The organism is Pseudescherichia sp., assembly GCF_032052675.1.
In the GTDB taxonomy this organism is placed as follows: domain Bacteria; phylum Pseudomonadota; class Gammaproteobacteria; order Enterobacterales; family Enterobacteriaceae; genus Pseudescherichia.
The window spans coordinates 1-57284 of the sequence record NZ_DAMBWA010000006.1; the positions used below are offsets into that span (position 1 = coordinate 1).

Annotated in this window: 53 protein-coding genes (1 of these 53 running past the window's edge); 32 read left to right on the plus strand and 21 right to left on the minus strand. The window is 58.1% G+C overall.

Features of this window, described 5'->3' with window-relative positions; all coding sequences use genetic code 11:
* Positions 1 to 116 precede the first annotated feature (116 nt).
* Positions 117 to 1037: a L,D-transpeptidase gene (gene ldtB / locus RTX96_RS09895; protein ID WP_103819724.1), complete on the minus strand. Its 921-nt coding sequence runs from the start codon at positions 1035 to 1037 to the stop codon at positions 117 to 119.
* A 217-nt stretch (positions 1038 to 1254) separates the two neighbouring features.
* Between ldtB and RTX96_RS09900 the strand changes: the two genes are divergently transcribed.
* The gene (locus tag RTX96_RS09900; protein ID WP_312670868.1) at positions 1255 to 2847 is read left to right on the plus strand and encodes an ABC-F family ATPase; all 1593 of its coding nucleotides are present in this window, start codon (positions 1255 to 1257) and stop codon (positions 2845 to 2847) included.
* A gap of 208 nt (positions 2848 to 3055) precedes the next feature.
* On the opposite strand, the gene RTX96_RS09905 is transcribed toward RTX96_RS09900, so the two are convergent.
* The 4 genes from RTX96_RS09905 to RTX96_RS09920 form a co-directional block, all read right to left on the minus strand.
* Positions 3056 to 4318: a DUF1479 domain-containing protein gene (locus RTX96_RS09905; protein WP_312670869.1), complete on the minus strand. Its 1263-nt coding sequence runs from the start codon at positions 4316 to 4318 to the stop codon at positions 3056 to 3058.
* A 151-nt stretch (positions 4319 to 4469) separates the two neighbouring features.
* A complete protein-coding gene (locus tag RTX96_RS09910) occupies positions 4470 to 5285 on the minus strand; it encodes a Cof-type HAD-IIB family hydrolase (RefSeq protein ID WP_312670870.1) in 816 nt (271 codons plus the stop codon).
* Positions 5286 to 5409: 124 nt separating this feature from the next.
* Positions 5410 to 7842: a formate C-acetyltransferase/glycerol dehydratase family glycyl radical enzyme gene (locus RTX96_RS09915; RefSeq protein WP_312670871.1), complete on the minus strand. Its 2433-nt coding sequence runs from the start codon at positions 7840 to 7842 to the stop codon at positions 5410 to 5412.
* Between the two features lie 4 nt (positions 7843 to 7846).
* A complete protein-coding gene (locus tag RTX96_RS09920; protein ID WP_103819719.1) occupies positions 7847 to 8746 on the minus strand; it encodes a glycyl-radical enzyme activating protein in 900 nt (299 codons plus the stop codon).
* A 133-nt stretch (positions 8747 to 8879) separates the two neighbouring features.
* Between RTX96_RS09920 and fsa the strand changes: the two genes are divergently transcribed.
* Entirely contained in the window at positions 8880 to 9542 is a 663-nt protein-coding gene (fsa, locus tag RTX96_RS09925) for a fructose-6-phosphate aldolase (RefSeq protein WP_312670872.1), read from the plus strand.
* A gap of 3 nt (positions 9543 to 9545) precedes the next feature.
* Here the strand turns inward: fsa and moeB are convergent, their stop codons facing one another.
* A complete protein-coding gene (moeB, locus tag RTX96_RS09930; RefSeq protein ID WP_103819717.1) occupies positions 9546 to 10298 on the minus strand; it encodes a molybdopterin-synthase adenylyltransferase MoeB in 753 nt (250 codons plus the stop codon).
* Positions 10298 to 11533, minus strand: a complete 1236-nt coding sequence (gene moeA / locus RTX96_RS09935; protein ID WP_312670873.1) for a molybdopterin molybdotransferase MoeA — start codon at positions 11531 to 11533, stop codon at positions 10298 to 10300. Before moeA ends, moeB begins: the two co-directional genes overlap by 1 nt.
* 202 nt (positions 11534 to 11735) lie before the next feature.
* Here moeA and gsiA point away from each other — a divergent pair, with 202 nt between their 5' ends.
* From gsiA to RTX96_RS09990, 11 genes are all read left to right on the plus strand, one after another.
* Entirely contained in the window at positions 11736 to 13616 is a 1881-nt protein-coding gene (gene gsiA / locus RTX96_RS09940) for a glutathione ABC transporter ATP-binding protein GsiA (RefSeq protein ID WP_312670874.1), read from the plus strand.
* A 36-nt stretch (positions 13617 to 13652) separates the two neighbouring features.
* On the plus strand, positions 13653 to 15191 hold the full coding sequence (gsiB, locus tag RTX96_RS09945; protein WP_312670875.1) for a glutathione ABC transporter substrate-binding protein GsiB: 1539 nt from the start codon (positions 13653 to 13655) through the stop codon (positions 15189 to 15191).
* Positions 15192 to 15241: 50 nt separating this feature from the next.
* The gene (gene gsiC, locus RTX96_RS09950; protein WP_103819713.1) at positions 15242 to 16162 is read left to right on the plus strand and encodes a glutathione ABC transporter permease GsiC; all 921 of its coding nucleotides are present in this window, start codon (positions 15242 to 15244) and stop codon (positions 16160 to 16162) included.
* A 2-nt stretch (positions 16163 to 16164) separates the two neighbouring features.
* Positions 16165 to 17076, plus strand: a complete 912-nt coding sequence (gene gsiD / locus RTX96_RS09955; RefSeq protein ID WP_103819712.1) for a glutathione ABC transporter permease GsiD — start codon at positions 16165 to 16167, stop codon at positions 17074 to 17076.
* 197 nt (positions 17077 to 17273) lie between these two features.
* Complete coding sequence (locus RTX96_RS09960) at positions 17274 to 20036, plus strand: sigma 54-interacting transcriptional regulator (protein ID WP_312670876.1); 2763 nt, start codon at positions 17274 to 17276, stop codon at positions 20034 to 20036.
* Positions 20037 to 20137: 101 nt separating this feature from the next.
* Complete coding sequence (locus RTX96_RS09965) at positions 20138 to 20560, plus strand: PTS sugar transporter subunit IIA (protein WP_103819710.1); 423 nt, start codon at positions 20138 to 20140, stop codon at positions 20558 to 20560.
* Positions 20561 to 20575: 15 nt separating this feature from the next.
* Positions 20576 to 21046, plus strand: coding sequence for a PTS sugar transporter subunit IIB (locus tag RTX96_RS09970; RefSeq protein ID WP_103819709.1), 471 nt, complete (start codon positions 20576 to 20578; stop codon positions 21044 to 21046).
* A 16-nt stretch (positions 21047 to 21062) separates the two neighbouring features.
* On the plus strand, positions 21063 to 21842 hold the full coding sequence (locus tag RTX96_RS09975) for a PTS mannose/fructose/sorbose/N-acetylgalactosamine transporter subunit IIC (RefSeq protein WP_103819708.1): 780 nt from the start codon (positions 21063 to 21065) through the stop codon (positions 21840 to 21842).
* Positions 21820 to 22668, plus strand: coding sequence for a PTS system mannose/fructose/sorbose family transporter subunit IID (locus tag RTX96_RS09980; RefSeq protein WP_103819707.1), 849 nt, complete (start codon positions 21820 to 21822; stop codon positions 22666 to 22668). Before RTX96_RS09975 ends, RTX96_RS09980 begins: the two co-directional genes overlap by 23 nt.
* A gap of 27 nt (positions 22669 to 22695) precedes the next feature.
* Positions 22696 to 23757, plus strand: coding sequence for an SIS domain-containing protein (locus tag RTX96_RS09985; RefSeq protein ID WP_312670967.1), 1062 nt, complete (start codon positions 22696 to 22698; stop codon positions 23755 to 23757).
* Positions 23758 to 23775: 18 nt separating this feature from the next.
* A complete protein-coding gene (locus RTX96_RS09990) occupies positions 23776 to 24786 on the plus strand; it encodes an SIS domain-containing protein (RefSeq protein WP_312670877.1) in 1011 nt (336 codons plus the stop codon).
* A 92-nt stretch (positions 24787 to 24878) separates the two neighbouring features.
* Here the strand turns inward: RTX96_RS09990 and rimO are convergent, their stop codons facing one another.
* Positions 24879 to 26198, minus strand: coding sequence for a 30S ribosomal protein S12 methylthiotransferase RimO (gene rimO, locus RTX96_RS09995; protein ID WP_312670878.1), 1320 nt, complete (start codon positions 26196 to 26198; stop codon positions 24879 to 24881).
* Between the two features lie 210 nt (positions 26199 to 26408).
* Between rimO and RTX96_RS10000 the strand changes: the two genes are divergently transcribed.
* Together RTX96_RS10000 and RTX96_RS10005 are read left to right on the plus strand one after the other, a co-directional pair.
* On the plus strand, positions 26409 to 26795 hold the full coding sequence (locus RTX96_RS10000; protein ID WP_103819704.1) for a biofilm formation regulator BssR: 387 nt from the start codon (positions 26409 to 26411) through the stop codon (positions 26793 to 26795).
* A gap of 107 nt (positions 26796 to 26902) precedes the next feature.
* Positions 26903 to 28024 carry a PQQ-dependent sugar dehydrogenase gene (locus RTX96_RS10005; protein ID WP_312670879.1) on the plus strand — a complete coding sequence of 374 codons (1122 nt, stop codon included), beginning with the start codon at positions 26903 to 26905 and terminating at the stop codon, positions 28022 to 28024.
* Between the two features lie 9 nt (positions 28025 to 28033).
* On the opposite strand, the gene RTX96_RS10010 is transcribed toward RTX96_RS10005, so the two are convergent.
* Positions 28034 to 28660, minus strand: a complete 627-nt coding sequence (locus tag RTX96_RS10010) for a glutathione S-transferase family protein (protein ID WP_312670880.1) — start codon at positions 28658 to 28660, stop codon at positions 28034 to 28036.
* Positions 28661 to 28918: 258 nt separating this feature from the next.
* On the opposite strand from RTX96_RS10010, the gene dacC reads away from it, so the two are divergent.
* Entirely contained in the window at positions 28919 to 30127 is a 1209-nt protein-coding gene (gene dacC, locus RTX96_RS10015) for a serine-type D-Ala-D-Ala carboxypeptidase (protein ID WP_312670881.1), read from the plus strand.
* A 16-nt stretch (positions 30128 to 30143) separates the two neighbouring features.
* Here the strand turns inward: dacC and deoR are convergent, their stop codons facing one another.
* The gene (gene deoR, locus RTX96_RS10020) at positions 30144 to 30902 is read right to left on the minus strand and encodes a DNA-binding transcriptional repressor DeoR (RefSeq protein ID WP_103819701.1); all 759 of its coding nucleotides are present in this window, start codon (positions 30900 to 30902) and stop codon (positions 30144 to 30146) included.
* An 88-nt stretch (positions 30903 to 30990) separates the two neighbouring features.
* Complete coding sequence (ybjG, locus tag RTX96_RS10025; protein ID WP_103819700.1) at positions 30991 to 31599, minus strand: undecaprenyl-diphosphate phosphatase; 609 nt, start codon at positions 31597 to 31599, stop codon at positions 30991 to 30993.
* A 173-nt stretch (positions 31600 to 31772) separates the two neighbouring features.
* On the opposite strand from ybjG, the gene RTX96_RS10030 reads away from it, so the two are divergent.
* Positions 31773 to 33005, plus strand: a complete 1233-nt coding sequence (locus RTX96_RS10030; protein WP_312670882.1) for an MFS transporter — start codon at positions 31773 to 31775, stop codon at positions 33003 to 33005.
* Here RTX96_RS10030 and RTX96_RS10035 read toward each other — a convergent pair.
* Complete coding sequence (locus RTX96_RS10035; RefSeq protein WP_312670883.1) at positions 32968 to 34188, minus strand: MFS transporter; 1221 nt, start codon at positions 34186 to 34188, stop codon at positions 32968 to 32970. The two genes, RTX96_RS10030 and RTX96_RS10035, sit on opposite strands and share 38 nt — an antisense overlap.
* A gap of 397 nt (positions 34189 to 34585) precedes the next feature.
* Between RTX96_RS10035 and RTX96_RS10040 the strand changes: the two genes are divergently transcribed.
* Together RTX96_RS10040 and RTX96_RS10045 are read left to right on the plus strand one after the other, a co-directional pair.
* Positions 34586 to 34780: a hypothetical protein gene (locus RTX96_RS10040; RefSeq protein WP_312670884.1), complete on the plus strand. Its 195-nt coding sequence runs from the start codon at positions 34586 to 34588 to the stop codon at positions 34778 to 34780.
* 9 nt (positions 34781 to 34789) lie between these two features.
* Complete coding sequence (locus RTX96_RS10045; RefSeq protein ID WP_312670885.1) at positions 34790 to 35572, plus strand: hypothetical protein; 783 nt, start codon at positions 34790 to 34792, stop codon at positions 35570 to 35572.
* 188 nt (positions 35573 to 35760) lie between these two features.
* Here the strand turns inward: RTX96_RS10045 and RTX96_RS10050 are convergent, their stop codons facing one another.
* On the minus strand, positions 35761 to 37446 hold the full coding sequence (locus tag RTX96_RS10050) for an aspartate:alanine antiporter (RefSeq protein ID WP_312670886.1): 1686 nt from the start codon (positions 37444 to 37446) through the stop codon (positions 35761 to 35763).
* A gap of 284 nt (positions 37447 to 37730) precedes the next feature.
* Here RTX96_RS10050 and RTX96_RS10055 point away from each other — a divergent pair, with 284 nt between their 5' ends.
* Positions 37731 to 38102, plus strand: coding sequence for an inner membrane protein YbjM (locus RTX96_RS10055; RefSeq protein ID WP_103819696.1), 372 nt, complete (start codon positions 37731 to 37733; stop codon positions 38100 to 38102).
* Positions 38103 to 38118: 16 nt separating this feature from the next.
* On the opposite strand, the gene RTX96_RS10060 is transcribed toward RTX96_RS10055, so the two are convergent.
* On the minus strand, positions 38119 to 38388 hold the full coding sequence (locus RTX96_RS10060) for a GrxA family glutaredoxin (protein WP_103819695.1): 270 nt from the start codon (positions 38386 to 38388) through the stop codon (positions 38119 to 38121).
* A gap of 204 nt (positions 38389 to 38592) precedes the next feature.
* Between RTX96_RS10060 and nfsA the strand changes: the two genes are divergently transcribed.
* The 9 genes from nfsA (at position 38593) to rlmC (ending at position 47074) form a co-directional block, all read left to right on the plus strand.
* Positions 38593 to 39315, plus strand: a complete 723-nt coding sequence (nfsA, locus tag RTX96_RS10065) for an oxygen-insensitive NADPH nitroreductase (RefSeq protein ID WP_312670887.1) — start codon at positions 38593 to 38595, stop codon at positions 39313 to 39315.
* A 76-nt stretch (positions 39316 to 39391) separates the two neighbouring features.
* Positions 39392 to 40294, plus strand: coding sequence for a 30S ribosomal protein S6--L-glutamate ligase (rimK, locus tag RTX96_RS10070; RefSeq protein WP_103819693.1), 903 nt, complete (start codon positions 39392 to 39394; stop codon positions 40292 to 40294).
* Between the two features lie 85 nt (positions 40295 to 40379).
* Positions 40380 to 40859, plus strand: a complete 480-nt coding sequence (locus RTX96_RS10075) for a YbjN domain-containing protein (protein ID WP_103819692.1) — start codon at positions 40380 to 40382, stop codon at positions 40857 to 40859.
* Positions 40860 to 41208: 349 nt separating this feature from the next.
* Positions 41209 to 42318 (plus strand): spermidine/putrescine ABC transporter substrate-binding protein PotF, encoded by a 1110-nt coding sequence (gene potF / locus RTX96_RS10080; protein ID WP_103819691.1) that lies wholly within the window; start codon positions 41209 to 41211, stop codon positions 42316 to 42318.
* 89 nt (positions 42319 to 42407) lie between these two features.
* Positions 42408 to 43541 (plus strand): putrescine ABC transporter ATP-binding subunit PotG, encoded by a 1134-nt coding sequence (potG, locus tag RTX96_RS10085; protein ID WP_312670888.1) that lies wholly within the window; start codon positions 42408 to 42410, stop codon positions 43539 to 43541.
* A gap of 9 nt (positions 43542 to 43550) precedes the next feature.
* Entirely contained in the window at positions 43551 to 44504 is a 954-nt protein-coding gene (gene potH / locus RTX96_RS10090) for a putrescine ABC transporter permease PotH (RefSeq protein ID WP_103819689.1), read from the plus strand.
* Complete coding sequence (gene potI, locus RTX96_RS10095; RefSeq protein WP_103819688.1) at positions 44501 to 45346, plus strand: putrescine ABC transporter permease PotI; 846 nt, start codon at positions 44501 to 44503, stop codon at positions 45344 to 45346. The genes potH and potI overlap by 4 nt, the downstream gene beginning before the upstream one ends.
* Positions 45347 to 45424: 78 nt before the next feature.
* Entirely contained in the window at positions 45425 to 45898 is a 474-nt protein-coding gene (locus RTX96_RS10100) for a YbjO family protein (protein WP_268108551.1), read from the plus strand.
* A gap of 42 nt (positions 45899 to 45940) precedes the next feature.
* Complete coding sequence (gene rlmC, locus RTX96_RS10105; protein ID WP_312670889.1) at positions 45941 to 47074, plus strand: 23S rRNA (uracil(747)-C(5))-methyltransferase RlmC; 1134 nt, start codon at positions 45941 to 45943, stop codon at positions 47072 to 47074.
* 55 nt (positions 47075 to 47129) lie between these two features.
* Here the strand turns inward: rlmC and artJ are convergent, their stop codons facing one another.
* The 6 genes from artJ to RTX96_RS10135 form a co-directional block, all read right to left on the minus strand.
* Entirely contained in the window at positions 47130 to 47861 is a 732-nt protein-coding gene (gene artJ / locus RTX96_RS10110) for an arginine ABC transporter substrate-binding protein ArtJ (protein WP_103819685.1), read from the minus strand.
* 148 nt (positions 47862 to 48009) lie between these two features.
* Positions 48010 to 48678 (minus strand): arginine ABC transporter permease ArtM, encoded by a 669-nt coding sequence (gene artM / locus RTX96_RS10115; protein WP_103819684.1) that lies wholly within the window; start codon positions 48676 to 48678, stop codon positions 48010 to 48012.
* Entirely contained in the window at positions 48678 to 49394 is a 717-nt protein-coding gene (gene artQ, locus RTX96_RS10120; RefSeq protein WP_103819683.1) for an arginine ABC transporter permease ArtQ, read from the minus strand. Before artQ ends, artM begins: the two co-directional genes overlap by 1 nt.
* A 6-nt stretch (positions 49395 to 49400) precedes the next feature.
* The gene (gene artI / locus RTX96_RS10125) at positions 49401 to 50132 is read right to left on the minus strand and encodes an arginine ABC transporter substrate-binding protein ArtI (RefSeq protein WP_103819682.1); all 732 of its coding nucleotides are present in this window, start codon (positions 50130 to 50132) and stop codon (positions 49401 to 49403) included.
* A 20-nt stretch (positions 50133 to 50152) separates the two neighbouring features.
* Positions 50153 to 50881 (minus strand): arginine ABC transporter ATP-binding protein ArtP, encoded by a 729-nt coding sequence (artP, locus tag RTX96_RS10130; protein WP_042392362.1) that lies wholly within the window; start codon positions 50879 to 50881, stop codon positions 50153 to 50155.
* 144 nt (positions 50882 to 51025) lie between these two features.
* Positions 51026 to 51544, minus strand: a complete 519-nt coding sequence (locus RTX96_RS10135; RefSeq protein ID WP_103819681.1) for a lipoprotein — start codon at positions 51542 to 51544, stop codon at positions 51026 to 51028.
* Between the two features lie 108 nt (positions 51545 to 51652).
* On the opposite strand from RTX96_RS10135, the gene RTX96_RS10140 reads away from it, so the two are divergent.
* On the plus strand, positions 51653 to 52534 hold the full coding sequence (locus RTX96_RS10140) for an N-acetylmuramoyl-L-alanine amidase (RefSeq protein WP_103819680.1): 882 nt from the start codon (positions 51653 to 51655) through the stop codon (positions 52532 to 52534).
* A gap of 9 nt (positions 52535 to 52543) precedes the next feature.
* Here RTX96_RS10140 and RTX96_RS10145 read toward each other — a convergent pair whose 3' ends face one another.
* Positions 52544 to 53197, minus strand: coding sequence for a helix-turn-helix domain-containing protein (locus RTX96_RS10145; RefSeq protein ID WP_103819679.1), 654 nt, complete (start codon positions 53195 to 53197; stop codon positions 52544 to 52546).
* A 601-nt stretch (positions 53198 to 53798) separates the two neighbouring features.
* Between RTX96_RS10145 and RTX96_RS10150 the strand changes: the two genes are divergently transcribed.
* On the plus strand, positions 53799 to 56813 hold the full coding sequence (locus RTX96_RS10150; protein WP_312670890.1) for an Ig-like domain-containing protein: 3015 nt from the start codon (positions 53799 to 53801) through the stop codon (positions 56811 to 56813).
* A gap of 184 nt (positions 56814 to 56997) precedes the next feature.
* Positions 56998 to 57284: the 5' portion of a hypothetical protein gene (locus RTX96_RS10155; RefSeq protein ID WP_312670891.1), read on the plus strand. Its footprint extends 451 nt past the window's final position; only the first 287 of its 738 coding nucleotides appear in the window; its start codon is at positions 56998 to 57000; the stop codon falls past the right edge of the window.

Consider the following 57284-nt stretch of genomic DNA (forward strand, 5'->3'; position numbering starts at 1 on the left):
GTGCCCACCGTAGGCCGGGCAAACGCAGTGCCGCCCGGCATTTGCAGCTGGCACAGCAGTAATATGGCAATAAAAAAGCCCGGCGATTGCCGGGCTTTTTACTGACGTAAACAAACTTAGTTCAGACGAACCGGCATCCCGGAACGGTTCTGAATCGCCTGCTCAACAACGCTTTGGTCAACGTCCGTCTGGCTGGTGATACCCTGCACGCTCTTGGTCAGGGTAATTGGCACAATCTCTTTCCCGTCAAACTGCGCTTCAGTGGTAGAGAGCGGGTTGTGAACCTCAATGTAGCGGCTACCGTCTGGCTCGGTGGTGGCTTTTACCGGCTCATCAATGAACTGCACGCGGGTACCGACGGGCACATTCTGGAACAGGAATTTGATGTCGTCGTTACGCAGACGCACGCAGCCGTGGCTCACGCGCAGGCCGATACCGAAGTTGGCGTTGGTACCGTGAATGGCATACAGGCGACCGATGTACAGGGCATAGAGGCCCATCGGGTTATCCGGGCCGGCTGGCACCACTGCGGGCAGCGGGTTACCTGCTGCCGCATACTCCTGATGCATCTTCGCCGTCGGGGTCCAGGTCGGACCGGCTTTCTTACGTTCAACCTTGGTGGTCCAGTTGATCGGCGTATCTTTGCCCAGCTGGCCGATACCGATCGGCAGAACGATGACGGTATTGGTGCCTTTCGGGTAGTAGTAGAGGCGCATTTCGGCGCTGTTGATCACAATCCCTTCGTGCACGGTGTCCGGCAGGATCAGCTGCTGCGGAATGTTCATCACGCTGCCACCCTTCGGCAGGTAGGGGTCGATGCCTGGGTTAGCTTCCAGCAGGTTAGAGAGCCCCATCTGGTACTGGGCTGCATAGTACTCCAGCGGCTGGCTGTTGTTCTCTGGCAGGGTGATGACCTGGTTCTGGCCAATCAGACGGCTACCGTCGGTCGGTAGCGGATAGGTTACAGCAGACGCGGATTTGCAAAACCCTACTACAGCGAAAGCCGCCGCTAAAATTGTTGTTAATTTCATATTCATGGTATGCGAGGTTTCTGTGCCACAGGCCGTTTAGTTAAGAATGCTCAAAAGGATGGGAGCGCATTATATGTGCATTCCCACGCGCATGGAATTGAGATGTGTACGAAATCACATTTTTTTCTCTCACCCTATTGTAGCAACTGTTCACACCTGCGCGATTTCAATTCGGAATTGTGGCATAATGCAGAGTTTGTCACACATTTTTCAGGATAACACCGTGTTAGTTACCAGCAACGTCACCATGCAGTTTGGCAGTAAGCCGCTGTTTGAAAATATCTCCGTCAAGTTTGGCGGCGGCAATCGTTACGGCCTGATTGGGGCGAACGGTAGCGGAAAATCCACCTTTATGAAGATCCTCGGCGGCGACCTTGAGCCGACGCTGGGCAACGTCTCCCTCGACCCGAACGAGCGTATCGGTAAGCTGCGTCAGGATCAGTTCGCCTTTGAAGAGTTCAGCGTGCTCGACACGGTGATCATGGGCCACGGCGAGCTGTGGGAAGTGAAGCAGGAGCGCGATCGCATCTACGGCCTGGCCGAGATGAGCGAAGAGGATGGCTATAAAGTGGCCGATCTCGAAGTGCTGTACGGCGAAATGGACGGCTACTCCGCCGAGTCCCGGGCGGGCGAGCTGCTGCTCGGCGTCGGTATTCCGGTAGAGCAGCACTACGGCCCGATGAGCGAAGTCGCCCCCGGCTGGAAGCTGCGTGTGCTGCTGGCCCAGGCGCTGTTCTCCGATCCGGATATCCTCCTGCTCGATGAACCAACCAACAACCTGGACATCGATACCATTCGCTGGCTGGAGCAGGTGCTGAACGAGCGTAACAGCACCATGATCATCATCTCGCACGACCGTCACTTCCTGAACATGGTCTGCACCCATATGGCCGATCTCGACTACGGCGAGCTGCGCGTTTATGCCGGCAACTACGACGAGTACATGACCGCGGCGACCCAGGCGCGTGAGCGTCTACTGGCCGACAACGCCAAGAAAAAGGCGCAGATTGCCGACCTGCAATCCTTCGTCAGCCGCTTTAGCGCCAACGCATCGAAGTCCCGTCAGGCCACCTCCCGCGCCCGCCAGATCGATAAGATCAAGCTGGACGAGGTGAAAGCCTCCAGCCGTCAGAACCCGTTCATTCGCTTTGAACAGGATAAGAAGCTGTTCCGTAACGCGCTGGAAGTGGAAGCCCTCACCAAAGGCTTCGATAACGGCCCGCTGTTTAAGAACTTCAACCTGCTGCTGGAAGTGGGTGAGAAGATTGCCATTCTGGGGGCGAACGGCGTGGGTAAAACCACCCTGCTGAAAACCCTGGTAGGCGATCTTGCGCCGGATAATGGCACCGTGAAGTGGTCCGAAAACGCGAAGATTGGCTACTATGCGCAGGATCATGCCGCCGACTTTGATAACGATCTCACCGTCTTTGACTGGATGAGCCAGTGGAAGCAGGAGGGGGACGATGAGCAGGTGGTGCGTAGCTTCCTCGGTCGTCTGCTCTTCAGCCAGGACGATATCAAAAAGCCGGCGAAGGTGCTCTCCGGGGGCGAGAAGGGGCGTATGCTCTTCGGCAAGCTGATGATGCAGAAGCCGAACATCCTTGTAATGGATGAACCGACCAACCACCTGGATATGGAATCTATCGAGTCGTTGAACATGGCGCTGGAGATGTATCCGGGTACGCTGGTCTTCGTCTCTCACGACCGTGAGTTCGTGAGCTCGCTGGCGACCCGCGTGATTGAGATCACCCCTGAGCGGGTGGTGGACTTCAGCGGGAATTACGAAGACTACCTGCGCAGCAAAGGTATCGAATAATTTCCCGTCGTCTTTCGCGCTACAGGTGTGTTGGCTGCACCTGCTCACCCCAGTCACTTACCTGTGTAAGCTCCTGGGGATTTACAGGTTTGCCGCCTTCCTGTAACGCGAAATACTTAGGGAAATTGGGCTATGAGAATGCCCGGTGGCGCTGACGCTTACCGGGCCTACATTTTACAATCTACATTTACCACGTTTGCATTATCGTTTACGCCATGCCCAACGCGCGCTTGCCGTGCTCGTTCAAATCCGCAACCGTAAAGCGGTTCTCCCACGTCGCTTCATAATCCTCACGCGGGAAGTCGCCCGGCGATGCGCCGTTCTCTAATGCCACCTTTACCTTCCGTGCATAGGCGAGGTTCTTCTCGCACAGCGGGGCGGCAGGAATATACATTACGTTGCCCCAGCCCTGCTGGTTATCTACCGGCGCCACAGAGTGAATGACGTCGCAATGCCACCACACCGAGTCCCCGGCCTCCAGCGCAGGAATGCTGGTTAACGCCTCGATCAGCAGCGGATGCCACTTCTCGGAGATGGGCAGCACACGCCCAGGCGCCACGCCGCACAGCTCATCGTCCGGCACATTGTCCAGCAGCGGACGCAGCAGAACGTAGGCCATCGCCTCGGGGATCGGCACCACGTGCAGCAGACCCTGGCCCGGCAGCATATCCGACAGCGCCGTCCAGCCCTGGAAGGTGCGGAACACCGAGCACTTGGTAGTGTTATCCACGGTGTACTCTTCCACTTCGGTACGGTGCGCGGCATGCCACGGATCGTAGCTGTCGATATCGCCGTTAAACACCGAGGCAAAGACCTGCTGGTAGGCCGGCAGCAGCCAGCGCTCCAGCGCCCCGGAATCGGTGTGCGCCCCCAGCCCCTTAGAGGTAGTGCCCGGCGGGCGGCGGCGAATACGGTCCGGATAGATCACGCTGACGTCAGGATCGAACCACTGCTTGCCGTCGCTCTCGAAGGTCCAGAGACGGTTAAGCAGGGACTGCACCTGCGCCATCTCACTGCTCTGGCGAGCCTGCATCTGCGCCTGCGACCAGTAGATAGGGTAGATTTCGGGACGCGAGGCCTCCAGCGTGCCGAAGAAGCTGTCTCCCGGACCTTTATAGACGTCGTCGAAACGGTTCTGATCGAGGTAGGCCAGCATGGATTGATCCCAGCCCAGGGCCTGCTCGCGCGGGAAATGGCCCTTAATTACCGCACAACCCCGGCGCTTGATCGCCGCACGCTGCGCCTCGCTGACGCGGCCGCTCTTCACATCGTCAAAGGGGATCACCGGCCAGACCGTTTCGCCCTTTGCCTTCAGGGCGTTAATCTCGGCGACCTGAGCGGCGATGCGCTCTTCAAGCCGATTGAAGACGGCCTGCACGTCGCCAATCTGCGCCCGCAGGGCCTTTTTTACCTGACGAATCGCCGCCTTATGGTCAGCTGGCAGCGTCTCGCTTGCATACATTTCAGTCATATAATCCTCTCGTATCTTTCATTCGAAAGCATTTAACTTACATATGCTAATTTAAGTTAAAAAAAAGTTAATGCAAGTTTAAAAAGATGATGGGGCGCACAAAAGAGAGAAGAGGGTGACGCCAGCCGCGAGCAAGCTGGCGTAGAGGTGCTTAGGCGTTGAAGGGTGGCGCGGCGTCGAGCACGGCCTGGATCACGTTCAGGGCACCCTGCTGGTTGTTATCGTCGGTCTGGTAATGGGCAATCGCTTTGATGGCCTCGCCGGCGTTATCCATCGCGAAAGAGAACTTCGCCATGCGCAGCATCTCGGCGTCGTTGCCGCTGTCGCCGATGGTGACGCAGTCGCTGGGCGACAGCTGCCAGCGCTTAAGCAGGCGGGTAATGCCGTTGGCTTTATGCAGGCCGGGGATGATCAGATCCACAAAGCCAAAGCCGCTGGTGACCGGTTTCATAATGCCGTCGAGAGAGACGTGCAGGGCGTCTACCAGCTGCGGGATCTCGCTGTCCGGCAGGTTGAGCGAGAACTTAAACATCTTGTCGTCGATCTCGCGATAGTCACTCACCTGCTTCAGGCGGTGATAGTGGTGCGACATCAGTTCGATAAACTCCGGCGGTGCGCTTTTGCTGACGTAGGCGCTCTTGAGACCGCAGGCGACAAAGTTCAGGCCTTTGCTCTTGAGCAGCTCGCCCAGCACGATCTGATACTCGTGGCGGGTCAGCTCGCCGTGGAAGATCTCTTTGCCGTGCTCGTAGACCAGCGCGCCGTTTTCGGCGACGAAGGAGATCTGGTCTTTGATTTCCGGAAAGAAGGAGATGAGCTGGTAGAACTGGTTGCCGCTGGCGACCACAAACTCAATGCCGCGCGCCTGAAGCGCACGGAACTGGCTGAGGAAACGGCCGCGGTCATACGCTTTGGCATCATCAAGGAAAGTTCCGTCCATATCGGTGACGATAACTTTTACGGTCATACGTTATGCTCCCAGGGTAAAAACAGTCAGGAGCATTCTAGTAACGATGTGAGGAAATGCACACCTTTAATTTCATATGAAAGTAAAGCGTAGGCCCGGCAGGCGGTCCGCCGGGCGTTACTCACTACAGCGTATGCTCGGTTCTCGCGATAATATCATCCTGCGCATCCGGCGACAGGGCGGTAAAGAACGCCGAGTAGCCCGCTACGCGCACCACCAGATCCCGGTACTGGTCCGGGTGCGCCTTCGCCGCCAGCAGCGTCTCACGGGAGACAATGTTGTACTGGATGTGCCATCCCTTACGGACTTCAAAGAAGGTGCGCAGGAGCAGCATCAGCTTGTGGCGATCGCCGTCATTCTCCAGCGTGGCCGGATTCAGCTTCTGATTAAGCAGCACGCCGCCGAGAATTGATCCCACCGGCAGCTTGCCGACGGAGTTGATCACCGCCGTGGGGCCGAAACGATCCGTTCCGGAGGCTGGACTGGCTCCCTCCGCCAGCGGGGTTGTGGCTTTGCGCCCGTCAGGCGTGGCCATCGTCGCCGCGCCAAAGGGCACGTTGGCAGAGATAGAGGAGGTGCCCGCATAGTAGTTGCCGCCGATGGGACCGCGCCCATAGCGCGGATTGTGATACTGCTTCAGCTCGTCAATATAGGTCTGGTAAGCCCGGTTCAGCAGCAGATCGACGCTGTCATCGTCGTTGCCGTACTTCGGCGCGCCGTTGATTAATCGCTGACGCAGCTGCTCGTGATTGAGGCCAGCGAAATCCGCCGCCAGCGCCTCGGCAAGCTGCTGCTGGCCGATAATCCCCTGGTCAAAGACCAGCTTTTTCACCGCCGCCAGGCTGTTGCCGAGGTTAGCGATCCCCACCTGTAGACCAGAGACCCAGTCATACTTCGCCCCACCCTGTTTAATGCTTTTTGCCCGCTCGATGCAGTCATCCACCAGCGCCGAGCAGAGAATGTCATGGACGTTCTCCTCCAGCATGGTGTCCACCACGTACTCGATCTCAATGGATTTGCGGGTATAGTAGCGGATCTGCTCGTCCCAGGCCGCCATCACCTCGCTGAAGTCGTGGAAATTACCTTTAGAGAGCGCCTGATCCTGGGGCAGAAATACCTTGCCGCTGGTGGCATCGCGACCGCCCTCCAGCGCGGCGAGCATCACCCGGGCGAAGTTGATAAAGCTCATGCCGGTGCAGCGATAGCCCCATTTGCCGCCGACGGCGGTTTCGATACAGCCAATCGCCGCGTAGTCCCAGGCATCATCCGGCTCGACGCCCAGCTTGATAAACTCGGGGATCACGATCTCATCGTTATTAAAGGCGGGCATGCCAAAGCCGCAGCGGATCACCTGTACGCAGGCGTCGAGGAAATCATCGCTCATCCCGGCGTGGTAGCGCACGCTCAGGTTCGGCTGGGTTGAGCGCAGCCGTCCGCAGGACTCGAGAATAGCGTAGGAGAGCGGGTTAACCGCATCCTGCGCCTTGCCGTTCACCCGTTTCTGGCCGCCAATGGTGACGTTCTGATAGAGCGGGCTACCGGCGGAGGCCTTCGAGTGCGAGCCGGAGCGGATCTTGTTCACCTCCAGCAGCTTCAGCCAGCAGCCGTGCAGCAGCTCGATGGCTTGCTCGCGGGAGAGGGTCTGATTCAGCTCGACATCGCGGCGGTAGTAGGGGTAGAGGTATTGATCCATCCGGCCAAACGACACCGAGTGGCCGTTGGACTCAATCTGCAAAATCAGCTGGATGAAGTAGCAGAGCTGCAGCGCCTGCCAGTAGGTTTCCGGCGGACGATGGGCGATGACGTTGCAGTTCTCGGCTATTTGCAGCAGCTCATCCCGGCGACTGACGCGCTGTTCATCCCCGGCCATCTCACGGGCGAGGGCGGCAAAGCGGGCGATATGGTCGCTGACGGCGTCAAGTACGATATCAATCGCCTTCAGGAACTGCTCCCCGTGCAGATCCTCCAGCACGGTGAGATTGATGCGCGAGCGGCGCTCGGCCACTTTTGCGCGCAGGCCGTCGAGGCCCTTCTCCAGCAGCAGCGGATAGTTGACCGCCAGGTGCGCATCGCCAGAGGTCATATTGCCCTCGGCCTTGATGATGCCGGTTGCCAGCAGCGCTTTTTGCTCGTCGGTAAACATACCGTAGCAGCGATCCTGCACCGTCTGGCCGCGCCACCACGGGCAGATCTCATGCAGCACGCGCTTGTTCTCTTCGCTCACCGCAAAGCCTGCGCCGGGGCGATCGGCCAGGTCGTCGATCTCCTTTTCTATCCACGACACGGTGTACTCTGGAAAGATAGGCGCGGCACGGAGTTCGCTCGCCTGGTTGCCGACGATCAGCTCATCGTGCTTGATCCAGATAGTACGCTCGGCAAGATGGTGGGCGAGGGCCAGCGCCCGCCGCACCGGAATGGGCTTGTCGAGATGCTGCCGGTAGGCCTCGGTATAGTGCCGGGCGCGTTCGGTGCAGACCGGGGGCTTCACAATATGCACCAGCGCATCTTTATGCGCCTGAATACGGCGGGTCAGGGTATCAAGATGTAACTCGGTCATGGCATTATCCTCGTAGGGTAGCGGTTAAGCCGCACTCGCGGGCGTACGCGTCGGCGAAGGCCAACAGGGCTGGCGCGTCGAGCGGCTTATCAGGCGCGGTATAGGGCTGATTCAACAGGTGATATTTGTTGATGCCCAGCGTGTGGTAGGGCAGAAAGTGGATCTCATGAACGCCAAGCTCGTCGGCGGCAAAGCGGGTAATCGCTTTGATAGAGGCTTCGTCAGCGTTAAAGCCGGGGATCAGCGGCACGCGGATGATAAGCTGTTTGCCCCGCGCCGCCAGCCGCTTCAGGTTTGCCAGCACGCGTTTGGCCGATCCATCGGTCCAGGTCTTAAACACCCGGCTGTCGACGTGCTTAAGGTCGGCTAGAAAGAGATCGATCCAGGGTAGAGAAGGTTCGATATAGCGCCAGGGCACGTGCAGGCAGGTTTCAACCGCCGTGTGAATGCCGTGATCGACACTGGATTTCAGCAGCGCGGCGCTGAGCGCTGGCTGCATAAAGGGTTCCCCGCCGGAAAGGGTGATGCCGCCGCCGCTGCGCAGGTAGAAGGGTTTATCCCGCAGTACGGTAGCCATTATCTCCTCTACCGACGGGGTTTCACCGCAGACGGTCAGGGCCTCGGTAGGGCAGCAAGCTTCCAGCGCAGTCAGATGTGCCTCACTGAGCCTTTGCCGGTGGATCAGCAGGCCGTTGCTTGCCCGGCCGACAGCGTCCGGTGCCGCCCGCTGGCAGAGATCGCATCCGTCGAGACAGAGGCGGGCATCAAAGAGCACCTCTCGCGTCAGAGCGCGGCTCTCCGGATTCTGGCACCAGCGGCAGGCCAGCGAGCAGCCTTTCAGGAACACGACGGTGCGAATGCCGGGGCCGTCATGGGTGGAGTAGCGCTGAATATTGAAAATCATAATCTGCCCTCATATTTCATATGCAGATTAAATTACTTTCGAATGAAAGTTATTTTGATTCTGGTCAACATAAGGGCAGGTTGAAGGGGGTAAGTTTTAAACCATGCTATGTCTCACACTTTGAGGAGTTCATATGGAACTGTACCTGGATACCGCCGATGTGGCGGCAGTAAAACGGCTGGCCCGCAGCTTTCCGCTGGCCGGGGTCACCACTAACCCGAGCATTGTCGCCAAAGGTAAAATGCCGCTGGTGGAGCTGTTGCCCGCGCTGCAAGATGCCCTGGGTGGAAAAGGGCGGCTCTTTGCCCAGGTATTAGCGAACAACGCCGGGGAGATGGTGGCCGAGGCGCACAGGCTGCGCGGAATCATCGCCGATATCGTGGTAAAGGTGCCGGTGAGCGCCGAGGGGCTGGCAGCGATCAAGCTGCTGAAAGCTGAGGGGATCCCGACCCTCGGGACGGCGGTGTACGGCGCGGGGCAGGGGCTGCTGAGCGCTCTGGCGGGAGCCGAATACGTGGCACCTTACGTTAACCGCGTGGACGCCCAGGGCGGCGATGGCATCCAGACGGTGACGGATCTGCAGCGCCTGTTGACCCTGCACGCGCCGGGATCAAAAGTGCTCGCGGCGAGCTTTAAGACCCCGCGTCAGGCACTGGAGTGCCTGCTGGCGGGCTGCGAGGCCATCACCCTGCCGCTGGATGTGGCGGAGCAGTTTATCGCTGCCCCGGCGGTCGAGGCGGCCATCGTTAAGTTTGAGCAGGAGTGGCAGACGGCGTTTGGCCGGGCGGGTATCTAACCGTTATCCGCCGCACACCTCGCACTGCGGGTTGCGCATCAGCTTCATCTCGCGGAACTGACAGGTCATGGCGTCGTACAGGACAATTTTTCCGGCGGCGCTCTGGCCAAACGCCGTCAGCACCTTGATCGCCTCCATCGCCTGCATTGCGCCAATCACCCCCACCAGCGGAGCCATGACGCCAGCCTCAACGCAGGTTAGCGCCGTATCGCCAAACAGGCGGCTCAGGCAGCGGTAGCAGGGCTCTCCCTCCTGCCAGGTAAAGACGCTAATCTGCCCCTCCATGCGGATCGCGGCCCCGGAAACCAGCGGGACCCTGGTCTTGAAGCAGCCGGCATTGAGCTGATTACGGATCTCAACGTTATCGGTGCAGTCGAGGACCAGATCGTGGGCGGCAATCTGGGCGTGCAGCGCTTCACCCTCTAATTGCGCATTGAGGGTGGTAAAGCTCACCAGCGGATTGATGCGCGCCAGCGATGCCCGCGCCGAGGCGACCTTCGGCTGGCCGATTGTCGCATCGCTATGCAGGGTCTGGCGCTGCAAATTCGACAGCGACACGGTGTCGAAGTCCAGCAGCGTCAGGTGGCCAATGCCCGCCGCCGTCAGGTACTGGGCGGCGGCACAGCCCAGCCCGCCAAGGCCCACCACCAGCACGCGGGAGGCCTTCAGCGCCTCCTGGCCGTCAAAGTCGAAGCCGCGCAGGACAATCTGCCGGTTGTAGCGCAGCATCTCGCTATCACTCAGCTCGACGGCCATCACAGCCCCCCAAACAGATGGTTAAACGGCTCGATCTCAACCCACTCCCCTGGCTCGACGCTGCCGCGCTCGCGCTCCAGCACGATAAAGCAGTTGCCCTGGCTAAAGGAGCTGAAAATGTGGGATCCCTGGTGGCCGGTGGTGCTCACCTGCAAATCCCCCTCGGCGTTGCGCGCAACGATGCCGCGCTGGAAGTCGAGGCGCCCCGGCGCCTTCTTCAGCCGGGTGGCGGCGCGGACCCGCAGACGCGGAGGCAGGGCGCTGCCAGGCTTGCCGCTCAGTTGGGCCAGCAGAGGCTGCACCAGCTGGTAGAAGGTCAGCGCCGCCGAGACCGGGTTACCCGGCAGGCCGCAGAACCAGGCGTGGCTGAGCTTGCCGAAGGCAAACGGCTTGCCGGGTTTAATCGCCAGCTTCCAGAAGGCAATCTCCCCCAGCTCTTCCAGCAGGGTTTTGGTGTAGTCCGCTTCGCCCACCGAGACGCCGCCGGAGCTGATCACCACGTCGGCCTGCTGGTCAGCAGCAATAAACGCCTCGCGCAGCCGGTCGGGATCGTCCGGAATGATGCCAAGGTTGATCACCTCGCAGCCGAGCTGCTCCAGCATGATGTGCACCGCCAGGCGGTTGGTGTCGTAGATCTGGCCATCACCCAGCGGCTGGCCTGGCAGCTGCAGCTCGTCACCGGTAGAGAAGAGGGCCACCCGCACCTTGCGCACCACCTCAACCTCGGGAATGCCAAGGGAGGCCAGCACCGGCAGCTCCGCCACCGTCAGAGTGGTGCCCGGAGCGTAAACTACCGCCCCCTGGGTGATATCCTCTCCGGCACGGCGAATGTGCTGCCCTGGACGCACGTCACCGGTAAACAGCACCCCGGCGTCGCTCTGCTCGGTCTCCTCCTGCATCACCACCGCATCGCAGCCCGGCGGGATCGGCGCGCCGGTCATAATGCGGATGCAGCTTCCCGCATACCACTCGCCGTGGAACGGCTGACCGGCAAAGGCCTTGCCCGCCACCGGCTGCGGCACGCCTGCCAGCGGGGCATCGAGGCGCACGGCGTAACCATCCATCGCGGCGTTATCGAAGCCCGGCACGTTGAGCGGGGAGACAATCTCCCGCGCCGTCACCCGGCCAAAGCAGGCCTGCAGGGGCAGGGTTTCATAGTCGGTGAGGGGGGTAATGTGCGACAGCATCTGAGCGAGCGCCGCGTCAAGCGGGATCAGCCCGGCGGTATGGTCCATGAGTTCACTCCTGGGAGGGCAATCTGGGAAATCAATGCGCCATTATGGCAGAAAACCGGGCCAGACTGTATGTACCCATTATGTGCCATTGCCGCGCGGGCTCTTTACATCACCGTTTCGACTTTCTATATTCAAAATTCGTATCAAACTGCGGCGACAATAATGATATTTATAGAAAAAGCTGCCAGACGAGCAATAGATAATGACTAAGCCGCAAATTCACCAGGTAGAAAATAGCCCCGTGCTGGACGTCAGCAACCTGAACATTCGTTTCGAAAACGAAGGTCAGGTGACGCAGGCGGTGCGCGATCTGTCGTTCAGCCTGCAGCGCGGCGAGACGCTGGCGATCGTGGGCGAATCCGGCTCGGGCAAGTCGGTCACCGCCCTGGCGCTGCTGCGCCTGCTGGAGCAGCAGAGCGGGGCCAGCGTGCGCTGTGACCATATGCGGCTTCAGCGACGCAATCGCCAGGTGGTGGATCTCAACGCCTTAAGCCGGGCGCAGATGCGTGGCGTGCGCGGGGCCGATATCGCCATGATTTTCCAGGAGCCGATGACCTCCCTCAATCCGGTATTTACCGTCGGCGAGCAGATTGCCGAGTCGATCCGCCTGCACCAGAAGCTGGGACGCGAGGCGGCGCTGGCGGAGGCGAAACGGATGCTTGAGCAGGTGCGAATTCCCGAAGCCGACGCGATCCTCTCCCGCTATCCCCACCAGCTCTCCGGCGGGATGCGCCAGCGGGTGATGATTGCGATGGCGCTCTCCTGCCGTCCGGCGGTGCTGATTGCCGACGAGCCGACCACCGCCCTCGATGTGACTATCCAGGCGCAGATTTTACAGCTTATCAACGTGCTGCAAAAAGAGATGGCGATGGGGGTGATCTTTATCACCCACGATATGGGGGTAGTGGCGGATATCGCCGATCGCGTGCTGGTGATGTACCAGGGCGAGGCGGTAGAGACCGGCACCGTGGAGGCCGTTTTCCACAGCCCGCAGCACGCCTACACCAAAGCGCTGCTGGCCGCCGTTCCTAAACTGGGGGCGATGAACGGCAGCGATCTGCCTCGCCGCCTGCCGCTGCTGAGCAAGGAGCGTCCGGACCAGCATGAAGCGGAGATTGAGCAGGATACGGTGGTTGACGGGGAACCGATCCTCCAGGTGCGCGACCTTGTCACCCGCTTCGGCCTGCGCAGCGGCATTCTCAACCGCGTGACCCGCGAGGTACGCGCCGTGGAGCACGTCAGCTTTGACCTCTGGCCGGGGGAGACGCTGGCGCTGGTGGGGGAGTCCGGCAGCGGAAAATCCACCACCGGGCGAGCGCTGCTGCGGCTGGTGGAATCCCAGGGCGGGTCTATTCTGTTTGAAGGCAAGCGGATTGATACCCTGCCGGACAGCAAGCTGCAGCCGCTGCGCCGGGATATCCAGTTTATCTTCCAGGATCCCTACGCCTCCCTCGATCCGCGCCAGACGGTGGGCTATTCGATTATGGAGCCGCTGCGCGTGCATCGGCTGATGGGGGAGGAGGATGCCCAGCGTCGGGTGGCCTGGCTGCTGGAGCGGGTCGGGCTCAAGCCCGAGCACGCCTGGCGCTATCCCCACGAGTTTTCCGGCGGCCAGCGGCAGCGCATCAGCATTGCCCGGGCGCTGGCCCTCGATCCAAAAGTGGTGGTCGCCGACGAGGCGGTGTCGGCGCTGGACGTCTCTATCCAGGCGCAGATTATTAATTTGCTACTCGATTTGCAGCGGGAGATGGGTATCGCCTTTCTGTTTATCTCCCACGATATGGCGGTCGTGGAACGTATTAGCCATCGGGTAGCGGTGATGTACCTTGGGCAGATCGTGGAGATTGGCCCACGGCGCGCGGTGTTTGAGAACCCGCAGCACCCCTATACGCGCAAGCTGATGGCCGCCGTGCCGGTGGCCGAGCCGGGGCATCCTCGGGCGCAGCGCGTGCTGCTCTCCGATGAGATGCCCAGCAATATCTATAAGCCGGGTGATGATTCACACCGCGTGGAGCTGCACAGCGTTGGGCCTGGCCACTTTGTTGCCCGCTCGACGCCCGGCAGCACGCAATCCCGTTTTTGATCGTTAACAGGCAGGGAATTTCAGGAGAAGAATAAGATGACACAATTTGTTGCGCGTAAATGGCGTCTGGCGCTGGGCGTTGCCGCCGCGCTCGCCGTGGCACCGGCCTTCGCTGCCAAAGATGTGGTGGTGGCCGTGGGGTCGAACTTCACCACCCTCGATCCCTATGATGCAAACGACACGCTCTCCCAGTCGGTAGCAAAGTCGTTCTATCAGGGCCTGTTTGGCCTCGATAAAGATATGAAGCTAAAAAACGTGCTGGCCGAGAGCTATACCGTCTCTGACGACGGGCTGGTCTACACCATTAAGCTGCGCAGCGGCGTCAAGTTCCAGGACGGCACCGACTTTAACGCCGAGGCGGTGAAGGCCAACCTTGACCGCGCCAGCAATAAAGAGAGCGGGCTGAAGCGCTACAACCTCTACAAGAATATTGCTAAAACCGAGGCGGTGGATCCCACCACGGTGAAGATCACCCTCACCCAGCCCTTCTCGGCCTTTATCAATATCCTCGCCCATCCGGCCACGGCAATGATCTCGCCTGCCGCGCTGAAAAAGTATGGTAAAGAGATTGGTTTCCATCCGGTCGGCACCGGTCCGTACGAGCTGGAGACCTGGAACCAGACCGACTTTGTGAAGGTGAAGAAGTTTGCTGGCTACTGGCAGCAGGGGCTGCCGAAGCTGGATACCATTACCTGGCGCCCGGTGGTGGATAACAACACCCGTGCGGCGATGCTCCAGACCGGCGAGGCGCAGTTTGCCTTCCCGATCCCCTATGAGCAGGCCACCGTGTTGCAGAAGAATCCAAAGCTGGATCTGGTCGCCAGCCCGTCAATTATGCAGCGCTACATCAGCCTCAACGTGACGCAGAAGCCGTTTGATAATCCGAAAGTGCGCGAAGCGATCAACTACGCCATCAACCGCCAGGCGCTGGTGAAGGTCGCCTTCGCCGGCTACGCCACCCCGGCTACCGGCATCGTGCCGCCGTCTATTGCCTACGCCCAGAGCTACCAGCCGTGGCCCTACGATCCGGCTAAGGCGCGCGAACTACTGAAAGAGGCGGGTTACCCGAACGGGTTCACCACCACGCTGTGGTCCTCCCATAACCACAGTACCGCCCAGAAGGTGCTGCAGTTTACCCAGCAGCAGCTGGCCCAGGTAGGCATCAAAGCGCAGGTAACGGCGATGGACGCCGGGCAGCGCGCGGCCGAAGTAGAGGGCAAAGGGCAGAAGGAGAGCGGGGTCAGGATGTTCTACACCGGCTGGTCGGCGTCGACCGGCGAAGCGGACTGGGCGCTGTCGCCGCTGTTCGCCTCGCAGAACTGGCCGCCAACCCTGTTCAACACCGCGTTCTACAGCAATCCGCAGGTGGATAAAGATCTCGCCGCTGCGCTGAAGACGACCAATAACGAGGAGAAGGCGCAGCACTACAAGGCGGCGCAGGATACCATCTGGAAAGAGTCACCGTGGGTGCCGCTGGTGGTAGAGAAACTGGTCTCCGCACACAATAAAGATCTGAGCGGTTTTTATATCATGCCGGATACCGGCTTTAGCTTTGACGACGCAGACTTAAAATAGTCGTGCCTGGCCTCCGTCCAGCGCGGCGGGGGCCAGCAACAGGGTAGAAGATGCTTAACTATTTTTTTAAACGCCTGCTCGGCCTGATCCCCACGCTGCTGATTGTGGCGGTACTGGTCTTTCTGTTCGTGCATATGCTGCCGGGGGATCCGGCGCGGCTGATTGCCGGACCGGAGGCCGACGCGCAGGTGGTGGCGCTGGTGCGTCAGCAGCTGGGCCTTGACCAGCCGCTGTGGCAGCAGTTCTGGCACTACATCACCAACGTGCTGCAGGGGGATTTTGGCATGTCGATGGTCTCCCGCCGTCCGGTGGCGGAGGAGATCGCCAGCCGCTTCATGCCTACCTTCTGGCTTACCATCGCCAGCATGGTCTGGGCGGTACTCTTCGGCCTTGCCGCCGGGATCGTCGCCGCCGTCTGGCGCAACCGCTGGCCGGATCGCATCGGTATGGCGCTGGCGGTGACCGGCATTTCATTTCCGGCCTTTGCGCTCGGCATGCTGCTGATGCAGGTCTTCTCCGTTGAGCTGGGCTGGCTGCCTACCGTGGGGGCGGACAGCTGGCGGCACTATGTCCTGCCGTCGCTGACCCTCGGGGCTGCGGTGGCGGCGGTGATGGCGCGCTTCACCCGTGCCTCTTTCGTAGATGTACTCAACGAGGACTATATGCGCACCGCGCGCGCCAAAGGGGTCAGCGAGAAGTGGGTTATCCTCAAGCATGGCCTGCGTAACGCCATGATCCCGGTGGTGACCATGATGGGCCTGCAGTTTGGCTTCCTGCTCGGCGGCTCGATTGTGGTCGAAAAGGTATTTAACTGGCCAGGCCTTGGCCGCCTGCTGGTGGACTCGGTGGAGATGCGTGACTACCCGGTGATTCAGGCCGAGGTGCTGCTCTTCTCGCTTGAGTTTATTCTTATCAACTTAGTGGTGGATATGCTCTACGCCGCCATTAACCCCTCTATCAGGTATAAGTAAGGATGCGACTTTTAAACTGGCGTCGTCAGGCGATATTAAATGCTATGCCGGGGATCAAGCCGGCGCGTATCCGTACCCCGTGGCATGAGTTCTGGCGGCGCTTCCGCCGTCAGCCAGTGGCGATGACCGCCGGGCTGTTTGTGGTGCTGCTGATTATCGTTGCCGCCGTTGCGCCGTGGATCGTGCCCTTTGATGCCGAGAACTACTTCGACTACGACCGGCTCAACGAGGGGCCGTCGATGGTGCACTGGTTCGGCGTTGACTCGCTCGGGCGGGATATCTTTAGCCGCGTGCTGGTAGGGGCGCAGATCTCGCTGGCCGCTGGGGTGCTGGCGGTGCTGATCGGGGCCGCTATCGGCACGGTGCTCGGCCTGCTGGCGGGCTACTACGAGGGCTGGTGGGATCGCATCATCATGCGCATCTGCGACGTGCTGTTTGCCTTCCCCGGCATTCTGCTGGCGATTGCGGTAGTGGCGGTGATGGGCAGCGGCATGTCCAACGTGATTATCGCCGTGGCGGTCTTCTCGGTGCCGGCCTTTGCCCGGCTGGTGCGCGGTAACACGCTGGTGCTGAAGCAGCAGACCTTTATCGAGTCGGCGCGTAGCATCGGTGCCAGCGATGCCACCATCCTGTTCCGTCACATTCTGCCGGGCACCATCTCGTCCATTGTGGTCTACTTCACCATGCGAATTGGTACCTCGATCATCTCCGCCGCCAGCCTCTCGTTTTTGGGGCTGGGGGCGCAGCCGCCGACGCCGGAGTGGGGGGCGATGCTCAACGAGGCGCGGGCGGATATGGTTATCGCTCCGCACGTAGCGCTCTTCCCGAGCCTGGCGATCTTCCTCACCGTGCTGGCCTTTAATCTGCTGGGCGACGGACTACGGGACGCGCTGGATCCAAAGATTAAGGGCTGAGGCTGCACCGCCGGGCGGCACTGCGTTTGCCCGGCCTACGGTGGGCACCGTGCGGGTTTGTAGGCCCGCGTAAGCGAAGCGCCACCGGGCATTCTGTGCGCCTTTCCACAAAAGCGTAAATTCAACACCGCTGCTTTCCCCTACGGTCTCGGTTTGCGGGCATCATACCCGCAGAACGATGCGTGAAGGGGAAAGCAATGCGTGATGAATTACTGACGTTTTTGGCCAATCAGACTGACTTTTTCGATCCGGAAAAGCTGAGCGAGGTGTTTACCGCCAGCTATCTGGCGCAGCGTTTTTCGCTGAAGAGAAATACCGCCAGCCACTATCTCAACCAGCTGGTTGCCCAGGGTGTGCTGGTGAAGATCAACACCCGGCCCGTCTACTTCCTGCATAAAAAAACCTTCAGCCAGCAGTTCTTTCCCCTGGCCGCCAACGAGTATGAGAGCGTAGCCCAGCTGCTTGGCGACGGTGGGCCAGAGCCGGAACGGCCCGATCACTTTTCGCTGCTTATCGGTCACGATGAGAGCCTGAAGAAGCCCATTGAGCAGCTTAAAACCGCGCTCTTCTACCCGGACGGTGGCCTGCCGCTATTGATTACCGGCGACAGCGGCACGGGCAAAAGCTACATGGCGAAACTGATGCACGCGTTTGCTATCTCCGAGGGGCTGCTGGCGGACGATGCGCCCTTCATCAGCTTTAACTGCGCCCAGTATGCCAGCAACCCGGAGCTGTTGGCGGCCAACCTATTTGGCTATGCCAAAGGGGCCTTTACCGGGGCGCAGACGGACCGTCAGGGCGCCTTTGAGGCGGCCAACGGCGGGATGCTGTTCCTCGACGAGGTGCACCGACTCAACGCCGAGGGGCAGGAGAAGCTTTTTACCTGGCTGGATCGCAAGGAGATCTACCGGGTTGGGGAGACGGCGCAGGGACGCCCGGTCACAACGAGGCTGGTCTTCGCCACCACCGAGGAGCTGCACAGCACCTTCTTAACCACCTTTTTGCGGCGTATCCCGATTCTGGTGACGCTGCCCGATCTGCAAAGCCGCTCCCGACAGGAGAAGGAGGCGCTGATCCTGCTCTTCTTCTGGCTGGAGGCGAAAAAGCTGGCGGTGCGTCTGGCGTTAACTCCCCGCCTGATGCAGGTCCTGAACCACTTCGTCTACCGGGGCAACGTCGGCGAGCTGAAGAACGCCGTGAAGTACACGGTGGCGGCGTCGTGGGCCAAGCAGCGGGGCGGCGAAGAGCTGGTGGTGGGCATTCAGCATCTGCCGGAGAAGATCGCTGCGGCCATCCCGGCCTCTGGCGAGCCGCTGGCAGCGGATGAAAACCTGATCGTTGAGCCGCAGACCAGCCTGGTGTGGCTCCTGCGCGCCCGGGATCCCACCCGGGGCGTGATCTACGACACCCAGTGCCAGGTGCTGGCGCTCTATGAGCAGTGGATGAGCGGCCACGCGGATTGGGAAGAGGCCCGCAAACGCATGGGGGAGGCGATCGAAGGGCTTTTTGACCGGCTCATTTTCGATAACCGCGACGCCACGGACTCGCCGATGCTGCTCCTGACCACGCAGCAGGTGCGCGAGGAGTTCTACCGCCTGGAGAAGCAGTTCAACATTCAGTTTAACGGCAACTGCATCTACGCCCTGAGCCACTACCTGGTGCACCGCTCTCGAAGTACCCCCTCTCGCCTGAGTCAGGAGCGGATCCGCAGCCTCGATGACTTCCTCGCCCAGAAGTACCCGCTGCTCTACCGTTTTTGCCAGGCCATCATCACCGCGCTGGCGCAGAAGCTGGATATCGAACCGCAGCGGATCGATGCCCTGCTGCTGGTGCTGTGGCTGCATCAGTCCGGTGCCGTCAGCCAGCCGCACGTCACCCGCGCCGTTATCCTGGCCCACGGCTATGCCACCGCCAGTAGCATTGCTAACGTCGCCAATCGCCTGTTAAAAAATCACCTGTTTGAATCCTTCGATATGCCGCTGGACGTCACGCCGGAGGCCATTGCCCGCCAGGTGATGGAGTACATCGAGAACAATACCCTGGCCTCGGGCGTCATCATCCTCGTCGACATGGGATCGCTCAACGCTATTCATCACCATTTCCAGCGCCGGGTCGCAACGCCGGTGGCGATCGTTAATAACGTTTCCACCAGCATGGCGCTCTACGTGGGCGAGCGGATTTTACGCGGCGATCTGATTGAGGATATCGCCCGGGAGGTCAGCGGTGACCTGCCGGTAGAGCATCAGATCTTCTGGCCGCAGGCCAACCGTCCGCGGGTGATCCTGACCACCTGCGTCACCGGCCTTGGCGCGGCAACCAATCTCTGCACGCTGCTGAAGGCCAGCATCCCGGAGACGTTAGGCATTGATGTCATTGCCTGCGACTACGACACGCTCAGCAACGGCCAGGCGAGCGCGCTGGCGTTTAATCGCTACGAGATGCTGGCCGTGGTCGGCACCTTCGACCCGCACCTGCCTGCCGTGCCGTGGATCTCGCTGGACTCGCTAATCGCCGGGGACGGCCATGCCCAGCTGATGCGTATCTTTGGCGATATCGCCACGCCAGAGCAGATCGACGAGATCAACAATCTGCTGCTGAAGAACTTCTCCCTGCGGCGGGTGATAGAGTCGGTCACTATTCTCGATACCAGCAAGGTGCTAAACCAGGTCGAGCAGTTTGTCCTGCGCTACGAGCATCTTACCGGCTGCCAGATCCCTAACGACCGGAAGGTAGCGCTCTACGTGCATATCAGCTGCCTGATAGAGCGCCTGATCCGTAACGCCTCTCCTGCCAGCTATGCGGGACGGCAGTGTCCGGAAAGCGAGCTGGCCGATATTAAGCAGGCCTTTAGTGTCATTGAGAGCAGTTATAGTGTCAAAATCCCCGCTGTAGAACTTTGTTACATCCACAATATTCTCACCCTGGAAACCGAATTTATTCCGCAAGATCAAGAGTTTTAATCCTCCCGCTCTCCTGTCGTGGCGCATTTCACCGTGCGCCACTTTTTCGTGGCACGCCGGTTGCAATACCACCGGTAGTGGAACGCATTTTCGAGGACAGGATGAAACGACACTACATATTTGCCAGTCATGGCACTCTTGCCCGGGGCGTACTCGACTCAGTCGAGCTGATCCTCGGTAAACAGGCGGACATTTCGACCCTCTGTGCCTACGTTGAGGAGCAGCGGGATTTAACCGAGCAGGTCACCGAGCTCATGCAGCGGATACCTGACGAGGATGAGATCGTGGCGATCACCGATATCTTCGCCGGCAGCGTGAATAACGAATTTGTTCGCTTTCTGCAGCGGCCCCGTTTCCACCTGGTGGCGGGCCTCAACTTACCGCTGGTCATCGATCTGCTTATTTCCGGCGACGAGCCTGATACCGGGAAGCTGATCGAGGAGGCGTTAATAAGCTCCAGAGAGAGTATTCAATACTGTAACTACACCATCTCCAGCGCAATGCAGGCGGATAAAGATTTTTAAGAGGGAGGAGACAGAATGATTACGTTAGTGCGAGTTGACCATCGCTTATTGCACGGCCAGGTAGCGTTTTCATGGACGCAATATGTCGGCGCAGACTGCATTCTGATTGCCAACGACAGCGTTCCCAATGACGAGCTGCGTAAAACCACCATTAAGCTGGCTAAGCCGCCGTCGGTAAAGCTGGTTATTAAGAATATCGCCGACTCGATAGAGGCCATTAAAAGCGGCGTGACCGATAAATATACGCTGTTTATCGTCGTAGAGTCGGTAGAGGACGCCTGGCGCTTAGCCCAGGAAATACCGGAAATAAAAAGTATCAACCTCGGCGGAATTAAAGCGAAAGAGGGTAGCAGAAATATTTCGAAAGCGGTGAATCTGCTGCCTGACGAAATTACCCGGCTCAATGAACTGGTGGGGCAGGGGGTTGAAATTGAGATCCGCCAGGTTCCCAACGACCGCAAACAGCTCATAACGGAATGTTTGTAATTCCTGAGGATCCACTATGGTAGAGGCACTTTTACTCGGACTGGTGGCGTTTATCGCCCAGTCAGAATATGCCCTGGGCACCTCGTTAATATCCCGGCCTATTGTCACCGGCCTATTAACCGGCCTGGTGCTGGGCGATGTCCAGACGGGCATTATCATGGGCGCGACGCTGGAGCTGGCCTTTATCGGCTCCTTCTCGGTGGGTGCATCCATCCCGCCGGACGTAGTCACCGGCGGCGTGCTGGGGGTAGCGTTCGCGATCACCTCCGGCGCGGGGACCGAAACGGCGCTGCTGCTGGGGCTGCCCATCGCCACCCTGACGCTGGTGTTAAAAAACGTCTATCTCGGGATGTTTATCCCGATGCTCAACCATAAGGCAGATGCCTATGCCGACGAGGCCGATACCCGCGGCATCGAGCGGATGCACCTGATCGCCGGGTTTGGCCTGTCGCTGATGCTGGCCACGGTGGTCACCGTCTCCTTCCTGGTGGGCAGCAGCGCGGTGAAATCCCTGCTGGATGCTATTCCAGAATTTATTAAACACGGCCTGAGCGTGGCGACGGGCATCATTCCGGCGCTGGGCTTTGCCATGCTCGCCCGGCTGCTGATCAACAAAAAGGTGGCGCCTTACTTTTTCCTCGGCTTTGTCCTGATGGCCTACCTGAAAATTCCGGTCACCGGCATTGCGATCCTCGGCGCTATCGTGGCCGTGATTATGGTCAACGTCACCGCCTTCACCACGCCCCGCGCCACCACAGAGCAAGGAGTCAGCCATGACGACGAAGATGATTTCTGAAGAGACCCTGCCTGACGTGCAGGATGAGAAGGCGATCACCACCCGTGATCTGCGCCGTGTTTTCTGGCGCTCCTTCCAGATGGAGTTTTCCTGGAACTATGAGCGGCAGATGAACCTGGCCTTTGTCTACACCCTTATTCCGGTGCTGAAAAAGCTCTATCCGCAGAAAGAGGAGCTCAGGGCCGCCCTGAAGCGTCACCTGGTGTTCTTCAATACCACACCGCACATCGTCACTCTGCTGCTGGGGATCACCACGGCGATGGAGGAGAAGAACAGCCAGCAGAAAACCATCGATGCCGGGGCGATTGATAACGTCAAGGCGTCGCTAATGGGACCGCTGGCGGGGCTGGGGGACTCCTTCTTCTGGGGAACGCTGCGCCTGATCGCGACAGGGATTGGCACCAGCCTGGCGCTGCAGGGCAGTATTCTCGGACCGATCCTCTTTCTGCTGGTGTTTAACGTCCCGCACATTCTGGTGCGCTGGTTCTTTACCCGCTGGGGCTATGTGCTCGGTACCGGGGTGCTTCAGCGCGTTCAGCAGAGCGGCATGATGGAGAGCCTGACCTACGGCGCATCGATCATGGGGCTGATGGTGGTGGGGGCGATGACCGCCTCGATGATCAACATCACTATTCCCATCAGCTTTGGCGCGGGGGAGGCGAAGACCGAGGTGCAGGACATTATTAACAACGTGATGCCCTGCCTGCTGCCGCTCATCAGCTTCGGCATCGTCTACTGGCTGCTGGGCCGTAGGGTAAAACCGCTCACCATTATTGGCGGGATGGCGCTGGTCGGCATTTTCGGCTCGTGGATTGGCCTGTTTTAACCGGAGAAACCTATGTTACCTACCATTATGTTACCAACCATGATGACCTATATCGAAGAGGAGCCCGCGGCGCTGGAAAAAATCCTCCGCGAGCATCGGCATAGCCTGGCGGCAATCGAGGCCTTTGCTCGCGAGCGCCCGGTACAGCGCCTGCTGCTGCTGGCGACCGGCTCCTCGTTTAACGCCGCCCTCTGCGCGCGGGACCTCTTCGAGCGACGCTACGGCCTGCGGGTAGAGATCAAAGAGCCGTACAACTTTGTTCACTATGAAACCGTCGATCCGCACACCGATCTGGTGATTGCGGTTTCCCAGAGCGGCAAAAGCGCTTCAACGCTGGCGGCGATGGAGAAAGTGCAGGCGGCGGGGCTGCCGGTATTTGCTCTGACCTCGGATCCGCAAAGCCCCATCGGCCAGGGCTGCGATTACGTGCTGGATATCAACACCGGCATCGAGCAGGTGGGCTTCGTCACCCGGGGCTTTAGCGCCACGGTGCTGAACCTGCTGCTGATTGCCCTCACCCTCGCCCGGGCGCAACAGCAGATTGCGGATGAGGAGGCGCAGGCTACGCTGCACGAGCTGGGCCAGCTCGTCGCCGCTATCCCTATGGCGATTGCCCAGACAGAGGCATTTTTCGACCGCCATCAGGAGATCCTGCGCCGCGGGACGCGTTTTGTGGCGATCGGCTACGGGGCGCTGACCGGCGTAGCGAAAGAGTTTGAGACTAAGTTCACCGAAACGGTGCGCGTGCCGTCCAGCGGCTTTGAACTAGAGGCCTACATGCACGGCCCCTATCTGGAGGCCAACGCCCAGCACGTGATGTTTTTTATTGAGGATGCGCCGGACAGACGCCTGCGGGCGCTGCGGGACTATATGGCCCCGGCGGTAAACCAGACCTTGCTGGTGACCCTCAGTGATGAGCAGGAGCCGCAGACGCTGGCCCTCAACTGCCCGCTGGCGCACGACCTCGCCTCACTGCTGCTGATTGTGCCGATGCAGGTGCTGGCCTGGCGTACGGCATGTGCCAAAGGGATCGATCTTTCAGTGCGTATTTTTGATGACTTTGACCGCGTATTAAAAAGTAAGATCTAATTAATCAGGAGAGAGAATATGTTAGGTTTTAATCAGGACGAGTACCTGACGAGTGCTCGTGAGATCGTTGCTGCGCGTAAACAGGCTGAGCAGGCGGCTGATGAGATATTTCAGCAGGAATATGATGCACTATTTTTTGCGTCGGTAGGGGGCTCTCTGGCACCCATGATGGCGATTAACGCCTTTGCCAAAGAGATGACCACGCTGCCGGTTTACCTTGAGCAGGCAGCGGAATTAATTCATACCGGGCATAAAAAATTAACTAAGCAGTCGGTGGTGGTCACGCTCTCCAAATCCGGTGATACCAAAGAGTCGGTAGAGCTTGCCGAGTGGTGCAAGGCGCAGGGGATCCGTGTCGTCGCCATTACCAAAAACAGCGACTCCCCGCTGGCCAGCGCGGCGACGTGGCATATTCCGATGCGCCATAAAAACGGTGTGGAATATGAGTATATGCTGCTCTACTGGTTCTTTTTCCGGCTGGTTAACCGTCAGGGTGAATTTGCAGAATATAACCGCTTCGCCAGCCAGCTGGAGTTATTACCCGAGAACCTCTTACAGGCGAAAATAAAGTTCGATCCGCAGGCGGATGAAATAGCCAGGAAATACCATAGCAGCGACTATATGATGTGGATTGGCGGCGCGGAGATGTGGGGCGAGGTCTATCTCTTCTCAATGTGTATTCTGGAGGAGATGCAGTGGAAGCGAACCAAATCCGTTACCTCCGCCGAGTTTTTCCACGGCACGCTGGAGCTGCTGGAGAAAGAGGTCCCGCTGTTTCTGGTGAAGGGGGAGGGGAAATGTCGGGCGCTGGATGAGCGAGTGGAGCGCTTTGCGGCGAAGATCACTGACCATCTGGTAGTTATCGATCCGCGCGACTATCCCCTCGATGGGATTGACAACGCGTTTCGCGGGATCCTGGCGCCCTGCGTAGCGTCAACCCTGCTGGTGGATCGGCTGGCGGCCCACTTTGAGCACTACACCGGCCACAGCCTGGATATTCGCCGCTACTATCGGCAGTTTGAGTATTAACAGAACTAACGCCCGGCGGCGCAAGCTTGCCGGGCCTACGGTTATGTAGGCCTGATAAGCGCAGCGCCATCAGGCGTTATGCACAGGGTCGATTAAACCCGGCTTCCCCACAGGTCGTACTCGTCGGCGTTTTCGATTTTCACGCGCACGACATCGCCCGGCTTCACGTTGGTTTCGCCGTTGAGGTAGACCGCGCCGTCGATCTCCGGTGCATCGGCCATGCTGCGGCCAATCGCGCCCTCTTCATCGACTTCATCGATAATGACCAGGATCTCACGGCCCACTTTCTCCTGCAGACGCTCGGCAGAGATCTGCTGCTGCAGCTGCATAAAGCGGTTCCAGCGCTCCTCTTTTACCTCTTCCGGCACCTGATCCGGCAGCGCGTTAGCGGTGGCACCTTCAACCGGGCTGTATTTAAAGCAGCCCACGCGATCCAGACGCGCTTCAACGAGGAAGTCGAGCAGCATCTGGAAATCTTCCTCGGTTTCACCCGGGAAGCCGACGATAAAGGTCGAGCGCAGGGTAAGCTCAGGGCAGACTTCACGCCACTGCTTGATGCGGGCCAGCTGACGATCCACAGATCCAGGACGCTTCATCAGCTTGAGGATGCGCGGGCTGGCGTGCTGCAGCGGGATATCCAGATACGGCAGGATCTTGCCTTCTGCCATCAGCGGGATGACGTCGTCAACGTGCGGGTAGGGGTAGACGTAGTGGAGACGCACCCAGACGCCGAGCTTTGACAGCTCTTCGCACAGGCTGACCATGCTGGTTTTCACCGGCGAGCCGTTGTAGAAACCGGTGCGGTGCTTAACGTCGACGCCGTAGGCGGAGGTGTCCTGAGAGATCACCAGCAGCTCTTTAACGCCGGCGTCGACCAGACGCTTGGCCTCGGCCAGCACGTCGCCAATCGGACGGCTATCGAGATCGCCACGCATGGACGGAATAATGCAGAAGGTGCAGCGGTGGTTGCAGCCTTCGGAAATTTTCAGATAGGCGTAGTGGCGCGGGGTCAGCTTGACGCCCTGTTCCGGCACCAGGCTCAGGAACGGGTTGTGCTTTGGTTTTGGCACGTAGTGGTGCACGTGCTCCAGAACCTGCTCATAGCTGTGCGGACCGGTGATCTCCAGCACCTTCGGGTGCACTTCGCGGATCTGATCCACTTTTGCGCCCAGGCAGCCGGTGACAATCACCTTGCCGTTCTCATTCAGGGCTTCGCCAATCGCTTCCAGCGACTCCTGCACGGCGCTATCAATGAAGCCGCAGGTGTTAACGATCACCATATCGGCATCGTCATAACGCGGCACCACATCGTAACCCTCGGTGCGCAATTCGGTAAGAATGCGTTCGGAATCCACCAGGTTTTTCGGGCAGCCCAGGGAGACAAAGCCAATACGCGGTTGTTGTATGCTCATACGCTCACAAAGTAAACAGAAGAAAAAACCGGGCGATTTTACACGGGTTTGCGGCGACTCTCTACTGCTAACTCAATTGGTTAGATTTTGTGTAGGTTGTCACACTGTAAAAATTGTTAATGTCTGGATAAATATTGACCCAGCGCATAATTTTGAACAAAAAATGAGCTTATGCTTAATTTACGATAGGCCGACAAAGGAGGATCTAGCATGACCGTTGACAGACAGAAACGAAGCCTGCTGAGAAATCTAACTAACGCCAGCATCGATCTTGCGGCGTATGTCCAGCTCAGAAAGGCGAAGGGTTACATGTCGGTCAGCGAAAGCAACTATCTGCGTGACAGCCTTTTTGAATTATCAACACAAATACGCGGCCTGGAGCGGCATGTTTATGCCGTACCGGATGCCAGAGAACGCGAAATGCTGTGCCGGGCAGAGGGGGCACTCTCCGCTGCAGGTATATGCTTAATGAGCGGGCACCATGACAGCCCGAACTACATTGCTGTAAACGTAGAGACGCTTGACCGCTGTCTCAAAACCCTCAACGTATGCATTCAGAACCTCAACGAGCAAGCACCGCAGGTTGTGGAATCCTGAATCCCGGGGGAGGCGACTCCCCCTTCTGCTTAAGCTTTTGTAAAATTGGGCGCGCGCAACGTTCTGCTGGCTACGCTTTATGCCAGAGACCCTCAAAGGAGTGCCCCATGCGCCGCAACGCCCTGATTTTTATCCCCGCGCTGTTTCTGTCCGCCTCGGTTTTTGCCGCGCCTGCGCCGGTAAAGGTCGACGTGCTGCAAACCAAACTCGATCACCCCTGGTCGCTGGCATTTCTGCCCGACGACAGAGGAGTGCTGATTACCCTGCGCGGCGGCCAGCTGCGCCACTGGCAGTCGGGGAGCGGACTATCCGATCCTCTCTCGGGCGTACCGAAGGTGTGGGCCAACGGACAGGGCGGCCTGTTTGACGTGGTGCTGGCCCCGGACTTTGCCCAGTCGCGCAGGGTGTGGCTGAGCTACGCCGAGGCCGGCAACGACGGCAAAGCCGGGACGGCGGTGGGCTATGGGCGACTCAGCGACGATCTCTCCCGGCTGGAGGCGTTTAAGGTGGTCTTCCGCCAGACGCCGAAGCTCTCTACCGGCAACCACTTTGGCGGACGGCTGGTCTTTGACGGCAAGGGCTACCTCTATATTGCGCTGGGAGAAAATAATCAGCGTCCTACCGCTCAGGATCTCGATAAGCTCCAGGGTAAGCTGGTGCGGCTGACCGACGAGGGAGCCGTGCCAAACGATAATCCTTTCGTCAACAACGCCAACGCCCGGAAGGAGATCTGGTCCTGGGGCATCCGTAACCCGCAGGGAATGGCGATGAACCCCTGGACCGACGCCCTGTGGCTGAACGAACACGGCCCGCGCGGCGGCGACGAGATTAACATTCCGCAGAAAGGCAAAAACTATGGCTGGCCGCTGGCGACCTGGGGCATTAACTACAGCGGTATGAAGATCCCGGAGGCGAAAGGGGAGATCGTTGCCGGAACCGAGCAGCCTGCCTTCTACTGGAAAAACTCTCCGGCGGTCAGCGGTATGGCGTTCTATAACGCGTCAACCTTCCCGCAGTGGCAGCACAAGCTGTTTATCGGCGCGCTAAAAGACAAAGACGTGATTGTGATGAGCGTGGACGGGGATAAGGTCACCGAGGATGGGCGCATTCTGGGCGATCGTAACCAGCGCATCCGCGACGTGCGGGTTGGCCCCGACGGCTATCTCTATGTGCTCACCGACGAGTCCGACGGCGAGCTATTGAAGGTGAGTCCGGCAGGGGCGCAGTAACAGCGGGACTCAGGTCACCGGGATCATGACGATTTTACGGTAGGCGGGACGCTCGCTCAGAGCATCGTACCAGCGCTGCAGGTGCGGGCGCGGCGTCCACGTCAGGCCAATGTTCCACAGGTTGTAGACGAAAGGCGCAACGGCGATATCCCCGAGGCCAAACTCCTCGCCAGAGAGCCAGGTTGAAGTCGCCAGCGCGTTATCCAGAATCTCAAACAGCGGTTCGCAGGCGGCGATACCCGCCTCAATCACTGCCGGATCGCGTTTTTCTACCGGCGTTCTCACCAGGTTCATCAAAAGCACGCGATGGGCGGGAGAGAGCGTGCCGTTAGCCCAGTCCATCCACTTCTCTGCCTGCGCACGGGCTGCGGGCGGCTCGATCCAGAGTCGACCCTGGCCGTACTGCGCCGCCAGGAAACGCACAATGGTATTCGACTCCCACAGCACGCTGTCGGTCTCATCGTCACGGAACAGCGGCACCAGCCCGTTAGGGTTTAGCGCCAGATACTCCGGGCTGTGGTTCAGTCCATGCTCCAGCCCAGCCAGAATTTGCGTATATGGCAGCTCCAGCTCTTCAAGGGTCCATAAGACCTTTTTAACGTTAGTCGAGTTGTTTCTGCCCCACAGCGTGATCATAAAAACTCCTTCTTTTCATCAGCAACCGGGCGCTGTTATCAGCACCATATAGCTGACATAGTGAGATAAAGTTAACATTCAGGCAACGGATAACAAAAAAATCCCGCTCTCAGCAGCGTAGGGGTGTGATTTTGCGTAAACTTTAAAAAACTTTACCAGCTGACGGTTTTCTTCACGGCTTTTGTACGTTACTACTCACCGTTTAGCGCGTAGCGGTGAGCTAACGCGGTTTTTAGAATGGATACTCGGGTGGCCTTTATGACGCATTTCTCTCTGTCCCTTCGCGGCCTGGCTACGGCTTCGGCGCTTGTGGTTCTTTTTTCTCCCTCTCTTTTTGCTGCCGAGCAGGTCGCGGCCCCGGCTGCGCCCGCGGTCGACGCCAGAGCGTGGATCCTGATGGATTACGCCAGCGGCAAAGTGCTGGCGGAAGGTAACGCCGATGAGAAGCTGGATCCGGCCAGCCTCACCAAGCTGATGACCAGCTACGTCACCGGCCAGGCGCTGAAGGCGGGAAAAATTCACCTCACCGACATGGTCACCGTGGGTAAAGACGCCTGGGCCACCGGTAACCCGGCCCTGCGTGGCTCGTCGCTGATGTTCCTCAAGCCTGGGGATCAGGTGTCGGTGGCGGATCTCAATAAAGGGGTGATTATCCAGTCGGGGAACGATGCCAGCATCGCCATTGCCGACTACGTGGCCGGGAGCCAGGACGCCTTTGTCGGCCTGATGAACAACTACGCGCAGCGGCTGGGGCTGACCAATACCACCTTTAAAACGGTGCATGGCCTCGACGCGCCGGGGCAGTTCAGCACCGCCCGCGATATGGCCCTGCTGGGCAAGGCGCTGATCCACGACGTGCCGGAAGAGTATGCGATCCATAAAGAGAAAGAGTTTACCTTCAATAAGATCCGCCAGCCGAACCGTAACCGTCTGCTGTGGAGCACCAACCTTAACGTCGACGGGATGAAGACCGGCACTACCGAAGGGGCTGGCTATAATCTGGTGGCCTCGGCCACCCAGGGCGATATGCGGCTCATCTCGGTGGTGCTGGGGAGTAAAACCGATCGCATCCGCTTTAACGAGTCAGAGAAGCTGCTGACCTGGGGCTTCCGCTTCTTCGAAACCGTCACCCCTATCAAGCCTGATGCGACCTTCGCGACGACCCGCGTCTGGTTTGGCGACAGCAGCGAGGCGAAGCTCGGTGCGGGTGAGGCCGGCTCGATTACAATTCCTAAAGGGCAGCTGAAAAATCTGAAGGCCACCTGGAAATTAAACGAACCGCAGCTCACCGCGCCGTTGAAAAAGGGTCAGGTGGTGGGCTCCATTGACTTCCAGCTCAACGGGAAGTCCATTGAGCAGCGTCCGCTGATCGTCATGGAGGCGGTGGTAGAGGGCGGATTCTTAAGCCGGATGTGGGATTTCGTGCTGATGAAATTCCACGGCTGGTTCGGCAGCTGGTTCTCTTAAGCCAGCCGCGCGGGCCTCAGTAGAGCAGGGCGATGTGGTGCGCTTTTGCCAGCGCGATGAGGTCATCGTCCGGACGGACGTCGCTGGCAATAGCATCAAACTGGCTGAGTTCGCCCATGCATGCCGGGCGCACTTTGCCAAATTTGCTGTGATCGACCACCAGCACGTGGTACTGCGCCCGGGTCATTGCCCAGTGCTTTACCGGCAGCTCTTCGAGGTTAAAGCAGGTTGCGCCCATCTCCGGATGGACGCCCGCGGCGGAATAGAAGGCGAGATCCGGACAGAGATTGTTTAGCGTCTCTTTAAAGTTGAGGGGGTTGAAGATGCCGTTGCTGGCGTGGAACTCGCCGCCGCAGAGAATAGTCCGGCAGAGCGGCTTCTCCTGTAGGGCCAGGAAGGTGTTCAGGGCATAGCAGACGGCGGTGAAGGGCAGATCGTCGCTGATAGCCTCGATAATCCACGGCGTGGTAGTGCCGCAGTCGAAAAACACCATCTGGTGGGCCTGCACCAGCGTTGCCGCATGACGAGCAGCGAGACGCTTCTCCTCCACCAGGCGCGTTTTCTGATCGCTCAGCAGGTAGTGGCTGGCGGTGCGCGGCTCCAGCACCAGGTAACCCCCCAGCAGTACCACCGGTCCGCTTTTGGCATTCAGATCGCGACGAATGGTCATTTCAGATACGCCGAGCAGGGTAGCCGCCTCTTTCAGATGCAGCTTATCGCTCCGCTTCAGGGCCTGTAGCAGCTGGCCAATCCTTTCGTCACGTTTCGTTTCCATAAATCCCCTGGCGCATTATCCCCTGGCACAATAGTAAAAGCCCTGCGTACAGCAGGGCGTCCAATATTACCTGTGCGGCCAGGTTAAGTCACTCACGCACCCAGCCTTTGCGGATAGGTAGAGCAAAACAGCGGCGGTAGATGAGATGCAGGGTTCGGTGCAGCCCCATCCCGCAAACCTGCCACAGCATCTGTGCGGCCAGGCAGCCGCTGAGGGCAATCAGCAATCCACCCAGCATATCCAGCGGCCAGTGGACGCCCAGGTAGACACGCGACCAGGCGATGCTCAGCGCCACGGCCAGCAGCACGCAGCCAGACCAGATCCGATGCCAGAATAGAAACGCCAGCGCGAACGTGAACGCCACCGTGCCGTGGTCGCTGGGGTAGGAGTAGTCCGCCGAGTGATGTAAAAAATTATAGCCTGTGTGCTGGGCAAAGGGCCTGTCGTGGGGAAAAAGATGACCCATCAGCCAGGAGAGGCACATGCTTACCGCCAGCGCCATCGCCGTTTTGATCACCAGCTGGCGCTGGGTGCTCACCTGACCGCGCGGCCCCCATAGCCACAGCGCCGCCGCCAGCAGCGGTAGCAGGGTGATCAGATCCTTGGCGATATATATCGCAGCGGTAATCAACCAGGAGGGCGAGTCGGGGGTGGCGTTCAGCCAGTAAAAAAGGGTGTGGTTGAGGTTTTCCAGCATGGGGTGGTGTCACTCCTGTTGACTATAAACAAAGACTCCCATTGTGCAGCGCCTACCTTAAACGAACCTTAAGCTAGTAAAGCGTATTAAACGTGCGCTGCCACAGAGAATTCACTACCGCCAGCGCGACGTTTTCACTACACTCTGCGCGATCTTAAGGATAAAGAGGCTACATGCAAAATCGTTCATCTTCCAGAGGCCGTTTAGGCCGCCAGGCATTGATGTTTCCCCTCTGCCTGGTGCTCTACGAGTTCTCAACCTATATCGGCAACGACATGATCCAGCCGGGGATGCTGGCGGTGGTTGCCCAGTACCATGCCGGCATCGAGTGGGTGCCGACCTCCATGACTGCCTATCTGGCTGGGGGGATGTTTTTACAGTGGCTGCTCGGGCCGCTGTCGGACCGCATTGGTCGCCGTCCGGTGATGCTCACCGGCGTGGTGTGGTTTATCGTCACCTGCCTGGCGACGCTGCTGGCGCAGAACATTGAGCAGTTCACTATCCTGCGCTTTTTGCAGGGGGTGAGCCTCTGCTTTATTGGCGCGGTGGGCTATGCCGCCATTCAGGAGTCGTTTGAGGAGGCGGTGTGCATCAAGATCACCGCCCTGATGGCGAACGTGGCGCTGATTGCCCCCCTGCTCGGGCCGCTGGTGGGGGCCGCCTGGGTGCACGTTGCGCCGTGGGAGGGGATGTTTGTTCTCTTTGCCCTGCTGGCGGCCATTGCCTTCGTTGGCCTGCAACGGGCAATGCCGGAGACTGCCACTCGCCTTGGAGAGAGGCTCTCGCTGAAGGAGCTGGGCCGGGATTATAAGGCGGTGTTGAAGAATGGCCGTTTCGTCGCCGGGGCGCTGGCAACTGGCTTTGTCAGCCTGCCGCTGCTGGCGTGGATCGCCCAGTCGCCGATCATTATTATCAGCGGCGAAGGGATGAGCAGCTATGAGTATGGCCTGCTGCAGGTGCCGATCTTCGGTGCGCTGATTGCGGGTAACCTGGTGCTGGCCCGGCTGACATCCCGGCGCAGCGTGCGGTCGCTGATTATCATGGGCGGCTGGCCGATCGTTATCGGCCTGCTGCTGGCGGCCGTGGCGACGATGGTGGCATCCCACGCCTACCTGTGGATGACCGCCGGGCTGAGCATCTACGCGTTCGGTATTGGCCTCGCCAACGCCGGGCTGGTGCGTCTGACGCTGTTTGCCAGCGATATCAGCAAAGGCACGGTATCCGCCGCGATGGGCATGCTGCAGATGGCGATATTTACCGTCGGCATTGAGCTGAGCAAGCACGCTTATCTGAGCGGCGGCGAAGGGCTGTTTAGCCTCTTCAACCTGCTCAACGGCCTGCTCTGGCTTGGATTGATGGTGATCTTCCTTAAGGACCGGTCGGTGGGGCGCTCTCTGAACGGCTAGCGGCGCTCTGGCCCGGTTTCGCAACTGCCCGGGCCACGATGACTGCCAGCACCATCAGCGCCAACACCACCATCATGGCGCTACGCAGGCCATAATGCTCCCCTAAGAAGCCCAGCAGCGGCGGTCCCACCAGAAACGCCAGATAGCCCGTTGTCGCCACCACGCTTACGCGGGTCGCGGCATCCGGCCCGGTGTCGCTGGCGGCGGAGATGGTCAGCGGGAAGCCAAGGGAGGCGCCCAGACCCCACAGCAGCACGGAGATGCCTGCCACCCAGGTGCTGTCGACGAAGATGATCAGCGCAATCCCTAGCCCGCCCATAATCGCGCTGGCCCGCACCACCGTGACGCGGCTGTAGCGGTCGATAAACCAGCCGCCGGTAAAGCGTCCAATGGTCATGCCGAGGGTAAAGCCGGTGTAGATCAGCGATCCCGAGGTCGGGGTAAAGCCGTGACCGTCCACCATCAGCAGTGGCAGCCAGTCGTTGGCGGAGCCTTCGGCAAAGGCCATCGCCAGCACCACCACCCCAATCAGCAGCAGCTGGGTATCGCGATAGAAGGGACGACCTTTGCGTTTGTGCTGCGCTTCGCCTGCATCGTTGCGCCCGGTGCCGTCAGGGATAGCGGTAATCGCTATCAGGATCGGCACGATGGCTACCAGCGCCGCCAGCAGAACGTGCAGGGTCGCAGTCACGCCCCAGGCGGTGAGGGTCATACCGATACCTGCCCCCACCAGCGTGCCGAGGCTGTAGAAGCCGTGCATCATCGGCAGCACGGTTTTGTTCATCTTCTGCTCTACCACCGCGCCTTCGATATTGATCGCCACTTCGGCTGCGCCCAGGCTGCTGCCAAACAGCGCCAGCCCAACGGCAAACAGCAGCGGCGAGGCAAACCACAGGGCGAGGCTCAGCACCATCATGCCCAGGACCGACACCGACATGCTGGCGCGGATCACGTTGCGGGTACCGAAGCGCTTGACCAGCCATGCGGAGGAGAGAACGCCGCTCATCGAGCCGATAGAAAGGCCAAACAGCACCGCACCCATCTCAGCGGTAGAGACCGACAGGATGTCACGAATGGCCGGGGTGCGCGTAGCCCAGGAGGCCATCAGCAGGCCAGGGATAAAGAAAAAGGTAAATAACGCCCAGAGGCGGTGGTTAAGGGCAGAGCGAGATGAGGAGGTCATAGCGTCTTATCTGTAGTTATGGTTTTGGCGTCGGTTAACAGTAGCAAGATTTGGCGAGGATTGCAGGGGGAAGGTGAGAGAAGGTCAGCCCGTAGGCCCGCGCAAGCGAAAGCGCCGCCGGGCGGTTTAGCGAGTTTTATCGAGCTTGTTTGCAATGAGCATAATGACAGCAGTGCCAGGTGTTGGCGAGGATGTCAGGGGCAACGGAAGAGTAAGCCAGTGCGGTGCAGTTCACATCATAAGCAAAAAAATCAAAAAGCATTTTCCAACCGCGAAGGCATCTTGTACTGTACGTACAGACAGTGTGTGTTCGCCCAGCCACTGTTCTACAATAGAGCTATAAACATAAGAACTTACAGCCGTGCCACAGGCTACGCTGACACAGCGAGGAGGTTATATGATTACGCTTTTTGAAAAAATGGCTACTGCTCCCGGTCGCTGGATGCAGCGTATCATCTCCCACGATATCGAACAGTCCAACAACAGTAAGATCACAACGGATGCCAACGGCAACGCTGTTCTTAACATGAAAAATCAACAGGTTCGCGACTCAATGCAGGCCCGCATGAAGGAGCTGGCAGCTAAACGTTAAGGATTAACGATGGGACCATTAATCATAATGGTTGTTCTCGTATGTGGGTTTTGGTACACGGAAAACCACTATCAATCCCGTATACGTCATGCCAGAACAAACGGTTGGACCTCTTACTTTTATGTAGCCATGCACGGCTGTAAGTTTGTTATCCAGGGTTTCATTGCTGTTTTTACTCTCTATCTTTTCCTTCGTTTATTCAGCCTACTTATTTCTTTACCTCACCTAATTTGGCCTGGCTATGGCATAAAGGATATCTACTCATGGCTCACGGAAGACAAGGTCATGAACTATCCCATGCTGTTTGTCGTTTCAATGGGTATGGCATGCGTGTTGGCATATATTGCAGGGCATAACGCCAAAAAATCACTGGAAGATGAAGAGATAAGAGATGCAGCCTATCGGGAAATGGCGGCAATGGACGGTGTTGAATCCCTGCTGGTGCAGGCGATCGATGAAGATATGCTGATCTTTGTAACGCTCAAATCACGTAAGGTCTATATCGGCTATGTTGCCGCCCCACGAATCGAACATAGCCATACTCAGCACTTAGCCATCATTCCCTATATCAGCGGTTATCGAGACAAGGACACGCTTCGTTATCATGAACAGCACCGTTACTATGAGCTCTATTTGAGCAAAGGCATTACCGCTGATTCCGAAGGTTTAAACTTGCAGCACTTCAGGCATGTGATTCCTATGGATCAGGTCGAGGCTATTTCGCTATTTGATACCGGTACGTATTTATTGTTTGATGAGTGCTCTGTGGTAGAAGAAAAGGTCGTGGTCTAATAGTTTGAAGCCTCCCCAAAACCCTAAAAATAAAAAACCCATCAACCTTGAACCAAAGATGGCGGGGTTGATGGGCTCCACAAAATGGGGACATCAAAGAAAAGCAGTGGCAATAGTTATGACTGGCACTTCTATAAAAAGTTCGGATGATGCCAGAAATTTTTTTGCGCAACCGCCCATCTTCAGAGTTATCCGAGACCCGGCCAGATGATGACGATCAGCGTCCCGGCCAGGGTCAGCAGCACGTTGGCAATGGCGTAGGTGCCCGCGTAGCCGAGCGCGGGGATGTTGCTCCGCGCGGTGTCGCTGATAATCTCCATTGCCGGGGCGCAGGTGCGGGCTCCCATCATCGCGCCGAAGAGCATGGCGCGGTTCATCCGCAGCACGTAGGCGCCGAACAGGAAGCAGATCACCACCGGTACCAGGCTCACCAGCAGCCCGGCGACCAGCATCTGTCCACCCACTGCACCAAGGCCGTGGCCGATGCCGCTCCCGGCGCTCAGGCCAACGCCCGCCATAAAGACCATCAGGCCAAACTCCTTCACCATGTTCAGCGCTCCCTGCGGGATGTAGCCGAAGGTGGGGTGGTTGGCACGCAGGAAGCCGAGCATGATCCCGGCGAACAGCAGACCCGCCGCGTTGCCGATGCCAAAGCTAAACGAGCTGAACTGGAAGGTGATCATGCCGATCATCAGGCCGACGATAAAGAAGGCACAGAACGCCAGCAGGTCGGTTACCTGGCTGTGAATCGAGATAAAGCCGATGCGGTCAGCGATGGTTTTTACCCGTCGCGCGTCTCCGCTCACCTGCAACACGTCGCCTTTGTTAAGCACGATGCTGTCATCGATAGGCATCTCAATCTGGCTGCGGATCACCCGGTTAAGGAAGCAGCCATGATCGGTGAGCTTTAGCTGGGCGAGGCGGCGGCCCACCACGTTGTGGTTTTTCACCACAATCTCTTCGGTGACGATGCGCATGTCGAGCAGGTCGCGGTCAAAGACCTCTTTGCCGTTGCGGAAGCTGGGATCGAGGCGGGCATGGGCGTCAGGATAACCTACCAGCGAGATCTCATCGCCCATCTGCAGCACCGCATCGCCGTCCGGGGTCGCCAGAATGCCGTTGCGGCGAATACGCTCGATGTAGCACCCGGTCTGACGGTAGATCCCCAGCTCGCGCAGGTTCTTACCGTCGGCCCAGGCTACCAGCTCCGGCCCCACGCGGTAGGCGCGGATCACCGGAAGATAAACTTTACGGTTGGCATCGTTGTCGAGGCCGCGCTCGCGGGCAATCTGCTGGGCGCTGGTCTGTAGATCCTGATGCTGTAGCTTCGGCATATAGCGCGCGCCGAAGATCAGGCTAACCAGCCCGATAAGATAGGTCAGGGCGTAGCCGAGGCTGAGATGATCCAGCGCGGTGGTGAGCTGGCCACTGGGCATGCCCAAATGGCGCAGCGTGTCCCCCGCGCCCACCAGCACCGGCGTAGAGGTCATTGAGCCGGCCAGCATCCCGGCGGTAAGGCCGATATCCCAGCCAAAGAATTTACCCAGCCCCAGCGCAATCAGCAGCGCGCTGCCAACCATCACCAGCGCCAGCATCAGATAATTTTTGCCGTCGCGAAAGAAAATTGAAAAAAAGTTGGGTCCGGCTTCCACGCCTACGCAAAAAATAAACAGCATAAAGCCCAGATTCAGGGCGTCGGTGTTAATGGCAAAATGCTGCTGGCCTAATAATAGCGAAACCACTAAAACGCCAATGGAATTACCAAGTTGTACAGAGCCTAGCCGTAATTTCCCGAGGCACAGGCCCAGCGCCAGCACCACAAATAATAACAGTATGTAATTCCCATTTAACAAATCTGCGACGTTTATATTCACGGAGGCTAACTTCTTGTTTACTAGTAAGCTGTTGAAAGAAATGATGATTTACGCTAATGTTTTACTTACGTCAGCGGACCTGAACGTCCCGCTGCTGCAAAACAAAACAATGACCGCAAAACAGATCAGGCCAATAGTTTAATCGCATTAATAAACAACGGCTAGCTAAGAATCGCGCATTCGCGTGGGTGCTTTTTTGGCAAGGATTGCCACACTGCTTTATCAAACCGGACGTTCCTTTGGGGCGAAGATGATTTCGATAGAGGCGATGTCAGGAGGATTATTTGAAGTCTAAACGTGGTTGGGCGGGTGCGCTTTGCTGCTTCCTGCTTTTTATTGTGGTCTACCTCTCACACCTATTGAACGTGAGAGGAGCCTTTCAGCCAGCCAGCCATCCTGAGCTGGGGCTGCTCTTTTTTATTATTCCCGGCGCGGTGGCAAGCTTTGTCTCGACAAAACGTCGCGTTGTTCTGCCGGTGGTGGGCGCGATGCTGGGGGCAACGTTCTGCTTTATACTGATGCTGCTCTTCCTGACGCCGATACGGTCAGTCTGGCAGGAGATGGCGTGGCTATTTAGCGCAGTGTTCTGGTGTGCGCTGGGCGCGCTCTGCTATCTGTTTATTCGTAGCCTGCTGGGAAGACGGGGGCGTAGCTAACGCCCCCTGGGCGTGCTTACTGCGCGGCAAAGAGGCCCAGATGCGTTTTGGCATAGGCTTCAAAGTCGGTGCAGCCACCGATGTGCTTCTGATCGAGGAAGATCTGCGGCACGGTCTCTACCGGCTTGCCTACGGTCTTTTCCAGATCGGCTTTGGTGATCCCTTCTGCATGAATATCGACATAGCGATAGCTAAAGTCGTCACGCTCGGTGCTCAGTTTATCTGCCAGCTCTTTTGCGCGTACGCAGTAGGGACAGCCGGGGCGTCCAAAGATTACAGCAAACATACACTCTCCTTAACGTTAAGCCTGATTGTCATTAGGGCTATGATGCCGATTACCTCAGGTAATAGAAAGAAGGTTTTACCTGTCGTTTCGATGCCATAAGGCTATGTTTCACCAAATCATCAGCCAAAAAATCACCTATACTGCTTCTCCTGTTATTCGCGCTCAGACGCGACCGTTTTAAATGACACTGCCAGAGAAAATCAGATGACCCCAACTATCGATCTGCTGCGTGCCCATCGCTCAATTCGCCACTTCACGCAGGAACCTATCAGCCAGGCGCAGCGCGAGGCGATAATCGCCTCGGCCCAGGCGGCCTCCAGCTCCAGCTTCCTGCAGTGCTCCTCTATTATTCGCGTGACCGATCCGGCCCTGCGCGAGCAGTTTGTAACGCTGACCGGCGGACAGCAGCATATCGCCCAGGCAGCGGAGTTCTGGGTATTTTGCGCCGACTTCAACCGCCACCTGCAAATCTGCCCTGACGCCCAGCTGGGCCTTGCCGAGCAGCTGCTGCTGGGGGTAGTGGATACATCGCTGATGGGGCAGAACGCGCTGGTGGCTGCCGAGTCGCTCGGCCTGGGCGGCGTCTATATCGGCGGCATCCGCAACAGTATTGAAGAGGTGACCACGCTGCTTGGCCTACCGCAGCATGTGCTGCCGCTGTTTGGCCTCTGCCTCGGCTGGCCGGCGGATAATCCGGATGTGAAACCGCGCCTGCCTGCCGCGATGGTGGTGCATGAGAACCGCTATCAGGCCGTGGATGCCGACGTGCTGGCGCAGTACGACGAAGCGCTGGCGACGTACTATATGACCCGCGGCAGCAACAACCGTCGCGACACCTGGAGCGATCATATCCGCCGCACCATCATTAAAGAGAACCGTCCGTTCATTCTCGACTATCTGCATAAGCAGGGCTGGGCGACGCGATAAATCCCGTTCATCCTGCGTCTCGCTGCGTGTATGATAGTGATACGGTTGCGACACCGTTATTGTAGAGAGGTGCAGGGTGAAAATTGCCATATTGTCCCGGGATGGAACGCTCTATTCGTGTAAACGCCTGCGTGAAGCGGCGGTGCAGCGGGGCCATACCATCGAGATCCTCGATCCGCTCTCCTGCTATATGAATATCAGCCCGGCGGCCTCGTCGATCCACTACCAGGGCCGCCAGCTCCCTTACTTTGATGCCGTGATCCCGCGCATTGGCTCCGCCATTACCTTCTACGGCACGGCGGCCCTGCGCCAGTTCGAAATGCTCGGCAGCTACCCTCTCAACGAATCCGTGGCTATCACCCGCGCCAGAGACAAGCTGCGCTCGCTGCAGCTGCTGGCGCGCCAGGGGATCGATCTGCCGGTCACCGGCATTGCCCACTCGCCGGATGACACCAGCGATCTTATCGACATGGTTGGCGGCGCGCCGCTGGTAGTCAAGCTGGTAGAGGGCACCCAGGGCATCGGTGTGGTGCTGGCGGAGACGCGACAGGCGGCGGAGAGCGTGATTGATGCCTTTCGCGGCCTGAACGCCCACATCCTGGTGCAGGAGTACATTAAAGAGGCGAAAGGGTGTGACATTCGCTGCCTGGTCGTAGGGAACGACGTTGTGGCCGCCATTGAGCGGCGGGCGAAAGAGGGCGATTTCCGCTCTAACCTGCATCGGGGCGGCGTGGCGACGGTAGCTAACATTACCCTGCGCGAGCGGGAGATGGCTCTGCTGGCAGCCCGTACCCTGGGGCTGGACGTGGCCGGGGTAGATATTCTCCGTGCCGATCGCGGGCCGCTGGTGATGGAGGTTAACGCCTCGCCGGGTCTGGAGGGCATTGAGAAGACCACCGGCGTGGACATTGCCGGACAGATGATCGCCTGGATCGAGCAGCAGGCCACCCCCGGCTTTTGTCTGAAAACGGGCGGCTAGGCGCTTTTCCAGCAGTATAAATGGTATACAGGGCGTTTTTTGCGTAAGCTATGCCCGCAAATTTTTCTACAGAGGTCACCCTATTATGGATTCACTGGTCGTACCCAGTCTGGACACCTTGCGTCACTGGCTTGACGAGCTGGGCATCAGTTTTTATGAGTGTGACACCTGCCAGGCGCTACACCTGCCGCATATGCAAAATTTTGACGGCATTTACGACGCCAAGATCGATCTGGTTGATGATATTGTTCTCTTCTCGGCGATGGCAGAGGTCAAGCCCACAGCGCTGCTGGCGCTGGCTGCCGATCTCTCCGCCATTAACGCCAGCTCGCTGACGATCAAAGCCTTCCTCGACATCCAGGATGATAATCTGCCGAAGCTGGTGGTGTGTCAGTCTCTGTTTGCTGCCCCTGGGGTGAATCTGAAGCAGTTTGCCTGGTTTATGCGTCACAGCGAAGAGCAGGTCTCTATGGTGATCCTCGAAGCCTGCGCGCAGCAGCTGCTGTTTAATGCAGAGGAAGACGAGGCCGCTGCCGGTGAAACGGTGCGCAATTTTCTTCACTAAACCCTAACGACATTAGCGCAGTCGCTGCCATAGCGGCTGCATTCCTCCCCGCTTTTATTCTGCCTTTTCTGCCTTTCTCCAGTTTTATTCACCGCCACGGTGGCGCTATCGGACGATCGCATAGACAAATAGTGAATAAAAAATTGATAAAACCCGGTTTTTAACCTGACCTATAGCCTCTAACCCTGGCTACAGTTATTCTTGCGCTGCTTTAAAAAGCTTGCAGCGTCTGCCGGGTGGCGTCTCATACCCGAAGCTGTGCAGAGTGATAAAGTATGCACGATTCTTGCATATCTTTAATGCGTACATTTAGTTCGTCTATTCACGAACTTTCCAGAAGGAATGAGATATGACCACCCTGAGTAAAAAATGGTTGTCCGGTCTGGTAGCAGGCGCGCTGATGGCGGTCTCCGCCGGCACGCTGGCCGCCGAGCAGAAGACGCTGCACGTGTATAACTGGTCTGACTATATTGCCCCGGACACGGTGGCGAACTTTGAAAAAGAGACCGGTATCAAGGTTGTGTATGACGTGTTTGACTCCAACGAGGTGCTGGAAGGCAAACTCATGGCGGGCAGCACCGGCTTCGATCTGGTGGTGCCCTCAGCCAGCTTCCTGGAACGCCAGCTGACCGCAGGCGTGTTCCAGCCGCTGGATAAGAGCAAGCTGCCAAACTGGAAAAACATGGATCCGAAAGTGCTCGAGCTGGTGGCGAAGCACGATCCTGATAACAAGTATGCGATGCCGTACCTGTGGGCCACTACCGGCATTGGCTATAACGTCGATAAGGTCAAAGCCGTGCTGGGCGACGTGCCGGTGGACAGCTGGGATGTGGTGCTGAAGCCGGAAAACCTTGAGAAGCTGAAGAGCTGCGGCGTCTCCTTCCTTGATGCGCCGGAAGAGATCTTCGCCACCGTGCTGAACTATCTGGGTAAAGATCCCAACAGCACTAAAGCGGACGACTACACTGGCCCGGCGACCGATCTGCTGCTGAAGCTGCGGCCAAATATCCGCTACTTCCACTCCTCCCAGTACATTAACGATCTGGCTAACGGCGATATCTGCGTGGCGATCGGCTGGGCAGGGGATGTCTGGCAGGCGGCGAACCGGGCGAAAGAGGCGAAAAACGGCGTTAACGTCTCCTATATCATTCCAAAAGAGGGGGCGCTGGCCTTCTTTGACGTCTTCGCTATGCCAAAAGATGCCAAAAACAAAGAGGAAGCCTACCAGTTCCTGAACTACCTGATGCGTCCGGACGTTATCGCCCACATCAGCGACCACGTCTTCTACGCTAACGGCAACAAGGCCTCTGTGCCGCTGATCAGTGCGGAAGTACGCGAGAACCCGGCTATTTTCCCACCGGAAGACGTCTTCGCTAAGCTCTTTACCCTCAAGGTGCAGGAGCCGAAAATTGACCGCGTGAGAACCCGCGCGTGGACCAAAGTGAAGAGCGGTAAATAAGACCGTATCCGGTGGCGTTCGCGCCACCGGACATCAGGCACCGTTTTAGTGCATATGCACCTGTTTATCTGTATGCCGGAGAGCATCCCGTGAATGACGCAACCCCCCGCCCACAGGCGAAACCTCGTAAAGCGCTGACGCCGCTGCTGGAAATTCGTAACCTGACCAAATCGTTTGATGGTCAACACGCCGTGGATGACGTCAACCTGACCATCTATAAAGGCGAGATTTTTGCCCTGCTGGGCGCGTCCGGCTGCGGGAAATCGACCCTGCTGCGTATGCTGGCGGGCTTCGAGCAGCCCACTACCGGGCAGATTATGCTGGACGGCGTCGATCTGGCCCACGTTCCGCCCTACCTGCGCCCCATCAATATGATGTTCCAGTCCTATGCGCTCTTCCCGCACATGACCGTTGAGCAGAACATCGCCTTCGGTCTGAAGCAGGACAAGCTGCCGAAGGCGGAGATTGCCAGCCGGGTAGAGGAGATGCTCGGCCTCGTGCACATGAGCGAGTTCGCTAAACGTAAGCCGCACCAGCTCTCTGGCGGCCAGCGTCAGCGCGTGGCCCTGGCCCGCAGCCTGGCGAAAAGGCCGAAGCTGCTGCTGCTCGACGAGCCGATGGGCGCGCTGGACAAGAAGCTACGCGACCGGATGCAGCTGGAGGTCGTGGATATTCTTGAGCGGGTAGGGGTGACCTGCGTCATGGTAACCCACGATCAGGAGGAGGCGATGACGATGGCCGGGCGTATCGCGATCATGAACCGGGGTAAATTTGTGCAGATCGGCGAGCCGGAGGAGATCTACGAGCATCCGACGACCCGCTACAGCGCGGAGTTCATCGGCTCGGTGAACGTCTTCGAGGGGCTGCTGAAGGAGCGCCAGGAGGACGGTCTGGTGATCGACTCGCCGGGGCTAATGCATCCCCTGAAGGTCGATCCGGATGCCTCGGTGGTAGACAACGTGCCGGTTTACGTGGCCCTGCGCCCGGAGAAGATCATGCTCTGCGACGAGGCACCGACAGATGGCTTTAACTTTGCCGTCGGTGAAGTGGTGCACATTGCCTATCTCGGCGATCTCTCTATCTACCACGTTCGCCTGAAGAGCGGGCAGATGATCAGCGCCCAGCTGCAGAACGAACATCGCTACCGCAAAGGGCTGCCGACGTGGGGTGATGAGGTGCGCCTCTGCTGGGACGCCGACAGCTGCGTTGTGTTAACGGTTTAAGGAGCGGTGATGAGCACATTAGAACCACCGGCCCGCGTAGAAAAAACGTCGCGCTTTACCCTCTGGCTGGCGCGGATGCAGATGAAGCACGGGCGCAAGCTGGTGATCGCGCTGCCCTATATCTGGCTGTCGTTGCTGTTTTTACTGCCGTTTCTGATCGTCTTTAAAATCAGCCTGGCCGAGATGGCGCGGGCCATCCCGCCCTATACCGATCTGATGGAGTGGGCCGACGGCCAGCTCTCGATCACCCTTAATCTGGGTAACTTCCTCCAGCTCACGGACGATCCGCTCTATTTCGAAGCCTATCTGCAATCGTTGCAGGTGGCGGCCATCTCAACGTTATTCTGCCTGCTGCTGGGCTACCCGCTGGCCTGGGCGGTGGCGCACAGCAAGCCGTCGACGCGCAATATCCTGCTGCTGCTGGTGATCCTGCCGTCGTGGACCTCGTTCCTGATCCGCGTCTACGCCTGGATGGGCATCTTAAAAAATAACGGCGTGCTCAATAACTTTCTGCTCTGGCTAGGGGTGATCGACCAGCCGCTGACGATCCTGCACACCAATCTTGCGGTCTATATCGGCATTGTCTACGCCTATCTGCCGTTTATGGTGCTGCCAATCTACACCGCCCTGACGCGCATTGACTACTCGCTGGTGGAGGCCTCGCTGGATCTTGGTGCCCGGCCGCTGAAGACCTTCTTTAGCGTGATTGTGCCCCTGACCAAGGGCGGAATTATCGCGGGCTCGATGCTGGTATTTATCCCGGCGGTGGGCGAATTCGTGATCCCGGAGCTGCTCGGCGGCCCGGACAGCATCATGATTGGCCGCGTGCTGTGGCAGGAGTTCTTTAACAACCGCGACTGGCCGGTGGCCTCGGCGGTCGCCATTATTATGCTGCTGCTGCTCATTGTTCCCATCATGTGGTTCCATAAACATCAGAGCAAAGGCACGGGAGACCACGCATGAACAACTTACCGGTAGTGCGTTCGCCGTGGCGGATCCTGATCCTGATCCTCGGCTTCACCTTCCTCTATGCGCCGATGCTGATGCTGGTGGTCTACTCCTTCAACAGCTCGAAGCTGGTGACGGTGTGGGCCGGGTGGTCTACGCGCTGGTATAGCACGCTGTTCCACGACGATGCCATGATGAGCGCGGTAGGGCTAAGCCTGACCATTGCCGCCTGCGCGGCGACGATGGCGGTGATCCTTGGGACCATCGCCGCCGTGGTAATGGTGCGCTTCGGACGCTTTCGTGGCGCAAACGGCTTTGCCTTTATGATCACCGCGCCGCTGGTGATGCCCGACGTGATCACCGGCCTGTCGCTGCTGCTGCTGTTTGTCGCCCTGGCCCACGCCATCGGCTGGCCGGCGGATCGCGGGATGCTTACCATCTGGCTGGCGCACGTCACCTTCTGTACCGCCTACGTGGCGGTGGTGATCTCCTCCCGCCTGCGCGAGCTGGATCGCTCCATTGAGGAGGCGGCAATGGATCTCGGCGCTACGCCGGTGAAGGTCTTCTTTATCATCACCCTGCCGATGATCATGCCAGCGGTGATCTCCGGCTGGCTGCTGGCCTTTACCCTGTCGCTGGACGATCTGGTGATCGCCAGCTTCGTCTCCGGGCCGGGGGCCACCACGCTGCCGATGCTGGTCTTCTCCAGCGTGCGCATGGGGGTAAACCCGGAGATCAACGCCCTGGCGTCGATTATCCTCGGCGTGGTGGGCATTGTTGGTTTTATCGCCTGGCTATTGATGGCCCGTGCAGAAAAGCAGCGAACGCGTGATATCCAGCGTGCAAGACAGGGATGATCCCACTACTATTTGCTGAGGTCATGGGTCACTGATGCCGCGCCGGTCGCGGCATCGTTTCGCAGGGAAGGCTACGCCGTGGGATTTTTCAAAAAAACGCAGCAGGGTCATGCGCGGCTTAACGTACCGGCGCTGGTTCAGGTCGCGGCTATCGCTATTATTGCGATCCGCTGCCTCGACCTGCTGCTGCTGTTTAACCTGCTGGGGCTGCGCGGGACGCTGGACTTCATCCACCGCAGCGCCCAGACCTGGAACCTGACGCTGATTTTTCTCGGCAGCCTGCTGCTGCTGTTCCTCGAATTTCTCTGCGCCTTCTCAGTCATTAAAGGCCGCAACTGGGCGCGCTGGCTCTATCTCCTGACCCAGGTGGTGGCCGCAGGCTACCTGTGGGCGGCCTCGCTGGGCTACGGCTACCCGGAGCTGTTCAGCATTGCTGGCGGTTCGAAGCGGGAAATTTTCCGCTCGCTGGTGATGCAGAAGCTGCCGGATATGCTGGTGCTCGGCCTGCTGTTTATCCCATCCCCCTGCAGACGCTTTTTCCGCTTCCAGTAACGGTGGTACAATCCCCGCCCCGCAAAAAAGAAGGTTTCTATCATGCAGTGCGCCCTATATGACGCCGGTCGCTGTCGCTCCTGTCAATGGATCGACCAGCCGGTCCCGCAACAGCTTGCCAGCAAGATGGCGAGCCTGCATGCGCTGCTGGACGGTCTGTCGGTCGCCGAGTGGTGCACGCCGGTCAGCGGCCCGGAGCAGGGATTCCGTAATAAAGCCAAGATGGTGGTGAGCGGCAGCGTCGAGAAACCGCTGCTGGGGATGCTACACCGCGACGGCTCGCCGGAGGATCTCACCGGCTGTCCGCTCTATCCGGCGTCGTTCTACCCGGTCTTTGCCGCCCTGAAGCCCTTTATTGCCCGGGCGGGCCTGACGCCCTATAACGTGGCGCGCAAGCGTGGGGAGCTGAAATACCTGCTGCTTACCGAGAGCCAGCTCGACGGCGGCCTGATGCTGCGCTTTGTGCTGCGCTCCGAGGCCAAGCTCGACCAGCTTCGCGCCGCGCTGCCTGCGCTGCAGGCCGAGCTGCCGCAGCTGAAGGTGATCTCGGTTAACATCCAGCCGGTGCATATGGCGATTATGGAGGGGGAGCAGGAGATCTGGCTTACCGACCAGCGAGCGCTGGCGGAGCGCTTTAACGGCGTGCCGCTGTGGATCCGCCCCCAGAGCTTCTTCCAGACTAACCCCAGCGTGGCGGCGAGCCTCTACGCCACCGCCCGCGACTGGGTACGGGCGCTACCGGTGAAGCATATGTGGGATCTCTTCTGCGGCGTAGGCGGCTTTGGCCTGCACTGCGCGACGCCGGAGATGACGCTGACCGGGATCGAGATCGCTCCGGAAGCCATCGCCTGCGCGAAGCAGTCTGCTGAAGAGCTGGGTCTGCATAATGTGCATTTCCAGGCGCTGGACTCGACCGCATTCGCCACGGGGCAGGGGGCGGTGCCGGATCTGGTGCTGGTCAACCCGCCGCGGCGCGGCATCGGCAAGCCGCTGTGCGACTACCTGAGCGCGATGGCCCCGAAGTGGATCGTCTACTCCAGCTGTAACGCCGAAACGATGGCGAAGGATATCCGTGAGCTGCCAGGATACCGCATCGAACGCGTGCAGCTGTTCGATATGTTCCCGCACACGGCGCATTATGAGGTGTTAACGTTGTTGGTGCGGGAAGTAGAGTAGAAGAATTTGTAGGCCCGGTAAGCGAGAGCGCCACCGGGCGTTTAGCGAATAGTAATTACTGCGGGAACCACTGGTCGCTGATTTTCTGATAGGTGCCGTCGGCTTTGATGGCCGCCAGGGCAGCGTTCAGTTTTTCCAGCAGGGCTTTGTTATCCGGACGCACCGCGATGCCCAGGCCGGTACCGAAATACTGCGCGTCGGTTACCTTCGGCGTGGCGGTACCCAGCTGCGGGTTGTTCTTCAGCCACTCGTTCACTACCGCGGTGTCGCCAAATACGCCATCGATACGACCATTTTTCAGGTCGAGGATCGCGTTCTGGTAGCTGTCATAGGCTACGGTCTTCACTTCCGGGTGCTTATCCTGGAGATACTTCTGGTGGGTCGTCCCGTTCTCCATGCCGATGCGCTTGCCTTTCAGATCCTCGAACGATTTAAACGCGTCTTTCTTGGCGATCACCACCGCCGAGTTGGCGTAGTACGGGTCGGTGAAGGAGACCTGCTTGCTACGCTCCGGGGTGATGTCCATACCGGAGATCACTGCATCATACTTCTTGAACTTCAGCGCCGGGATCAGCGAGTCAAACGCGTGGTTGGTAAAGGTACAGTCGGCCTGCATCTGCTTGCAGAGCGCTTTTGCCAGGTCGATATCAAAGCCAACGATCTGGTTGCTGGCATCCAGCGACTCAAACGGTGGATAGGTGGCAGAGGAGCCGAAGCTGATCTTATCTGCCGCGCTGGCACCGGCGGCGAAGGTGGCGAGGATGGCGGCCAGAATTAACTTTTTCATTATGGAACTCCTGTCTGTCAATCTTATAGTTTTCACCGTGTCTGCGGCATGGGGTTACAATGCCACTGAATGAATTTATATGCAATATTAATGATTATTTATATTTGTGCAGGTGTAAAAAAGGCGGGTTGCCCCGCCTCAGATAGTGTTAATTGCGCCGCTCAAACGCCAGCGCCCGCCGCTCGATAAGCCGCATCAGCAGCGTCAGCAAGCCGTTGACTATCAGGTAGATAATCCCCGCCGCGCCGAAAACCATCACGTCGTAGGTGCGACCATACAGCAGCTGTCCATGCCCCATTACCTCCATCAGCGTGATGGTGTAGGCCAGGGAGGTACTTTTGAATACCAGCACTACTTCGTTGGAGTAGGAGGAGAGGGCGCGTTTGAACGCGTACGGCAGCAGGATCGCCAGCGTATCCTTCTTGCTCATCCCCAGCGCGCCGCAGGATTGCCACTGCCCCTCAGGGATCGCCCGAATCGCGCCGTAGAAGAGCTGGGTGGTATAGGCCGCGCTGTTCAGCGACAGGGCAATCAGCGCGCAGAGCCACGGCTCGGAGAGCAGATGCCACAGCCACGGATAGGCCTGGATCGACGGAAACTGCCCCGGCCCGTAGTAGATCAGGAAGATCTGCACCAGCAGCGGCGTACCGGTAAAGAGCGTGATGTAGCCCCGCACGATCCACACCAGACCCGGCGTTTTCAGCGTCAGAACGATGGTAAAAATCAGGGAGAGGATCAGCGCCACCACAATCGACGCCACGGTGAGCGTCAGGCTGGTGTGCAACCCTTTCATCAGTTCCGGTAAATACTCAAGCATTAGCCAGGCCTCCGTTCGAAACGTGTCGCGCGTTGGTCAATGCGTTTGAGAATGTACTGACTGAGAAGCGTAATCACCAGGTAGATGGCCGCCGCCACCAGAAACCAGGTGAACGGCTCCTGGGTACGGGTCGCGATGCTGCGGGTTTGCAGCATGAGATCGTTAACGCTGATAAGTGATACCAGCGCCGTATCTTTCAGCAGCACCAGCCACTGGTTACCCAGTCCCGGCAGGGCATGACGCCACATCTGCGGCATCACCAGCCGGAAGAAAATAGCGCTTTTAGACAGCCCCAGCGCCTGGCCGGACTCCCACTGGCCCTGCGGCACAGCCTTCAGCGCCCCACGCAGGGTCTGAGAGGCATAGGCCGCATAGAGCAGGGAGAGGGCGATCACCCCACACAGGAACGGACTGACATCGAAGTTTTCGATCTGCATCTGCACCGGGATCTGCGCAAACCCCAGGTTCAGGGTAAAGCCATCCGAGAGCACCAGCAGCAGCTGTGACGAGCCAAAATAGATAAAGAGCACTACCAGAATTTCCGGCAGGCCGCGCAGGATAGTCACCAGCCCCGATCCGAGCCATGCCACAGGACGCCACTTTGCGGACTCCCAGACGGCAAAGAGCATGGCCAGCACCAGGCCAATGGCCAGCGCGCAAACGGCAAGGCCGACGGTCATCCCGGCGGCGCTTGCTAAAGGAAAAAGTTCATTCATCAAGGATTACTTCTGGAACCATTTTTTGTAGATGGTCTCGTAGGTACCATCCTGCTTCACTTTTTCCAGCGCGGTATTAAATTTCTGCTGCAGGTCGGTATTGCCCTGACGCACCGCAATGCCCAGACCCGTGCCGAAATACTCTTTATCCGTCACCTTATCGCCGACCGCAGCCAGTTTGTTATTCGCCTTCAGCCATTCGGTCACCACCGCGGTGTCGCCGAACACGGCATCAATACGGCCATTCTGCAGATCCAGACGCGCGTTCTGATAGCTGTCGTACGGTACGGTAGTGATTTCCGGATGCTTATCGGTAATGAATTTCTGGTGCGTGGTGCCGTTCTGCACGCCGACGCGTTTGCCTTTCAGCGCATCGATGCTGGTAAATTTACCCTGCTGGCCAATAAACAGCGCCGAGTTGTCGTAGTACGGGTTAGTAAACAGAACCTGCTTCTGACGCTCCGGGGTAATATCCATACCCGCCATCACCGCGTCGAAACGGCGGAACTTCAGGCTTGGGATCAGGCTATCGAACGCCTGGTTAGTGAACGTACAGGTCGCATCAATCTCTTTACACAGCGCGTTGGCCAGATCGACGTCGAAGCCAACGATTTTGTTATTGGCATCGGTGGATTCGAACGGAGGGTAGCTCGCTTCGGTGGCAAAACGAATGGTTTGGGCTGCTGTAGCAGAGAGGCTAACGCTGGCAAGCAGCGCGGCAATCAATACTTTTTTCATTGTCACTTCCCAAAAAAATATCAGTGAGATAAGTAGTTTTTAAACGCATCGGTCTGCGGTGCGGTAAAGGTACTGGCATCGCCCTGTTCGACGATATAGCCATTTTCCATATACACCACACGGCTGGCGGTTTTACGCGCCACTTCAACTTCGTGAGTCACGATAACCTGGGTAATCTTGGTCTGCGCCAGCTCGCGAATAATGCTGACAATCTGCGCGGTGATCTCGGGATCCAGCGCCGCCGTCGGCTCGTCAAACAGCAGCACCTGCGGCTCCATCATCAGCGCGCGGGCAATGGCCACGCGCTGCTGCTGACCACCGGAGAGGTGCAGCGGGTAGCGGTCGCTGTAGGGCTTCAGGCGCAGGCGCTCTAAGAGCTTATCGGCACGGGCATGAGCCTGCTCTTTGCTCAGACCCAGCACCCGGCAAGGGGCTTCAATCAGATTCTGCACCACGGTCAGATGTGGCCAGAGGTTGTACTGCTGAAACACCATGCCGACGTTTTGCCGCAGCTCGCGGATCGCTTTATCAGAAGGCGTTTTAGCAAAATCGAAATTGTTACCGGCAATGCTCAACGTGCCGGAGCGTGGCATCTCCAGCAGGTTAAGGACGCGTAGCAGCGAACTCTTGCCCGCGCCGCTTGGGCCAAGCAGTACCAGCGTCTCGCCCTCGGGGCAGTCGAGTGTGATGTCAAACAGCGCCTGATGTGCGCCGTAGAAGCAGTTAATGCCGTTTAATTTAATACTCATCGAGGCAATCTGATAGCAATTGAGGCCGCAAATAGTAACGTTGACAGAATAGTTATGCAATATTTATGCGTTAAAACTTAACTACAGGCCGTCTTCCACCTTAAAAATAGCACAAAATCGTGGAGGTCCGGCCTGTACAGCGTATTAGCGATGTTCGATTGACTGGCGTAGAGAGCCTGCCGGGGCATGAACGCTACCGCCGAGATAGCGTACGTCATCTACTGCCCAGCACTGGCCTTCACGCACCATCAATACCTCATCCTGCCAGCGCTGGCTGCCCTGGGTCAGCTCGACGCGCAGAGGAATATTACGTGCGTCGGTGTTGGGAATGGTTGAGGCGCTGGCGACCGTGGCCGTTTGTGCTGGCGTCGCGCGGCTGGAGAAGGGATCGGCGCTCAGCAGAGCACTGTTGCGGCTGTCGCGAGAGGCGGCGGTCAGCATAGCGGCCAGATCGTCGCTGAGGTAGGGACGCAGCGCGGTCAGATCGTTACTGCGATGTTGGATGCGGTAGTCGTAAAACTGCTGCGCCACGGCGTCAGGACCCCCTGCCACGCAGGGACCGCTGCGCGTGCCGATATCCTTAAACGCGGGCGTCACGGGAGTGGTGCACGCGGAGAGCACCAGCGCACAGGGCGCAATGACGGATAAAAGAGAGTAGCGCATAATGATTTCCTTATAAGCTAACGACATGTGTATAGTTTTATCAATCATAGCCCTGGCTGTTTGATTATGCACCGCTTGTGGCATCGAAGGTTAAAAAGGAGAGTAAAGATGCGGCTATTCCCCATCCCTACGCCGCAGCCGGTGTGGCAACGATTCTGGCTGCTGGTGTTGGCCCTGCTGCTTAGCGCCTGCGCAAGCAAGAAGAGCGAGATAAGCGATAAAGGCGTAGTAAAAAGGGTGGGCTATGAGCTGGATACCCAGCATCGGGCGCAGGCCGCCTATCCGCGAATAAAAGTGCTGGTGATCCACTATACCGCAGGCGACTTCGATACCTCCCTCACAACCCTGACCGATAAAGAGGTCAGCGCCCACTATCTGATCCCAGAACATCCGCCGGTGCACAACGGGAAGCCGCGCATCTGGCAGCTGGTGCCCGAGCAGGAGCTGGCCTGGCACGCCGGGGTGAGCTTTTGGCGGGGAGCGACGCGGATTAACGATACCTCAATTGGCATTGAGCTGGAGAACCGCGGCTGGCAGAAGATAGGCAGAGATAAAGACTTTACCCCCTTCGCAGCGGATCAGATCGCCGCCTTGATTCCACTGGCGAAGGATATCATTAATAGTTACAACATACTCCCTGCTAACGTGGTGGCGCACTCGGACATTGCCCCCCAGCGTAAGGTCGATCCCGGTCCGCTCTTTCCGTGGCGTGAACTGGCCGCGCAGGGGATTGGCGCCTGGCCCGACGCCCAACGTGTGACCTTCTACCTCAACGGCCGCGCGCCTTCTGAAAGGGTGAGTAGTGCCGTCCTGCTGGATGCGCTCTCCCGCTACGGCTATGAGGTGGTGCCAGGCATGACGATAGCTCAGCAGAAGAGGGTGATTATGGCCTTCCAGATGCACTTCCGCCCGGCGCGCTATGATGGCGTGGCCGATGCGGAAACCCTGGCCATCGCCAGCGCGCTGCTGGAGAAATATGGCCAGGGGTAACGCATTCCATTAATACTTCTCAGGGAGGCGGGCAACGTTAATCAGCTTCCCCTTTTTAATCAGGATAAATTTCCCTTTGCGCAGCTGTGAAAGAATACGGAAAACCGAGCTGCGGGAAAGGCACGTATGTTTGCGAATATAGCTCTCAACGGGTGTGGCGACACGAATGTCATAGGGCAGCTTCATCAGGTTAAGTAGCTGCCGCCTGACCATCTGATATGCATCACCGGAAGAGAGCCAGCCATCTCTAAACAGCAGCAGCTCCAGTAGCCAGGCCTGAATATGCGCGACATCCTGCCAGAGACGGTTCTGCTCTACGTATTGAAAAAAAAGATCGCGTTCAATGGTAATACCCTGGCAGCTATTTTGCGCCATCAGACTGTAGCTTTTGCCGTGCTGTGAGAAGAGCCCGCTTATACCCACCACAAAGGGCGCGGAAGCCGTGCCCAACCAGCTGTCATCCGATTCTCTCACCACGGTAAAAACGCCCCGCGTAACGAGCCAGACTTTGCATTCTGCAGCTATGTTTTTTTCAGCACGCTCGCCAGGCGCCAGGCTAAAAACATGACCTTTATCTTCCAGCGCAGAGAAAATCCTCTGATAGGCCTGAAGTGGACGGCGGGAGAGAATATTTGACAGGTTATTTTCAGGCGTTGCGCTCATTTTTATGTTCCCTTTCCAGCTATTCCATATTCATGTTATTCATGCCGCTAATAAATTAAATAATCTTTAGAACTCTACACTCTATTAAGGTTAGGAAACGCTGGCAAGCGTCTTATAAATACGCCAAAAAAATGTTTATTATCAAAAAGATAAAAAAGTCTCAAATAGAGCATTTTTTCTGTTTTGCTTTATATCTGTCATAAGAAATAATTGGCCCAATTTTAGGCAGGTGTAAGCCTTTTTTAGCCTTTCAATAGAGAGCGTTATCAACCTGACAAGGGAGTGTGTTCGTTATTTCGTTTTGAAATGTAAATTTAAATTTCAATTAATTCAAAAGTGCAAACGCTAACGTTATGCACGCTTTCGGCATTGTGAAAAAGAGACTGATCTCATGAAAGTAAAATCGAAACCAAAACCATTTGTTAGGGCTCGCAAGGCGCGCCTGTTCGAGAGGATACGCCAGTCGAACTGGCAACAAAAATTTGTCCTCTTCTTTATTTGTATCTTTTCACTGACAACCTATCCGGTTTCAGCGTCTTTCCTGCTAAGTAGCCCTACGTCATCCTCTACGGCGTCAGAGCCCGAGGCAGAAAATACCTCGTTGCCCGGCAGCGACACCCTCAGCACCACAGCATCCGCGCTCTCTTCCTCTGGCTCTGACGGTTTAAAGGGCGCGGCGGCTTCTGCGGCGACGGGCTACGCGGCGTCTTCAGCGCAGGACTGGCTGAGCCAGTTTGGTACGGCTAAGGTGAAGCTGAATGTAGATGATAACGGCAACTGGGACGATAGCTCTCTGGATTTCTTACTGCCGCTGTACGATAACCAGCAGCAGCTGCTGTTTACCCAGCTCGGCTACCGCGCGCCGGACGGCCGTAATACCGGTAACTTTGGCTTAGGGGTCAGGGTATTTAATCTTGAAAACTGGATGTTTGGCGGAAACGTCTTCTTTGACGATGACTTCACCGGGAAAAACCGCCGTGTTGGGGCGGGTGCCGAAGCCTGGACAGACTTCCTGAAGCTGGGCTTTAACACCTATGCGGGCACCACCGACTGGCATAGCTCTCGTGACTATGCGGACTATAACGAAAAACCTGCCGATGGCTTCGACATTCGCGCCGATGGCTACCTGCCCGCATACCCACAGCTGGGCGGAAAGCTGATGTATGAAAAATACTATGGCGATGACGTTGCCCTGTTTGATAAGGACACGCTGCAGGACAATCCTTCTGCGGTCACCGTTGGACTTAACTACACGCCAGTTCCGTTAGTCACCGCCGGCGTGGACTACCGTCGTGGCCAGGACTCAGTGGATGAGACCGAGTTTAGCCTTAACTTCCGCTATGCGCTGGGCCAGCCGTGGGGGGCACAAATTTCTCCCGATCAGGTGGCCGTTCGCCGCAGCCTGGCGGGCAGCCGTTACGATCTGGTCGATCGTAACAATGAGATCGTGCTGCAGTATAAGAAGAAACAGAGCAATGACGCGCTGGCTGATATGACCCTGACCAGCATTCAGGACAACAGCCCGGCGGATGGGGCGACCAATAATACCGTTATGGTACATGCGGTCACCTCGGACGGATCGCCTGCCAGAAATGCTGACATCATCTGGAGCGTCAGCGGAACGGGTAAACTGAGTGCCACAACCGGCGTGACCGACGGTAACGGTAACGCCACCGTTGGCATTACCGACAGCACCGCCGAGCAGGTTACGGTTACGGCTACATCCGGCTCGATCACCCGCAGCGTACCGAGCAGCTTTAACGAGTCGGTGAGCTCGCTGAACCTCAAGCTGACCGATAACAACAGCAAAGCCGACGGCGTTGACACCGACAGCGGCCAGGTTACCGTTCGCGATGCCAGCGGTAAGGTGATGTCGGGCGTACCGGTGAGCTGGAGCGTGGATCATAGCGCAACCATCGTACACAGTGACGCCGTGACCGACGGCAGCGGCCATGCCAGCGTTGAGTATACCGATACCAAAGCGGAGTCGGTGAAGCTGACGGCCAGCGCCTCGGGTAAAACGGAATCCACAGATTCCGCCTTCGTTGCCGCCGCGACGACCAACACCATCTCCGTTACCATGACCACGGATAATTCGCAGGCCGACGGCGTCACGCCTAACGTGGCTCGCGCGACGGTGAAAGACAGCACCGGCAAAGCGCTCTCTGGCGTGACAGTTAACTGGAGCACGACCGGCAGCGCAAAACTGGCTGCGAACACCTCCGTGACCGACGGCAACGGTAACGCGACCGTTAACCTGACGGATACCGTGGCAGAGAGCGGCCTGACCGTGACCGCCACGGCGGGGGATGCTACCGGTACAACCACCACCACGTTCGTCGGGATTCAGCAGAATATCGCCGTAGAGATGACCACGGACAACTCTCCGGCTGATGGCACCACGCCTAACGTGGCCCGCGCCACGGTGACGGATGGTAACGGTAAACCGCTCTCGGGCGTGACCGTAAACTGGACCACCACCGGCAACGCAAAACTGGCTGCGACCTCGACAGTGACCGACGGCAGCGGTATCGCTACCGTTAACCTGACGGATACCGTGGCAGAGAGTGGCCTGACCGTGACTGCAGCAGCGGGTGATGCCAAAGGTTCAACGACCACCACCTTTAAGTCGGTGCTGGATAAGATTACCGTTACCACGACAACCGATAACTCGCCGGCTGACGGCATGTCAACCGACGTTGTCAATGCGCTGGTCACAGACAGCAACGGTAAGGCACTGCCTAACGTCACCGTAAACTGGGCCACCACCGGCAGCGCTAAACTGGCCGCCGCCTCGTCGGTAACCGATAGCGCGGGTAATGCAACAGTGAGCCTGACGGATACCACGCCAGAGAGCGGCCTGACCGTGACAGCCTCGGTGGGTGAGGCGAAAGGGACTACCCAGATCTCGTTCGCTGAGCTTCAGCAGGACGTTACTGTCACCATGAAGGTGAATAACTCCGTCGCCGATGGCAAAACGCAAAACATTGCTCAGGTTGTGGTGCTGAAAGATAACAGGCCGGTCTCTGGCGCAGAGGTTAGCTGGAGCAAAGACTCTAATAACGCCAAAAATGCCTCTTCACCAACGGCATACACCGACAATAATGGGATCGCCACGATGGCCTACACCGATACCGTTGCTGAGACGTTCAACGTTGTTGCGACGGTAGGCGACGAAACAGGGAAAACACAGTCGACCTTTGTGAGCCCAGCGTTCGGCCCGATTACGATCTTAATGCCGGAAGTGACTGCAGGAGTGGTCAACTATGACATCGCATTGGGTGGCACACCGGTAGTTATCCAGCACTACAACGGCATGGCGGCAGGGGATCAGATTGCCGTTAGCTCTAACGTTAGTGGGGATAGAAATGGCCAAACAATGGACTATAGCGCCCCGGTACATACTGTCACCGCCGGTGAGGTAGGCCAGGACATCAGCGTAATGCTGCCAGAAAGCAAATTGATGGGGGTTGCGGGAACCGAAGAAACCACCACTGATGCCGCCTGGCTGCACGTTAAGGCCGTGGTCACACAAGGTGATAAAACCCAAACGGCGACGCTGGATGCTCCGATTGATACTTGCCTTCCGGGAACAGCGGACTGTAGGGCTAATTAAAAAAGAGCTTACTTAATAGATATCCCCGCCTGGCGGGGATATTTTTTTAGAAAGATAAGCATCTATTAACAATGAGCAAACATTGCCATTGCCTTCACTCAATATTGAACAGTTACCTCATTACACCAGGCGTACGCTATTCCTGTCGATAAGACAAACCTGTTAACTCTATGAGGTATTAAACATGACTACTAAATCTAAACTCGGCGCTGCCCCGGCAGCCCCTAGCGTTCTGAATGCCACGTCTGAAGACAATTACACTATTGACCAATATGATATTACATCCGGCTTGGTATTGACCATTCCTCACTATGAGGATGCAGAAAATGGCGATCTGGTCATGGTTCACTGGGGCGATTATCAGCAGCAGTATGCTATCAGCAATATTGCTGAACTGCCGCTGGAAATTGATGTACTTAACGACTTCCCGCCTGTTTACCATGCAGATGGCAATTATGATGTCTACTATGT

Excerpts from the sequence above, each read along its gene's own strand:
- RTX96_RS10040 (WP_312670884.1), top strand. The coding sequence starts at position 34,586 with ATGATTACGCTTTTTGAAAAAATGGCTACTGCTCCCGGTCGCTGGATG.
- gsiD (WP_103819712.1), top strand. The coding sequence starts at position 16,165 with ATGCGACTTTTAAACTGGCGTCGTCAGGCGATATTAAATGCTATGCCG.
- RTX96_RS10075 (WP_103819692.1), top strand. The coding sequence starts at position 40,380 with ATGGATTCACTGGTCGTACCCAGTCTGGACACCTTGCGTCACTGGCTT.
- dacC (WP_312670881.1), top strand. The coding sequence starts at position 28,919 with ATGACGCATTTCTCTCTGTCCCTTCGCGGCCTGGCTACGGCTTCGGCG.
- RTX96_RS09980 (WP_103819707.1), top strand. The coding sequence starts at position 21,820 with ATGACGACGAAGATGATTTCTGAAGAGACCCTGCCTGACGTGCAGGAT.
- nfsA (WP_312670887.1), top strand. The coding sequence starts at position 38,593 with ATGACCCCAACTATCGATCTGCTGCGTGCCCATCGCTCAATTCGCCAC.
- RTX96_RS10010 (WP_312670880.1), bottom strand. The coding sequence starts at position 28,660 with ATGATCACGCTGTGGGGCAGAAACAACTCGACTAACGTTAAAAAGGTC.
- ldtB (WP_103819724.1), bottom strand. The coding sequence starts at position 1,037 with ATGAATATGAAATTAACAACAATTTTAGCGGCGGCTTTCGCTGTAGTA.
- RTX96_RS10030 (WP_312670882.1), top strand. The coding sequence starts at position 31,773 with ATGCAAAATCGTTCATCTTCCAGAGGCCGTTTAGGCCGCCAGGCATTG.
- RTX96_RS10060 (WP_103819695.1), bottom strand. The coding sequence starts at position 38,388 with ATGTTTGCTGTAATCTTTGGACGCCCCGGCTGTCCCTACTGCGTACGC.
- RTX96_RS10135 (WP_103819681.1), bottom strand. The coding sequence starts at position 51,544 with ATGCGCTACTCTCTTTTATCCGTCATTGCGCCCTGTGCGCTGGTGCTC.
- fsa (WP_312670872.1), top strand. The coding sequence starts at position 8,880 with ATGGAACTGTACCTGGATACCGCCGATGTGGCGGCAGTAAAACGGCTG.
- artI (WP_103819682.1), bottom strand. The coding sequence starts at position 50,132 with ATGAAAAAAGTATTGATTGCCGCGCTGCTTGCCAGCGTTAGCCTCTCT.
- rimO (WP_312670878.1), bottom strand. The coding sequence starts at position 26,198 with ATGAGCATACAACAACCGCGTATTGGCTTTGTCTCCCTGGGCTGCCCG.
- RTX96_RS09985 (WP_312670967.1), top strand. The coding sequence starts at position 22,696 with ATGTTACCAACCATGATGACCTATATCGAAGAGGAGCCCGCGGCGCTG.
- RTX96_RS09970 (WP_103819709.1), top strand. The coding sequence starts at position 20,576 with ATGATTACGTTAGTGCGAGTTGACCATCGCTTATTGCACGGCCAGGTA.
- gsiA (WP_312670874.1), top strand. The coding sequence starts at position 11,736 with ATGACTAAGCCGCAAATTCACCAGGTAGAAAATAGCCCCGTGCTGGAC.
- artQ (WP_103819683.1), bottom strand. The coding sequence starts at position 49,394 with ATGAATGAACTTTTTCCTTTAGCAAGCGCCGCCGGGATGACCGTCGGC.
- potI (WP_103819688.1), top strand. The coding sequence starts at position 44,501 with ATGAACAACTTACCGGTAGTGCGTTCGCCGTGGCGGATCCTGATCCTG.
- gsiB (WP_312670875.1), top strand. The coding sequence starts at position 13,653 with ATGACACAATTTGTTGCGCGTAAATGGCGTCTGGCGCTGGGCGTTGCC.
- potF (WP_103819691.1), top strand. The coding sequence starts at position 41,209 with ATGACCACCCTGAGTAAAAAATGGTTGTCCGGTCTGGTAGCAGGCGCG.
- RTX96_RS10000 (WP_103819704.1), top strand. The coding sequence starts at position 26,409 with ATGACCGTTGACAGACAGAAACGAAGCCTGCTGAGAAATCTAACTAAC.
- deoR (WP_103819701.1), bottom strand. The coding sequence starts at position 30,902 with ATGGAAACGAAACGTGACGAAAGGATTGGCCAGCTGCTACAGGCCCTG.
- moeB (WP_103819717.1), bottom strand. The coding sequence starts at position 10,298 with ATGGCCGTCGAGCTGAGTGATAGCGAGATGCTGCGCTACAACCGGCAG.
- artM (WP_103819684.1), bottom strand. The coding sequence starts at position 48,678 with ATGCTTGAGTATTTACCGGAACTGATGAAAGGGTTGCACACCAGCCTG.
- moeA (WP_312670873.1), bottom strand. The coding sequence starts at position 11,533 with ATGGACCATACCGCCGGGCTGATCCCGCTTGACGCGGCGCTCGCTCAG.
- potH (WP_103819689.1), top strand. The coding sequence starts at position 43,551 with ATGAGCACATTAGAACCACCGGCCCGCGTAGAAAAAACGTCGCGCTTT.
- RTX96_RS10140 (WP_103819680.1), top strand. The coding sequence starts at position 51,653 with ATGCGGCTATTCCCCATCCCTACGCCGCAGCCGGTGTGGCAACGATTC.
- RTX96_RS09910 (WP_312670870.1), bottom strand. The coding sequence starts at position 5,285 with ATGACCGTAAAAGTTATCGTCACCGATATGGACGGAACTTTCCTTGAT.
- RTX96_RS09975 (WP_103819708.1), top strand. The coding sequence starts at position 21,063 with ATGGTAGAGGCACTTTTACTCGGACTGGTGGCGTTTATCGCCCAGTCA.
- RTX96_RS10045 (WP_312670885.1), top strand. The coding sequence starts at position 34,790 with ATGGGACCATTAATCATAATGGTTGTTCTCGTATGTGGGTTTTGGTAC.
- RTX96_RS09990 (WP_312670877.1), top strand. The coding sequence starts at position 23,776 with ATGTTAGGTTTTAATCAGGACGAGTACCTGACGAGTGCTCGTGAGATC.
- artP (WP_042392362.1), bottom strand. The coding sequence starts at position 50,881 with ATGAGTATTAAATTAAACGGCATTAACTGCTTCTACGGCGCACATCAG.
- RTX96_RS09965 (WP_103819710.1), top strand. The coding sequence starts at position 20,138 with ATGAAACGACACTACATATTTGCCAGTCATGGCACTCTTGCCCGGGGC.
- ybjG (WP_103819700.1), bottom strand. The coding sequence starts at position 31,599 with ATGCTGGAAAACCTCAACCACACCCTTTTTTACTGGCTGAACGCCACC.
- RTX96_RS09960 (WP_312670876.1), top strand. The coding sequence starts at position 17,274 with ATGCGTGATGAATTACTGACGTTTTTGGCCAATCAGACTGACTTTTTC.
- gsiC (WP_103819713.1), top strand. The coding sequence starts at position 15,242 with ATGCTTAACTATTTTTTTAAACGCCTGCTCGGCCTGATCCCCACGCTG.
- RTX96_RS10145 (WP_103819679.1), bottom strand. The coding sequence starts at position 53,197 with ATGAGCGCAACGCCTGAAAATAACCTGTCAAATATTCTCTCCCGCCGT.
- RTX96_RS09915 (WP_312670871.1), bottom strand. The coding sequence starts at position 7,842 with ATGACCGAGTTACATCTTGATACCCTGACCCGCCGTATTCAGGCGCAT.
- RTX96_RS10005 (WP_312670879.1), top strand. The coding sequence starts at position 26,903 with ATGCGCCGCAACGCCCTGATTTTTATCCCCGCGCTGTTTCTGTCCGCC.
- RTX96_RS09905 (WP_312670869.1), bottom strand. The coding sequence starts at position 4,318 with ATGACTGAAATGTATGCAAGCGAGACGCTGCCAGCTGACCATAAGGCG.
- RTX96_RS09920 (WP_103819719.1), bottom strand. The coding sequence starts at position 8,746 with ATGATTTTCAATATTCAGCGCTACTCCACCCATGACGGCCCCGGCATT.
- rlmC (WP_312670889.1), top strand. The coding sequence starts at position 45,941 with ATGCAGTGCGCCCTATATGACGCCGGTCGCTGTCGCTCCTGTCAATGG.
- RTX96_RS10035 (WP_312670883.1), bottom strand. The coding sequence starts at position 34,188 with ATGACCTCCTCATCTCGCTCTGCCCTTAACCACCGCCTCTGGGCGTTA.
- artJ (WP_103819685.1), bottom strand. The coding sequence starts at position 47,861 with ATGAAAAAGTTAATTCTGGCCGCCATCCTCGCCACCTTCGCCGCCGGT.